A 57,671-nucleotide genomic window follows, 5' to 3' on the forward strand; every position below is an offset into this window, starting at 1 on the left:
GGCTATTAAAGCAGTGAAAGAAGCCGGCACCGATATTATTTTCTGTACCGGCGGCATGAGTGTAGATCCCGATGATTTAACGCCGGGGGCTATTGCCAAGAGTGCCGCTCAAGTAGTAACATACGGGTTGCCGGTATTACCCGGTTCCATGGTGTGCATTGCTTATATGGGCGACGGGACACCGCTTGTGGGCTTGCCGGGCGGCGTTTTATTCAGTAAACCGACCGCATTTGATGTGTTCTTGCCACGCCTTGCAGCGGATGATCCGATTACTAAAGCAGACTGCATTGCTTTAGGCCATGGCGGCTTACAATAGTTTGACAGCCACCGGTAGGTGGCGTACAATGAAGGGTGAATTATTTTATAGTAATGAGAGGTGAAATGAGTATATGTTTACCACATCATTGCAGGTACGATTTTATGAAACTGATATGATGGAAGTAGCTCACCATACCAATCACTTGCGATGGTTTGAGTTAGGCCGGGTTGAGTTTTTCAGAGCCTGTGGCATTACCCTGTGGGATATGATGAATGACGGGATTGTGTTCCCGATTACGAAAGTGGCCTGCGAATATAAAGAGCCGGCACGTTTTGATGATGTGTTGACCGTTGAAGTAACGCCGACCAAAGTAACAAGAGCTCAATGTGTTTTTACGTATCGAATCGTACGTGAAGCGGATGGTGCGTTGATTGCAACCGGTGAGACACAGAATGTGTTTACTGATAAGGCAACGGGGAAGGTAATTCGTTTGAGCGATACCTATTATGAGCCTATCAGTCGCACCATAAAGGAGAGAAAGAGTCATGAGTAAAGTAGCCGGTTCGGAGGTCGCCAAGCGGCCTATCGGAGTATTCGACTCCGGTATCGGGGGATTAACCGTATTAGCCGTGTTGCGCCGGATGTTTCCCCATGAAGATTTTATTTACGTTGGCGATAACGCTAATAATCCGGTAGGCAATCGGCCTAAGCATGAAATCAGTCAGATTGCTATGAATATCGGTCATTTTTTAGCTGAGGTACCTGTCAAAATGGCAGTTGTTGCATGCAATACATTTTCCGTGGTAGCCTTGGATGAATTGCAGGCTACCTTTGATTACCCTGTTGTAGGGGTTGCGAAGGGCGTGCGGACCGCTATTGATACGAGTCAGACTCAGTCGATTGCAGTTATGGCTACGAAGGCTACGATTGAAAGTCACAAACATAAGGAAGAAGCGTTAGAGCTTGATCCTCAGATTTCCGTGTGGGAACAGGCTTGTCCTGATTTGGCTCATTTAATTGAACAAGGGCATTTGGATGATCATGTGATTCATGCATCGGTACAGGAGTATTTGGACCCGATTATAGCTCATGGAGCCGATACGATTGTGTTGGGTTGTACTCACTTCCCGTTTTTAACGGACTTGATGCAGCACATGACAGGCGGCGAGAAGACGTTCATCGATCCGTCGTATGAAACGGCCCAAGAAGTCAAAGATGTATTGGAGTCTCATAACTTGATGAACCCGCAGACAACTAAGGGTACATTGGATTTTTGCTTTACTAAAGATAAAGAACTGGCTGAACGAATGACGTCTTTATTGATTCCGCCGGAAGAATTCAACCTTCGATTAATTAAACTATAAGGGAGCAGTATATGGATATGTATTTTTACACATTAGTCAACATAGTAGTAACGATTGTGTTCATCGTTGCCGTCTTGTTTGTTGCATTTCGCATTTTTGCCTGGAAACAGGGCAATGAACAAATTGTCATGTTGCCAAAACGTCGTACGCCGTTTGAAGTAGAAGATATCAGTTTTAATCAGGTAACCTTGGTATCGGATATCCCGTTTGTCAATAAAGGTCGTCAAAACGGTACGATTATGGATTTATATCCGCGCCATTTGTTGCCGCAGGAACAGTTCGATGCCGTATCGATTACATCTTGGACAACCGATGCCAATGATGAACGTCACGACGGCTATTGGAAATCGGTTATTATCGAACCGCGTCAAGGCGGTACTGTTCGTTTGCGCCTGATTTTGACGGCTAAAAGCGGCAATATTCGTAAAGACCTTGTAGGTTTCCCCGACATGAATATTGACATTGTGTACCAGGTTGTGGGACGCAGTGATTGGCATATTTCTAAAAATCGTTTAATTTTGACAGCTGAAGAATTACAGCATGCTATGCGGCAGTAGGAGGTAGGTAACCATGGCAAATTTAGAATTAGTACCGGTTCATACTCGTATACTGACCCATCGAGATGATATTGTAGAAGCTATTATGCATTATGCCGGCCAAGATATCGGTCCGGAAGATATTGTGTGTGTCGCTGAATCTGTAGTAGCAATCACACAGGGCCGCATTACCCGTCCGGAAGAACTTCATCCGACCTGGCAGGCTCGTTTACTATGCCGTTTTGTGCCGGCTGAAGGCTCTATGAGTTCGGTATACGGCATGCAATCCGCTATGGAACTTGACGGCAAATGGAAAGTATTCGGAGCTTTTATTTTGGGGGCCATCGCCAAAGTATTCCGTAAAGACGGTGTATTTTATCAAATTTCGCGTGCTGCCGCGTTAACCGATGATGTAACGGGGACAATGCCGCCGTTTGATAAACATATCGTTTACGGTCCGAAGGATGCGGATAAAGTGGCAGAACGTATTGTACAGCGTACAGGCAGTTACGGTGCGGTTGTAGCCGATGTTAATGACTTGAAACGCGCTGCCGTGCTTGGCCATAGTCGCGGCATGGATCCGAAACGCATTGCACGTATTTTGATTGACAATCCGTTTGGTAATGATGATCAAATGACGCCAATCGTTATTATTAAAAATTTCGCCTCCATTTCGGAGCGACAATAAATAGGAGGCCTTAGGGCCTCTTTTTGTTTGTAATAATCGTTTAATCGGTAGGATACTTTAAAATAAATATAAGTTAAACATGGTTAAAAGGAGTTTAATTGAGTAATAAACAGTGAGCGAAAGGAGTTGTTCCTATGTTAGTGGGCCTTGATGTGGGCGGCACGTTCACGGATGCGGTAGTCGTAGCCGATGGTCGAATTTTAAAAAGTCATAAATGCAGAACGACCAAACCGAATTTGATGGAGGGGATTGAAGCGGCTTTGGCCGGCGTAGCTGCGGCCATTAATCCGTCAGAAGTGACACGCGTGACGTTGTCGACGACAATTGTGACGAATGCACTGGTAATGAATCAGGTGGATCCGGTCGATTTATATGTCGTGCCGGGGCCGGGCATGGATATTCGGCCTATGTTGCCGGCAGAACCGGTTGTACTTAGCGGTTATACGGACCATCGCGGCTCCTTGGCGGCTCCTTTAAAGCAGAGTGAATTGGACGCTATTCCCGGTGAAAAACGTCATGCAAGGGCGGCCGTTTCGGCTAAGTTCAGTGTTCGTAACCCCGGTTTGGAACAAGCGTTGAAAGAAGAATTATTGGCAGACGGTTATGAAACGGTATCGGCCGGGGCGGAATTGAGCGGTTCGCTAAATTTTCCGCGTCGTACGGTGAGTGCCTATTTTAACAGTGCTGTACTGGGAACGTTTGAGTCCTTTAGTGAGGCCGTAAAAGCAGCTCTGGCCCGCTACGGTTTGACGGCACCTGTTTACATATTAAAAGCTGATGGCGGTTCATTACCGTTAGAACGTATGAAAGCAAGTCCTGTTGAAACAGCTTTTACGGGGCCGGCAGCCAGTGTGTTGGGGATGGCGGCCTTGCGGTCTATGCCGGAAACCATGACGGTAGCTCTTGATATGGGCGGTACAACGACGGATATTTCGCTCTGGCAACATGGTGTGCCTATGATGGCACGCGGCGGTGCGATGATTCGGGAATATCCGAGTGCGGTTCGTTCTTTTGCGGTAAGTTCGGTCGGTATCGGCGGCGAATCAGCCGTTGCTTTTGATGAAAACGGTCAATTACAGGTCGGCCCTGATCGACTCGGACAGTCGCTTGTATTGGGCGGCACCATACCGACGTTAGGTGACGCATTAATCGTGTTAGGCAAAGCTGATTACGGTGACACTGAAAAAGCTTGGCAGGGTCTGGCTGAATTGTTGCAAAAGGCACCGGCACAATATGTTAAGTGTGCTCATAAAAAAGCCGGGGACGATGATGAACGTAATGCCGTTAAATTTTTGGCGGAGGATATTGTAGCGCAAGCAGTCAATGTTATAACCGAAGGTATTGCCGCTTCGGTACAACGAGAAAACAAACTGCCTATTTATGTGGTGCGTGATATTGTAGAACCGAAATTATTTACACCGGAAGAACTGGTAGCTGTGGGCGGTACGGCAGTAGCGTTGGCCCCGTTTGTGAGTGAACGCTTAGGCTTGCCGGTTCAAATCCCGCAAAATGCACCGGTAGCTAATGCTGTAGGTGCGGCGGTAGCTCGTGAAACCCTGATGATTACCGTTCATGTGGATACGGCCAAACGACTGTTGGTAGTGCCGGAATTGGGCATTCATCAAAAACAGGCTGCGGTGCAGACGGCGGCTCAAACCGAAGCACTGGCTTTAGAATTTTTACAAAAAGCGGCCGAAGATTTAGGACTTACCAATGCACCGTCAGGTCACATTATATCGGTGGAAGATGTGCCGATTATTGAATGTTGGCAGTCAATGTACCATTTAATTACCGTAAAAGCACAATTGGAACCGGGGGTGAGTGAATATGTACGATAAGAATACTTTAGGCCTCGTATTTTTCCCGGCCTTTGACTGGAAGATTTCGCCGACTCATCCGGAACGGCAGGAACGCTTGTTATATACGCGTGACCAACTCTTGGAAGAAGGTCTTTTGGAACATCCGGCTATTCGTGAATATAATCCGCTACTCGCTTCGTGGCAGGATATAGAACGTGTTCATGTAGGCGCCCCGTCGCTTAAAAAATGGGTGACCGAAGCTCATCGCGTATCGGTTGGCGGGGCTATTGCTGCCGCTGAAGCGGTTATGCGCGGTGAAGTAACTCGCGCCTTTTCATTGGTTCGGCCACCGGGACATCACGCCATGAAAATGGTGCACGGTATCCGCGGCTTTTGTACGGTTAATGTGGAAGCTATCATGATAGCTTATTTGCGTCGCCATTACGGCGTGCGTCGCATCGCTATCGTAGATACGGATGTGCATCACGGTGACGGGACACAAGATATTTTTTACCATGATCCGGATACCTTGTTTATTTCATTTCATCAAGACGGTCGTACTCTATATCCGGGCACCGGTTTCATGTATGAATACGGCGGACCTCAGGCTGTGGGCGCTACGGTGAATATTCCATTGCCACCGGGCACGGGCGATGAAGGCATGCTCAAAGTATTACAGAACTTGGTAATGCCTATGCTTAATGATTTTAAACCGGAGATTATCATTAATTCGGCCGGCCAAGATAATCACTTCAGCGATCCGTTGGCGAATATGATGGTTACGGCCAAAGGTTATGCTCGTCTTACAGATCTCCTGAAAGCAGATATTGCCGTTTTGGAAGGTGGTTACTCTGTGCAAGAAGCCTTGCCATATGTAAATACGGGGATTGTGCTTTCTATGGCGGGCCTAGATTACAGTCAAGTCGTAGAACCGGCTTTTGATGAAGATCGTAATCGTCAACGGCCTGATGTGACACGTCGTATTGATGATATTATCAGAAAATGGGCCGACCAGTGGCATCGCCGTCATGAAATGCAAGTTGATGCCTTGTTGGGGCTCGGGGATTTTTGGCAAGATAGACGTCAGATTTATTATGATGAAACGGGTATCTCCGAATATCGGGATGAAAAGATTCGTCTTTATCCGGACAAGGTCGGTTATATGAGCATTGATTCCAGAAGCGACGGCGGTCCGTTCGGTTCACAGCATGTGTATGCCACTTTTATTCCTTGGCAGGCCGATGAAGAGTGTCGCAAGGATGCTTATGATGCCACGCTGGCGGCTAAAAAAACGGGGAATGCGGATCGCTATGTAGTAGTTGATCCGATGAAGGATGTGCAGGAAGACATATAAAATAAAGCAGGTTTCTTGATCGAGTTGAAGGATTAAATGTAAGGATGATGTAAGTGCTGATTTTGACAAAGGTAAAACGTGAATTCTTATGCCGTATCCTATGAGAAGAGAGCTTTAACATATGATATAATAAGAATTGAATACGAAATAGGAGTGACAAACATGAGAATTGACGGAAGAAATCCAAAGGCTGTACGGCCTATTAAAATTACACGCCATTTTACGGCATATGCAGAAGGTTCGGTTTTAATTGAATTCGGTAATACGAAAGTACTTTGTAATGCCACAATTGAAGAAAAAGTACCTCGTTTTATGAAAGGCGAAGGCCGCGGTTGGGTAACGGCGGAATATTCGTTATTGCCTCGTGCCACACAGACTCGTAACAGTCGTGAAGCGGCGAAGGGCAAACAGACGGGGCGTACCGTAGAAATTCAGCGCCTTATCGGTCGTGCATTACGTGCTGTGGTTGATCTTGAAGCACTCGGTGAAAAAACTATCACCCTTGACTGTGATGTATTGCAGGCTGACGGCGGTACCCGTACGGCGGCAATCACCGGCGCTTTTGTAGCTATGGTTGACGCAGTAAATACGATGTATAACGGTGAAGGCATGTATCCGATTCGTGATTACTGTGCCGCTATTTCCGTTGGCATCGGTAAAGAAGGGGCCGTTACCGATTTGTGCTATGAAGAAGACAGTCAGGCTATCGTAGATATGAATGTGGTGCGTACCGGTTCCGGCAATTTAATCGAAGTACAGGGAACCGGTGAACACGGTACTTTCAGCCGTATTGAACTTAACACATTGTTGGACTTGGCGGAATCAGCTACCGATTCGTTAATGACGGCGCAGAAGGAAGCTCTTGGCGATGCGGCTAAATATATTGGCACGGGAGCCTGAGAATTAATAATTTAGAATTTGTCAAGGTAGCAGTCAGCATGCTATTTCTTATTGCATTTTTTTGCAGAAGATGTTAACAGGTATGTTATTAAGCTGTAAGTTATTACATTGAGAAATCTTTGTAGGAGTTATTTATGAAAATCGTTGTAGCCACTCATAATAAAGGTAAATTGCGTGAATTCAAAGCCGTTCTGGCAACAGTCGGTATCGAAGCCATCAGTATCGGTGATGTGGTACAAGTAGAAGAACCGGAAGAAACGGGCACCACTTTTTTGGAAAATGCACGTATTAAGGCACAATATTATATGAAAGCCTGTGGTCTGCCATGCTTGGCGGATGACAGCGGTTTGGCGGTTGATGTGCTCGCCGGTGCCCCCGGGGTGTATTCGGCACGCTATGCCGGTCCGCAGTGCGATGATGAAGCTAATAATCAAAAACTTATCGATGCCGTTAAGGATTTTCCTTTTGAAAAAAGAACTGCACGTTATGTATGCGAATTGGTTTTGTCATATCCTGACGGTCGCGAACTTACGGCTACCGGCTATTGCGAAGGTTTGATTCAAACAGAGGCTGTAGGGAACGGCGGCTTCGGCTATGATCCGTACTTTTACTTGCCGCAGTTTGAAAAAACAATGGCACAGTTATCCATGGACGATAAAAATGCCATCAGTCATCGCGGTTTGGCCTTACAAAAATTATTGGAACAATTAAAATAAACAGATTAGTTAAAATAGAATAGTTAAAACAGAATAGTTAAAACACTATAAGAAGCTAGGCTGTAAAGATAAGCATAATTACAGAAACTGGAAAGAGAGGCTCTATGAGCGCAGAGGCAATAAGCTATGTGGGTATTTTGAGTGATACTCATGGCTACTTGAACAAGATTGATGAAATTTTGGCAGCCACCGCTGATTGGCCGATTGAATTGTGGCTTCATGCCGGTGATTATGGTGATGATGCCCGTTATATGGCCAAATTGACGAATGTGCCGGTTATAGCGGTGCGCGGTAATAATGATCGTGAACGGCCGTTGGAACCGCGTGAACAGCTGATTCCTTTTAAGGATACGTATATCTATATGACTCATGGGGATCAGTTTTTGCCATATAATCGCATACAGGAAGTGTTGTCATTGGGGGAAAGTATGGGGGCAACCTTGTGTGTGGCGGGACATAGTCATCATCACTGCCAATATAGCGACGGACACGGCCTGTTTATCAATCCCGGCAGCCCGTCTTTGGCACGAGATAAATCGGGCGGTACGTTTGCGGTAGCGACCTATGAGGATGGTTTTTTCACGGGGAGATTTTATTATCTGAAAGAACAACCTTGGGAACCGCCGGTTATCAAGTAGATTTTTGCATGATTATTATAAAATAAAATATCGAAAGTATTGAATGCTATGAAAAGTTTCGATATAATAAAATATAGGATTAAGTATTGAATGAGGAAGGTGTACAGACTACTATGGAGACATCCGTGAAACCGATTAAAAAGATGAAATTATACGGTTTTAACAACTTGACGAAAACATTGAGTTTTAACATTTATGATATTTGCTATACGAGTACCGAAGCTGAAAAACAGCAGTATATTGAATACATTGATGAAGTGTATAATGCACAACGGCTAACGGATATTTTGACAGAAGTGTCCCATATTATCGGAGCTAACGTACTTAACATTGCCAAGCAGGATTATGATCCGCAGGGCGCCAGCGTGACGATTTTGATTTCTGAAGAAGAAATTCAGAAGGAAGATGTGGTTTGTCATTTGGATAAGAGCCATTTGACAGTTCATACTTATCCGGAAAGTCATCCGTATCGCGGTATCAGCACATTCCGTGCCGATATTGACGTGTCCACTTGCGGCCAAATCTCGCCACTCAAAGCATTAAATTACTTAATTGGCAGTTTTGATTCGGACATCATCAGTCTTGACTATCGAGTACGCGGCTTTACACGTGATGTACAAGGTAAAAAACTTTATATTGATCACCGCATCAACTCAATCCAAAATTATATTGATGCAAAAACCAAGAACTTGTACAACATGATTGATGTAAATGTGTATCAGGAAAACATTTTCCATACAAAAATGATGTTAAAAGAATATGACATCAATAATTACCTTTTCGGAATCACCGAAGATGATTTGACACCAAAAGAACGCAAACATATCAATCAGTTGTTGAAACAAGAAATGGCAGAAATTTTTTATGGCAGAAACTTGCCAACCTTAAAACAGTAATCGGTAACTTGCTAACTTTACAGCAGTAACGGTGACTGTCGCAAAGGAGGCGTTTGTAGCAATTCACAATGCCTGCACTTGCTTGGCAACAATCTGTCAACATTAATAACAGGAGGGGAATAACATGGACGTACGCGAAGAAGCAGTACAAAAGAAATTGGAATTAGGTGGTTTTTTAACAACCGGCACAAAATATCCTTTGAAGGATGCTCACGATTTATCCGTAGCTTATACGCCGGGGGTAGCTGAACCATGCTTACGCATAAAAGACAATGAAGAATTGTCCTTTGACTTAACTTGCCGCGGTAACATGGTTGCAGTTGTATCGGACGGGACTCGTGTACTTGGCCTCGGTAACATCGGCGCAGCCGCTGCAATGCCTGTAATGGAAGGTAAATCCTTACTTTTCAAACGTTTCGGTAATGTAGACTGCGTGCCAATCGTAATTGACAGTGACGATACGGAAGAAATTATCCGCACTGTTAAATTATTACAAAAGAACTTCGCTGGTATTAACTTAGAAGATATTTCGTCTCCTAAATGCTATGAAATCGAAAATCGCTTGAAAGAAGAACTCGAAATTCCGGTATTCCACGATGACCAACATGGTACAGCTATTGCATGTTTAGCCGGTGTTAAAGCAGCTCTTCGTTTTGTAAAAAAAGATTTGAGCAAAGTTAAAATCGTTGTAAACGGTGCCGGTGCAGCCGGTGCTAATATTGCTCGTTTATTGTACTTGGCAGGCGCTCGCGACATTACCTTGATGGTAAGCTCCGGCGTACTTAACAAAAACTACAAACGTCTTGACTCTTTACAAGCTGAATTAATCAAATTGTTGGGTCAGGAAGAAAAAACAGGTACATTGGCTGAAATGGCTAAAGGCGCTGACGTATTACTCGGCGTTTCCGCTGCAGGTGCCTTCACACCTGAAATTTTGAAAAACCTGGCTAAAGACTCCATCGTATTTGCTATGGCTAATCCTAATCCGGAAGCTATGTATGACGATGCGAAAGCTTGCGGCGTACGCGTTATGGGTACCGGTCGCAGTGATGCTCCTAACCAGATTAATAACGTTAACGTATTCCCCGGTTTATTCCGTGGTGCCATCGACGTTCATGCATCCAAGATTAATGATGAAATGAAATTGGCTGCTGCCGATGCGTTGGCTAATTTAGTATCTGACGAAGATCTTCGTGAAGACTATGTTGTAGCCGATGCGTTCGACGAACGCGTTCCTTTGGCTGTGGCAAAAGCCGTTGCCGACGTGGCCGTGAAAACGGGCGTAGCGCGTAAAAAATAAAAAGGTCTTATCTTACCGGCTCCAAGCCGTTTAGGGCAGGTGCTTTGGTGAGTGACCGGTTACAATAATTAAAAAAGGGAACTCTTATCTTATATAAGCCAAAATGGCTGCACCGTTTTACGGGTGTAAGATAAGGGTTCCTTATTTTATTGCATAGAAGGCGACACATATCTTATTTGCTCCTGGCTACACGTAGCAAAAGTCGCTTCATAAGATATGTGTCGTCTTCTAATGTAATTAACTGTTAAATATAGCTAAACTTTATCTTACACCCGCTAAACTGCAGCAGACCAAATCTCTTTATAAGATAAGAGTTTCCTTTTATCAATATTGTGAACTACATACAAGCCACTCACCAAAGTACCTGTTTGCGAAACAGGCAAAGCCGCTGGGGGAGATAAGGCCTTTTTATTTTTTGACGAGGAGGGGGAGATTAGGGTGATTGATTTTGTCGGGTGGTTTTACTATACTGAGGACAAGGATAGCTTGTGAGAGAGAGTAAAGTTTTAGGTGTTTGGAGTGAATATGATGATTGATACGATGAAGGTTCGCGGGGCCAGGGTCCATAATCTTAAAAATATTGATGTAGATATTCCGTTGGGGAAGATTGTCGGGATTGCGGGTGTATCCGGTTCCGGAAAATCTTCGTTGGCGCTGGGGGTTTTGTACACAGAAGGCTCGCGACGTTATCTGGAAGCATTATCTACGTATACTCGCCGGCGTATGACGCAGGCAGCCAGAGCCAGTGTAGATGAGGTGTTATATGTGCCGGCGGCGTTGGCGCTCCATCAGCGTCCGGGCGTGCCCGGTATTCGCAGTACTTTTGGTACGGGGACAGAGTTGTTGAACAGTTGACGTTTGATGTATTCAAGGCTTGCCAGTCATCGATGCCCAAACGGTCATTATCTGAAACCGACTTTAGCCGTTGCGGCAGAAAAAGAACTGATTTGTCCGGAATGTGGCGTACATTTTTACGCGCCGTCCGCCGAAGAACTGGCGTTCAACTCTCAAGGTGCCTGTGAAATGTGTGGCGGTACAGGCAGTATTCGCACCGTAAATATGGCCAGTTTGGTGCCCAATGAATTTCTTACTATTGACGAGGGGGCTGTGGCTCCTTGGAACAGCCTTATGTGGTCGCTCATGACTGATGTGTGTCGTGAAATGGGCGTTCGTACCGATGTGCCGTTTCGTGACTTGACGCCTGAAGAAAAGGAGATTGTTTACCACGGTCCGGCGGAGAAAAAGCATATTTTTTATAAGGCTAAGAACTCGAATGAAGCGGGCGAGCTTGATTTTACTTATTATAATGCTGTGTATACCGTTGAAAATGCACTGGCAAAAGTTAAGGAGGAAAAAGGCATGAAACGGGTAGAAAAGTTCTTAAAAGAGGAAGTATGCCCGACGTGCCACGGTACGCGTCTTTCTGTTGCTGCTCGTGCTCCGAAATTGCGGGATATTTCACTGGATGAAGCCTGTACTATGACATTGGCTGATTTGGTAGTGTGGGTAGAGGGCGTTCCCGATAGTTTGCCGAAAGCGATGAAACCTATGGCAGACAGTATTTGTGAGGCTTTTCAAGGGATGGCCAAACGACTCATAGATCTGGGGCTGGGCTATCTGAGTTTAGATCGTGCATCTTCTACCCTTTCAACGGGGGAACGTCAACGGATGCAGTTGGCTCGAGCTGTGCGTAATCGCACTACCGGTGTCCTGATAACCCTTGCCGAGGGCGAGTTAATAAAGGTAATATGGTCTGGAAGGATGGGAACGCTAATCACGATGATAGTGCTTATGATATTTGAGCAAGAAGATGTACAGTAAACGCTCTATGATATAAACAATGAAAAAGAACACCTACTCCAAAGGGGTCCCCTTGCTGCGTGTCAGCCGGGGAAGGGAGTAGGTGTTCTTTTTCATGTTATAAAGTATTTTATTGTATAAATCTCGCTCAAATGTAGAGCTGTATAATTCTGTGAGGCGTTCCCATCTTATCAGAATAGAGAGTTATTGCTCGTCCTCAGCAAGAGTTATAGAAACCTTGGAACCGAATTTTTTGTTCATAGTCTTTTGGCTATCTGCACTCAACTTGTCTACAACCAACGTCAACCCCGATGCGTTCTGGTTAGGAACGGCGGAAAGAATTGATCCGGTCGGTTCTTGCTGATTATAGAAATAAGCGGCTTCGGTCTGCAGCTTACCAAGTTCGATTTCGGTCATGGAACCGGTGGTTACTTGTACATTGCTACGTAAATCGCTGTCTTTGGAGAAGGCAAGGGCGGCTCCTAATTTTTTAACATCCTCTTCGTTTTTTAAGGCGGCTACGAGTTTATTATCCTGCCAATACATGGCGCCATGAGTACGGAATACATATTCTTTACCGAATGTTTGCTCAATTAAGTTGAGCATTTTATTCTCTACCTGTTGATGTAGGATTTTTTCACGTAAGGCCACGGCAGCACTGCTGTTGGTAACACGATACATGATTTCCGTTGCTTCCGCGCGGGTGATGTATTTTTCCGGATTAAACAACAAACGAGGTTGGTAATGAAGGAAACCTAAGGCGACCAGTTCGCGAACGGCCGTTTGAGCCCAAGGGGCGATGAATTTCTGGTCATTATAATGAACGGCGTCCATAGCGGCTTGGTCGTCGGTGGTATAGCCCAAGTAGTGAATGTAGTTATCGGCTACGACGGCAAACTCTTGACGAGACATGAACTGCTCCGGACGATAGGTATTATCACCATAGCCGCTGATAATGTTCAGCTGGGCCACTCGTTCGATGGCATTGGCGGACCAACGATCCGACGTGATGTCTTTGAATGAGCTGGAGAGCATAACGGAGGATTCCCCGGAGATTAAATTACTGAACAATGAGGCCACTTCTTCACGGCTGATCGGTTTTTCGGGACGGAAGGTGTTGTCGTTATAACCGGAGATTAACTGCTGATTCGTCATGACCGCAATGGCTTTGGTAGCCCAGTAGTCGGCCGGAATGTCTACAAAAGTATATTTACGAGCTTCTTCGAAAACACTGGAGGTATTTTGTATCGTGCTGAATTTGAAAGGCTTATAGGTGCCTATTGCAGCTGTTTTGGAGTTTGTTGTGTCAGTATTCGCATTGTCAGTTAAAGATTCGGAAGCTGTTTTACTGCTGTCGGCGGCTGATTGGGCCTCCAATTGCGAAGTTGCCTGTCCCACAGCTTGTGCTGTATTGTTTGTGGTGTAATATTTCAGCGTTAAGGGACTGAAGGTGGTTTCGTTGCTTGGCGATTCTTTGACAACGCGCACCGGCGTATGGTCCTCATCGCTAACATCGTTAGGGCCGGTCACCGTTACGGTTTCTGCTTGGGCGATTGAGGTAGTGAGAACTAGGGCACAAAGTAGGGCCAGAGACTTTGTGGTGGTAAATTTAAACATGATACTCCTCCGGGAGTTTTTGCAAAACTCTTGTAATTTAAAATTATTTGGAAAAATTATAATTTATACAGTATTAAAACTTAGCTAGGTAACCTCGACAATAAGATTACCTAGCTGTTTTGATAGAGTTTAAAAATATGATTTTATTATAATGATCTAAAAGTATAATCGCAACTAAACTTAGTGTGTTTATTGAGCCTTCGGCTTGAATACAATAACATTTTCGACCTGATAAGCTTCTTTGACCTGCTGATTGAGCGGTGTTTTCAGAAAATCCGCCTTGTATTTCAGCGGTACCAAGATGATGAAATCGGTCTTGCCTTGAACAGCCTTAACGGCCTCAGCTTCAGAGGCAACGGGCATAACGTTTTTGCCTTTATCCCAAATTGTTTCTTTGTCGGGATCAGGTATGATTTGTGTCACCGGATGACCGTTGTAATAGACGAGCGACGTGCGGTAATCGCGATAGTAATATACCTGTGTAGTCGGCCGTAATGTTAATGTGTCAGCCAATTTAGCTGTCGATGCATCGTCCGCGATAGGCGGCAATACACACAGCAATAATACATAAAGTACACTGATGCTTAAGGCGACCATCTTAGCACTTCGACATATATGCGGTCGGATGAGACCATATAAGAGCGGCAAGAGGCTCATTACACCGCCGATGATTAAGGTAACCATTAAGTTTGCAAGATTAACATCAGGCTGTGTTTTGCCGCCAAACCATAAGCCGACAGCCGCTATGATTACCAAGAAAACAGCCGGTAGCAGAATCAGCAAATTATTACTATAGGAACGGGTGTGTTGTTTGAGCCAGCAGAAATCACTTTCCGGCGGCAGTGCGATTACTTTTACTTGGCGAGGGTTAATATTTTTCAGAAGTGAATCTTTTAAACGAATATAGCCCTGCGCCGTTAAGATAATGAACGGGATGATACACAAGAATGTATATGTCAAATATTTGGTAGCCATGAGGTTATAAAAGATGAAAACCCCAAGTCCCCAAGTGAGCAAGTATTTAAACCAAGGACTGCGTTCTCCGTAGATGAGTTCGTAAATCGTTAAGCCGGTCCATGGCAATAGAGATACGGGCCAAAGCACAAAGTACAGGAACCACCAGTTATGATCGGGATGTTCCGGCACGGTAGCGCGTACTACATTGTGGAGTCCTAAGAAACCTTCGATAAAGGCCATGCCGTGATAGCTGTACATTAAGATGTACCAAGGCAAGGCAACGATGGCAAACACCAAGAGGCCAAACGGGTGAAATAAGCGTTTCCAGGTAGCGACATCCCGCTGAAACAGAGCCACATAAGCGATGAGAATGAGACCCGGCAGAACGATTCCCACCGGTCCCTTGGTTAATACGGCCAGGCCGGCGAAGGCATAGGCGAGCATCATATGACGCGTCGTCTGCCAACCGCGCAGGCCCAGATAGGCGAAGAAGAGAATTCCCTGGGTAAATAGGAATAAATAACCGTCTGTCAAAATGGCATGGCTGATATACCAAAATTCTAAGGACGTGCCCAACATGATGGCACACCATAGGGCTAAATCGCGACGTTTGGCTACAAGGCGCATGCCGTAATAGATAAACATCCCATTGAAGGCGGCACAAAGGATGAACGGCAGACGAGCCGTAAAATCCGAAATGCCGAACAGGTTAAAGGATGCCATTAAGAGCCAGTATGTGAAAATCGGTTTGTCATACCAATACTGATCGTAAATCATGGGAGACAGATAGCTTTGATGTTGCAGCATATTGACGGCACTTAAGGCATAATTGGATTCTACCGTGTCGGTTATCGGAAAGTTCCAGGCGAAGAGCCCGTAGGCGAATAGGAGCCAAATTCCGATAGCCGCCAAGTAGAGATAATCTCGGCGCGTAAAAGGTGTTGCAAACATGTTTGAAGACTCCTTCGATTAATTTTTAGAAGTATCCGTTGTTGCATTGGCATTGTCCGTTGTTACCAAGAATACATGAACTTTGTTGCCAAATGCATTGCGGATGGAATCATTCATATAATCGAAGCCTTTGTCGATGCGGACAATCAGCTGATTATGAGCTACGCTCGGATAAGCACCCAAGATAGTGCCGGCCGGTTGTTTTTGAGCATAGAACGTACGGAAGTTGTTTTCAATACGATCGTATTCGGCCTGGCTGTACTGCGTTGTTTCCAAATGGATGCGGTTGTTCAGGGCTTCATCAGCGGCTTTATTTTTAGCGTCTTTGGCTAAAATATCTTCAAATTTAGCAAGGTCGTCATCGCTCTTGAAGGCTACATGCAATACATCATTTTGCCAGTACATGACACCGTAGTTCTGGAAGTTCCCCGGAGTTTTATAAAGTGTGTTTAATTTTTTGAAAACTTTGTTTTCAAGGTCAGATTGGGCTTCCCAATCGCGGGTCTGTTTAGCGGTTACATTGCCGGTTGTAGTGTTTTGACCTTTGGAATCAGGAAGAGCGGCACTGCTGTCGGAAGTGGCTGTGCTTGATTTTGTGTCAGTGTTTTTGCTGTCGGCCGCAGGACTCACCATCATGCCTTTTTCAATACGGAATAACATGGCTACCGCTTCGGCACGGGTAATATCTTCGGTCGGACGGAAGAAGTTGCTGTCCCCGCCGGAAGCGATGATGCCGCGGCTGGCTAAGGTAGTTACGGACGATTTATATTCGCTGTCAATTTTGCTTTCGTCAGGGAAGCTTACTTGATCCGGAGCTACCACTACATTCGGTTTGTATTCTTTAGCTTTGGTTTTGCTCTTAATGGAGGCTACGGTAAGTTCGTCTTTATAAGCTAAATATTCAGCGGCTGTTTGGGCGAATTCTTCACGAGTCAAGGTTTCCTGATTTTTGAACGGAGCCAATAATTCTTCACCGGTTACATCTTTAACCACCGTGATTTTGGCGTTTTTCTTGTTTTGCGAAGATTTGGCGTCTTTGGCTGCCTGCTGTGCTTTGTCATGGGCAATCAGTTTATCATAAAGGGCAGCAGCATCAGCTGTTTTTAAAGCATCGTCCGGTTTGAATTCACCTTGACCGTTACCGGATAAAATGCCGTCTTCAAGCATAACGTTAATTGGTACGGCGGCCCAGTGATTTTTTACATCCTGGAAGCCTTTGGCTTCTTCTGCGGCAGCGGCTTTAGCGGCTTTTTCATTCATAGATTCAACTAATTGCGCTTTTTCTTTGTCGGCGGCGGTTAATTCTTTGGTCTGTACCGTATCGGCAGCGGTGGCTGTGGTTGTTACCGCAGTTGTTGCCGTGCTGTCTGCGTCAGCGGCCAGACCGGTGTACGTAGTTGTTGTTAAAAGCGTAGCTACTAAAACGGCTAAGCGTAAAGAACGTGATGTCATAAATGAAACCCCTTTCTATTTCAGGTTATTAAAAATTTGAGAAAAACATCTTGATAATGTACATACTTTATTATTGAGTTTACGAATAATAAAAATAATACCCTTAATACTTTGATTATATCACGAATAAGAGGAGCTTTAAAGGGATAAAGAAGCGGTTTGAAGCGAACAACAGTTACTATTCAAATAATTACGTTCTCTGTACAAATATTTTGCTAAATCCTATTTCAAGCATTCTTAAAACGCATATGAGATAGGGCTTTTGCCAATATCGCAATTCTTTGGACAAGGCATTTTTTATTCTATATAATATTAGTGATGATTTCCGTGCGATTATACAGTGTAGACCGTTTAATCTTGAAAAGAATGGGAAGTATGCGCAAGTGTGGGTAATCAAGTAAGTGTAAGTACGTAGGAAAGTTGAGGATGTGAGGAAATGAAAATTCATTTATTTTCACAATGTTTGATTGACATGTTTTATCCCCACGTGGGGATGGCCGGCGTACAGGTATTAGAACGATTAGGCTGCGATATTACCGTGCCTAAGAAACAGGTATGCTGCGGACAGATGTTTGCGAACTCCGGTTATAACGACGCGGCTAAAGGCGCAATCAAGAATACGATTGAAGTCTTTGAAAACGCTGAGTACATCGTGAGCATGTCCGGTTCTTGTGCCTTTGCCATTCGTGACGAATATCGTCATATTTTGGCAGATGAGCCCGAATGGATGGCTCGTGCCGCCAAAGTCAGTGAACGCATCTATGAATTCACCGATTTTATCGTGAATGTATTGGGCGTAACTGATGTAGGAGCTACATTTAACGACAAAGTTACGTACCACAAATCTTGTCACGTAACGCGTTTAATGGGTATCAAAGAACCACCTATGAAATTATTGGAAAATGTTAAAGGTCTCGAATATTTACCAATGAATCGTGCGGAAGGTTGCTGTGGTTTCGGCGGTACGTTTACTGTTAAAATGCCTGAAATCTCCGCTGTTATGACTCGCGAAAAAGCAATGAATATTTACAATTCCGGTGCTAATGTAGTAGCCGGCGGTGACCAAGCTTGTCTCATGAATATTGAAGGTATGCTTGATCGTCTTTATAAAGACGGCGAAATCGATCGTCGTATCAAGGTAATGCACATTGCGGAATTATTGAATTCACGCTAGTCGTTAGGAGGAACTGAACATGGCTATTTTATACGATGAACGTCCGTTTAAAAAACGTGTTGAGGATGTTCTTGCCAATGACTTTAAGGTAAAGGCCATCCAAAAAGCGCAAGATGTATTCTATGCAAAACGTAAAGCATTGGTTGATCAAGTGCCTGAATGGGAAGAATTCCGTGATGAAGCGGCTGAACTTCGCGATCATGTATTGAGCAACTTGGATTATTATTTGAATCAATTTGCTGAAAACGCCGAAAAAGCCGGTGCTAAAGTGCACTTTGCCCGTGACGCTAAAGAAGCAAATGAATATGTAATGGAAGTAGTTCGTGCCAAAAACGCCAAAATGGTCGTAAAAGGCAAAACTATGGTGTCCGAAGAAATCAGCCTTAACGAAGTATTGATGAATAACGGCGTAGAAGTTAACGAAACTGACTTGGCCGAATTCATTTTGCAGACAGCTGACTGGAACCCGCCATCTCATATCGTAGTACCTGCCTTGCACTTTGCTCGTGAACGTATTCGTGACACGTTCCACGAAAAACTCGGTTATGAAGGTACGGAAGATCCGGAAGAAATGACTCGTTTCGTACGTAAACGTATTCGTGATCGTTTCTTGCGCGCCGATATCGGTTTTACCGGTTGTAACTTCGGTGTAGCCGAAACCGGTACTATTACTATCGTATCCAATGAAGGTAACGGTCGTATGAGTAGCTCCATGCCTAAGACTATGATTTGTCTCATGGGTATGGAACGTCTTGTACCTGACTTTGCCGGTCTTGATATTATGATGGAACTCTTGATTCGCTCCTCCGTAGGTGCCAAGATTTCCAACTACTACTCCATGATTACAGGTCCTGCTAAACCTGGTGAAGCAGACGGTCCTGAAGAACTTCATATCGTTATTATCGACAATGGTCGTTCCAATATTTTAGGCGGCGAATTCAACTCCATGCTTCGTTGTATCCGTTGCGGTGCTTGTATGAATATCTGTCCGGTATATCGTCAGATCACCGGCCATGCATACGGCTCCATCTATCCGGGTCCAATGGGTGCGGTATTGACTCCATTGTTGGTTGGTTATGAAAAAGCGGGCGACTTACCTTACGCATCCACATTATGCGGTGAATGTTGGGAACATTGTCCGGTTAAGATTCCACTCCACGAATTACTTTTGAAACATCGCGTTAACATTGCCGACAAAGCTCATCTTCGTCCGGCAGCTGAAGAAGCTATTTTCAAAACCGTGGCTACTGTATTCAGTAATTCCTTCCTCTTTGACTATGGTACTAAGTTAGGTGCCATCGGCATGAAACTTATGAGTAAGAACGGTAACTTAGCCGATTGGACTAAATTATTGCCGGTAGTTGGCGGCTGGATGAAAGCGAAAGACATGGGTACGATGAAACTCAAGAAATTCCGCGATGTATATGCTGAATATGAAGCTACTAAAAAACGTAAGTAAGGAGACAAGACAATGGATGAAGTAAAACGTAAAGCATTTTTTAGCCGTGTTTCTCATGCGTTGGGGCGTAAAGAGATTCCTACTTTCGTAGCACCATATCCTTATGAAAAAGGACCTCAAGAGAATATGTACTCCGACCTTTCCCATGAACAAGTTGTAGAAATGTTCAAAGTGGAATGTGAAAAAGTAGGTACTAAATTTGTAACTACTGATGAAGCGCATGTAGTCGAAACAATCATTAATGAAATTGAATCTCGTGGCGGCGGTAAAGTAATTTATCCGTGCTGTGAAGAAGCTCAGAAATTCCAGTTGAGAGAAGAATTTGCTAAGGTTGATAAACCGGATATTACATTCTATCAATGGAATCCGTCAGCCGGTCGTGAAGCCAATATCGATCAGGCTAAAGTAGCTGAAATCGGTATTACCTTCCCAATCATGGGGATTGCCGAAACAGCAACTGTTATCCAATCTAGCTTTGAAGCCAGCGGCCGTTCTATCGGTTTGTTGCCACTTTGTCACATTGCGGTTATCCGCACAGCTGACATTGTGCCTCGTATGACACAGTCCATGCGAGCTCTCACTAAAGTGTATAAAGAAAATCCTGCAGGATTCCCATCTAATGTGGTTCATATTTCTGGTCCTTCCAACACAGCCGATATCGAATTGGTTCGTGTAGTAGGGGTTCATGGTCCTATCAATGTAACGTTTATTCTCGTTGACTAGGTAAGGAAATGTCCGACGCCGTAAGCACAACTTGTGCACTATGTCGTCGGACTTTTTTATAAGGGCATATTCGTCAAAATCTTTTACAAAATAGGGAGTTCAGTGAATATGCTGATAAGGGAATATGGGTGAATGAGCTTTGGCCCTTTTATAGTGCGAAAGTCAATCACCTGTAACCCTACAAATTCAGATATCGAAATATTTTTAAAAAATAATTATATTAAAACAGTAGGAATTTAAAAAATGTTGTGATATAATACCAACGTCACATTCACAATTGAATAAGTAAGGAGGGAAAAAAGTGGATATTCCATTTTTCCAAGAGTTTTTAATGGTTAGCAATCCGATTACTATCGGTATTCTAATCTTGTTTGTAGCGATGCTTGCGTTCGTTTACTACTTGCAACGCCGTCAAACAGCCTTTGGTAACCTTGTTATCATCGGTACCTTATTGGGTGCTGTTTTAGGCTTCGTAGTGCAGTTTATTGCACAGTTCCCGGACGACCCTATGAAAGTTGTGTACATTAAGGAAAGTACTAAATGGTTCTCCTTGATCGGTGGCGGGTTTATCGATTTAATCCGTATGCTCGTTATTCCATTGGTATTTATTTCCATTATTCATGTTATTTTGCACATGGAACGCGGTGCTGATTTGAAAAAATTAGTCAGCTCTACTGCTTTCGTAGCCTTGGTAATGGTAGCAATTGCTGCTGTGGTAGGCCTTGTGCTTGGTTCCGTAACTCACTTGGGTGAAGGTATTGCCGCCGGCGGTGCCCCTGCCAAGATGCGTGAAGTAAAACCTGTGGTTGATACCTTGCGTGCCTTGATTCCGAATAACCCGATTAGCGCTATGGCGGAAACTAACGTTATCGCCGTTGTAGTATTCGGTGTTATCTTGGGTGGTATTGCCCGTTTGATTAAACAAACCGGTACCGACAACCTTGAATTGGTTACTAAATTGTTTGATGAACTTCACCTCATTATTTCTTGGGTGGCAGATTTCATCATCGGCCTTATGCCTTACGGCGTATTGGGCTTGTTGGCAACAACGTTGGCTCAAAAAGGCTTCCAGGCTATTGCCGACATGGGTCTTTTCATCGTATTGATCTACGTAGGCGTAGTGATTATGTTAATTGTACAGGCTGTACTTTTAACAATCTTCGGCGTAAGCCCAATCATGTATTTCCGTAAAGCAAGAGCTCCGTTGTTCTTGGCTTTCACATCCCGCTCCAGTATGGGCGTGTTACCGTTAACGGTAGATACCTTGACTAAACGTTTAGGTGTTAACGCAGCGACTGCCAACACTGTAGGTAGCTTCGGTACTACCGCCGGTATGCAGGGTTGTGCGGGTGTATTCCCGGCTTTATGTATCGTATACATTGCGAATGTTGCCGGTGTACCACTTGATATGACTATGTACATCATGAGTGTTATCGTAATTGCCTTGGGTTCCATCGGTATTGCCGGTGTGCCGGGTACAGCTACTATGGCTGCTTCCGTATCCTTGTCAGGTACCGGTCTTGGTGCGTTCTTCAGCTCCATTTCCCCTGTATTGGCAATCGACCCAATTATCGATATGGGTCGTACGATGCTTAACGTAAGCGGTTCTATGACAAATGCGATTGTGGTAGATAAACTTATGGGCACCTTCGATCAGGAAGCATTTAACGATACTTCCACTATTGATCGTCCGGTAAGCAATAAAACGGAAACTGTTCAGTAATTGTAACTTCAGTTTATAAAACAAAAAGCTATAAGATACTAAAATAAAAACCTCGGCAGAGAAATCTGTCGAGGTTTTTTATGTAAATCAGAGGCTTAAGTTGTTTGGCAAAATATTGACGCTTTGGTTGCAAGACTCATAATTTTATTTAAAAATGTCCAGTTTACTTAATCCGTTGCGGAGATTAATAATATCCCACGGCAGGTACTCGGCAATAGATAGGCCTACGATTTCAGCCATGTCGTCGACTGCTTGAAGAATTTGAACTATGTTTGCCAAGTTCATTTCACCAACAGCGTATTCTACCGGGCCTTGATGTGGCTTATTGCAGAGAAGGCTCCGGAAATCAGCCGAACTGAGAACATCTAAATCCAAATGTACCATTACATGCTCAATGTTGTTATCTTTGAGCCATTGAGTAACAGGCTGAGCGGATGTTAAATCCTGTGGTGTTAAATACGAAAGCGAATGCTCAGTAATGAAACTTTTTTCATGTGGTAAAAGGCCGGATTCAATCAAACCTACATAAAGAACTTGGTTTGGTTTAAATGGCGCTTTCACGGTTTTGGCAAAGCTAGGGGCACCGTGACCCAATAAATTACCTAACACCATGGCATGTTCGTGGTCAAAGTCCTTTGGGGTCATGATGTCGGGATGAGCATCAATCCAAAGGATGGCCGCATTGTCCGGATACTGCTCATGTAAATAATCAAAAGGAACCTGTGAAATGGAGCAATCCCCACCGATAGTAATGATTCTGCGAGGTTGCTTGGTTTTTAAAATTTCACGAGCGGCCGCTTGCTGAGTTAAAAGGATATCTTCAGCGAAAATTGCTTTATTTGTTTGTGCTTCATAAGCTTTGGCCGTGGTTAATTCATCAGCCATCGGCACATGGACTTTCTCCATCGATGGAGACGTAGGGAGCAGTGCATCCAGTACGCGAGCTCCAATTTGATAGTCCGGATTGGCTCCGCCCTGCCATTGCGGATACACGAGTTGCAGCGTTTTGCCGGGAGTTGTAGTTTTAGTTGGATTAGTTTGTGCGTTCATGGTGTGAAAGACCTCCTTGAAAAATGCTATAATAACAGTAATAGTAGCTGTCGTGATGTTTGGTTTTGCGTCTCTTTGAGGTAAGAATATGTTAATACCACGTTATATTTTTACGAATGACTTTGTCGACTTGAGGACCTTATTTGAGGCTCAGTCGCATAAAGAAATAAAATTGAAGCCCGGTGAATACTTATGGCAACCGGACGAATTTGTTCAGTCTATTAACTATATAGATGGGGGCTTGGCCAAAACCTATTTGGTCCATGAAACGGGGCGCCGTAAGATTATTTCCTATCATGGCATGGGCACAATTTTCCCCGGTTTTCACGAGCTGGACTTTAAAATTGAACAAACACTGGTGACCGAGGCTATTACCCCTATGAAGGTGTGGCGGTTTTCACGGGAGGAATTTGGCCGATTGCTCGAAGAATACCCGAAGCTTAATCGGTATCTGTTAAATTCGTATGCCCGCTATATTAATTTGCTTCTTTTTGAAACAGCCCATCAGGAATATAATTCGGGATTTGTTAAGGTATGTAATGCCATCCTGTTGATTCATAACGCGCAGACCGAAGTTGGTGAAAATGCACTCTTTTTGTCACAGGAAGAATTGTCCGAGTTAGTGGGCATGAGTCGTGTCAATTTGACGCGCCATATCGGTCGCTTGAGAGAAGAAGGTGTTATCGATACAGCTCGGAAACAAATAAGAATTCGTAAGCTCGATACCTTGATGCGGTACTGTTCCGGTGAAACAATGCCAATGTGAATGAAAACCGCCTATATCCAAATATATTATATGAAAAACACAAATGGGAATTCTGCTACAAAGGATACAGAATAACTGATATAATGAGAGTAAGTTTTATAAATGCACAATTGTGCATTTATGGGAAATAAATTTTATCTATTAATCAGTAAGGAGTGGAGCGTATGAAGCGGTTAGTGTTTTTATGTTTTGCCCTGCTCATGCTCGTGTTGGCAGGCTGTGCACAGGTAACTTCGGAGATTGAGGTGAAATCGGATTTCAGTGGGGAATGGAAGGCAACGATTCAATTACCGGTACCTATCAGTAAAGGAGATTTGCTAAGTGCAGTCACAAAGAACTCGAACGGGCAGATGCCTATCGACATAAACAAAGTGGAGCTTGAACCTATAGGTCCTGATGGTAAAGAGTTAAAAGGCGATAGTGCGACTATACAGGCTCAGACTTGGAAATTAGAAGCTAAATTTGCCAATAAAGACGAATTGGCCCGGATGAGCGCGGCAGTATTCGGACGCACTTCTGATGCCAAAATAAACGTTATTTATCCGTACGGTGACGATCCTGATGTGTATACTTTTAATTTAGGCAAAGCATCCGGAGCTACTACGATTGAAGTAGATGGCAAAATCATCAAGGAAAGTATCGGTAAGGGTATATTGAAAGATGATGATACGGTTATTTACGCGGCCGGGGATCCGATTTACTTCCAATTTAAGAAGGGTGGCAATATGGGCCTCTTTATTGGTGGCGCACTTGTTCTTGTTATTTTGGCAGGGGTTGGTTATGTGTTCTATCGTCGCCGTCAAACCACGGTATAGGGAGGTCTTGCTATGAAAACGAAACGATTGGTAACCTATATGCTGATGGCGTTAGCGGTAGCTCTTATGTTTGTGCTCACCGGTTGTGGCGGTTTGGGTAGTTCACAAGACTTCTCGGGCACCTGGGGCTATTTGCAAACACCACAAGGGGATAAGGTAAACTATGAGTATAACAGTGATACGATTTATGTAGTCACCATTGAGAAAAAGACGGAACATACATATACAATAGACAGTAAAGATTATCAGTATAAGCATGAAAAGGGCGAATTCTTAAATCAAGCCAGTTATGTACCACGAAATCCGTATTGGAGTTTCTATCTCTCAGGTTATCCTACAGGCCCTGATATTAATGGAGTATTACCTAATATCGTAATTACATTTAAATTAACTGATGTGACACCTAAAACTGAAGCCTTATCTATGACGGAACGTGATGACGTATTATACGTAGATAAAAATGGTCTTGAATATACCTATGATAGTAAAAATGATACACTAGTAAGTGGAAATATTGTGTTACATCGTGTAAAAGATGGTGATATTTCCTCGTTAAAAGAAGAAGCACAAAAACATATAAAAGATTTCTATCAAAAAGAATATGTCGAGACAAATAAGTGGAACATTACACAATATAATTTTAGAGATGATGCTCTAACGGCAAAATAAGAAGTATTGCTCGTATGCACTCAGAGTTCGGCGCATTCCCCCAGCAACTCAGCCATGACTAATGTACTGAGGGAACGGCGTAACGCAAAAAAAGAAGAAGGGTATTGCTCGTAGACGACTTTGTTCGTAAGAACCCGGAGTCCGAGAGCAATACCCTCTTTTTTTACTTATGATATCCCGAAGTATTTAGTTATAACTGATTGCGTTCATTCCATAAAGTGCGTGCCCCAAAGTAGAGCAAGCAGAACGACGATAAACAAACGGTGGTACAGTTGGCTACCATGATGGTAATCTGATACAGCACCGCTTCATTTGGCATGGCGCCGGCTAAGATCTGACCGGTCATCATGCCGGGAAGGGCGATAATACCCATGCCGACCATCGAGTTCATGGTCGGTAAGAAGGCCGTTTCTAAAGATTGCACAACAAAAGGATGGATTATCTTGGCAGGTGGTGTGCCGATATTTAAGAGTACCTCAATTTGTTGTTTGTGCGAGTCCAGATTCTCCTTGAACGACTTCAAGGCCAAAGTGGCACCATTCATAGTAGCACTGACGAGCATACCGCTGATTGGGATAACATATTGCGGCGTCAAAATATCTTTACGGATAACAACGAGTAACATAAAGCTCGTGATGCTCACACAGGTGCCGATAACAGATAAAGCCGTAATACACTTAAATTTGCTGTTAAGCCACGGATTCTTATGAATCGTACGATAGACCGCAAAGCCGACCATGAGTGTCAGATAAGTTAAGACGAAGATCGGTGACGGGTTTTGAAAAATATAGAGCAGTACATAACCGGCGATGATTAATTGCACCGTCATTTGCAAAGTGCCCAGCAAGAGAAATTTTGTTTGCGGGATTTTACAATAGGTAAAAATTCCGGCGATTACCAGGAGCAATAAATAGATGGATAAGAAACCGCCCAGTTGCATGGAAATAGATTCTGTCATAATAAAAGAACTCCAATCTTTTGGATACTATACCTCGTGAAGACTTTTAAGCTCAATTAAAGCATCGCTGAACTGTGGGTACAGCGAGTCATCATGGGAGATGACGAGGGCTGTTTTGCCATGTTCCGTCATATATTGTTTCATACGCGTGAAGAAGATGACAGCCGTCGGTGTATCAAGGGCGGCGCTGGGTTCATCCCACATATACACTTCTGCATCGAGTGACAGCATGATAGCGTTAAAAACACGTTGCCGTTCACCGCCGGACAGGCGTTCTACGGATTGTGAGGGTTCAAACGGTGCGGCTGCAATATAGAGAAACTGTTTCATAGCCTCTTCGTCGGGTGGAGTTGTTTCCCGATAGCTGTGATATTTTTTGAAATTATCGGCAATGGTGCCGTCAAACAGATAGACTTGCTGATTAACCAGCAAAATTTTGCGACGCAGTTCCAAAGTATCCATCGTAGCAATATCTACATTATCGTAATAAATCGTTCCTTGTGAAGGGTTTATGGTTGCATTAAAAAGACGAAACAGCGTACTTTTGCCGGAACCGCTGGCACCTTGTACAAAGGTCATTTCGCCTTTAGGTATTGTTATATCGGGGTAGTGAATCATATCGTTGAAGACTAAGTCTTTAGTAGTAATTAAGTCCATAGAAATACTCCTTTCCTCTATATTTTAATTGATTTCGCGGAATATAAATAGTTAAAAATTCTTAAATTTATCATCAGATGGTGAGAGTTGAGAATACATTTCATGTTGTTGCAGGGGCGATGAATAAAAGGATAGATTTTAGTATAATTAGTTATGAAAAAGAACGAAAATCGAAAAAGAGATAAATAAGAAATACTTTTATTTTAGAAAACCGATTTTGAATTATGGAGTTTATTAGATGAGTTAACCCTTTTATTTTTCCCTGATTCGTGCTATGGTTATGTTTTAAGATTAGCGTTTACAAAGTGTAATTAATACGATGAAATTCGATATGATTAGACTTTTATTAAGTTGATTACTATTTGAAATTAATTTTATTCGATTTAGTAGCAGCTATTCTTAATTAATATAGTTAAAGCTGATTTTAATCAAATTGGCGGGTTCTATAATTATTCAATTTAACAGAGACTATATTTATTCAACTATCCTAAAAAACGCATATATGAGATAACTTTAAATTATAAATACTTTTGTGCGATAGGAATGTACGTTTAGAATGTACAGATTTGATATTTAGGAGTATAATTTAGTCGTGATATTACGAATGGAGGGCTTTATAATGAGCTTTTCGGTGCTTACAGATGTATGTGTCAAGTGTAACATGTGTGTGGCAGAGTGCCCTACAGGATTATTGGTTATGAAAGAGAACGGTCCGGCCGCAGGGTTTGGCAGCTGTATTTCTTGTGGACATTGCGTAGCAGTTTGTCCTACAGGTGCGATTGATTATACAGTAACGCCTCGTGCCGAACAAATTCCTGTTGGTGATTACCATATGCCTGATCCTGAAACGGTAGAAAAATTTTTACGGTATCGTCGATCCATTCGTACATTCCGCGATACACCGGTTCCCAAAGAGTTGATTACGAGATTGTTGAATGTGGCTCGTATGGCTCCGACAGGTTCCAATAGTCAAGGCGTTTCGTATCGGGTAATCCAAAAGAAGGAAACGCTCACGGCTATTAGTGACGCTGTCATGGACTGGATGATCGGATTGGGGAAAGAAAATAGTCGTATGCGAATTTATGCGCATAACGCAAAGCGTTATAACAGGACAGGGCGTGATTTTATCTTGCATAAAGCCCCTGCATTGGTATTGGCGATAAGCAAGGATGAATTGGTTGAACGCGGCCGCGATAACGGCCATTTCGCTCTTACTTATGCGGAATTGATGGCACCTTCCTTAGGCCTGGGAAGTTGCTGGTCCGGCTTTGTAGAATTTTGTGCACAAGTAGGTTATGAACCACTGTTACAGTTACTTAATTTACCGGACGGGTATAGGGTTGCCGGTGCAATTATGGTGGGATATCCTAAGTTTAAGTACCACTATATGCTTGAGAGAGAATCACTGAGAGTTTTCTTTGATGAGGAGGATTAAACGCATGGCATTAGTAACACTGGAAATGATTAGGGAAGCGGAAGAACATCTGAAAGGGGTAGCACAACGAACTTCGATGATGCATTCTACCTCTTTGAGTGAACAATGCGGCTGTGAAGTCCATTTGAAAATGGAGAATTTTCAGCGCACCGGTTCTTTCAAATTACGCGGTGCATATAATAAGGTAGCGTCTTTGACACCGGAAGAACGAGCTCGCGGGATTGTAGCTTCGTCGGCCGGCAATCATGCGCAAGGCGTAGCTTTGGCGGCTAAAGAATACGGTTGTAAAGCAACGATTTGCATGCCGACCAATGCACCGATTGCAAAAATCGACGCCACTAAAAGTTATGGTGCTGACGTTGTGTTAGCAGGCGACTTTTATGCGGATTGTTATGAAAAAGCCTGCCAATTACAGAAAGAAAAGGGATTTACCTTCTGTCATCCATTTGATGATCCGTTGGTTATTGCCGGTCAAGGTACGATTGGGCTTGAAATTCTTGAAAAATTACCGGAAACGGATGTTATCGTTGTGCCAATTGGCGGGGGCGGTTTAATCTCCGGCATTGCCGTAGCGGCTAAAGAATTGAAACCAAGTATTCGTATCGTTGGCGTGCAGACACAGAATATGCCGTCCATGAAAGAATCGGTGGCTCACGGTGAAATCACCACCGTACCGGCTTTAAAAAGCTTGGCCGATGGGATTACCGTAGGTACACCGGGTACATTGACTTTTGATATCGTGTCGAAATACGTAGATGAAATTGTTACCGTCAGTGAAGCGGAAATTGCGGAAGCTATTTTGTTCCTTTTGGAACGTGTCAAAACGGCTGCTGAAGGTGCCGGCGCTTGTCCGGTAGCAGCTTTGATGAATCATAAGATTCAAGGCGTTGAAGGCAAAAACGTAGTGGCTTTGGTCAGCGGCGGTAATATCGACGTGAACATGATCGACCGTATCATTAATAACGGTCTTGTAAAAACATGGCGCCGTGCTTATTTTGATGTTGTGGTACAGGATAAACCGCATGTATTGTCTAAGATTACGAGCATAATCTCTGACAGTAATGCTAATATTTTGAGTATTTATCACGATCGCAGTCAGCGTGATATTGAAGTCGGTTATGTACATGTAGCCTTAGAAATTGAAACTATGAACGAAAAACATGTTAACAGCTTATTGGCTACCTTGTCGGTCAACGGATTCCCGGCTATTTTGCGATAGGTCAGAGAATCCTCAGGTAAAGGTGAGTGTTTTAGGGAGATGACACATATAGAGGAGACAGATTAGAAACATAGAGTAGGAGTAAAAATATGGAATCGGGAAAAAACTTAGAGCGTAATTTAAAACCTCGTCATGTGGAAATGATCGCCCTGGGCGGTACGATTGGGGTAGGCTTATTTATGGGTTCAGCCAGCACGATACAGACAGCCGGTCCGGCCGTATTATTGTGTTATGCTTTATCCGGCGTTGTAATGTTTTTGATTATGCGTATTATGGGTGAAATGTTGTATTTAGAACCGGTACCGGGTTCATTTGCGGCCTATGGGTATCGTTATATTTCCCCATATATCGGTTATATAACTGCTTGGTGCTACTGGTTTATGTGGATATCGGTAGGGCTTGCCGAAGTAACGGCGGTAGGGATTTACATGAGTTATTGGTTCCCTGAACTGCCCCACTGGGTATCGGCTTTTGTAGCTATGGCAATTATTGTAGCGGCCAATCTTGCTTCCGTTAAATACTATGGTGAGTTTGAATTCTGGTTTGCTTTAATTAAAGTGGGGACCATCGTATTCATGCTCGTTATCGGTGCGATGATGATTTTATTCGGCTTCGGCAATGACGGCGTACCTATCGGGTTCTCCAATTTGTGGGAACACGGCGGTTTTGCACCGCACGGTTTTGGTGGTATGTTGGCAGCCATGTGCGTGGTAGCGGCAGCCTTCCAAGGGGTTGAATTGGTAGGTATTACAGCCGGTGAAGCTCAAAATCCGCGTCATACCTTAGTTAAAGCGGTAAAAGGCATTGTTTGGCGCATCTTGATTTTCTATGTTGGTGCTATTTTTATTATTCTTTGTATTTATCCATGGAATGAATTGGGTTTTGTAGGTAGCCCGTTTGTTACTACATTCTCTCGCGTAGGGATTGCCAGTGCAGCCGGTATTATCAACTTCGTTGTTTTAACAGCTGCTTTATCCGGTTGTAACAGCGGTATCTATAGCTGCGGTCGTATGTTATATACCTTGGCTAAAAATGGTCAGGCTCCTAAGATTTTTGCAAAATTATCTAAATCGGGTGTACCGCGTAACGGCATTTATGTATCCATGCTTTCCTTAGTATTCGGGGTTGTGTTGAATTATTTAATTCCTGACTCCAAATTGTTCTTATATATTTATAGTGCCAGCGTTTTCCCTGCTATGGTATCCTGGTTTGTATTGGCCGGGGCACAGCGTAAATTCAGAGAACGTTGGGGCAAAGAAATCATGGATCAGCACCCGTTCAAATCGCCGTTGTATCCATATTCCAACTATTTTTGCTTAGGCTTCTTGGCACTTGTTACCATCGGCATGATTTGGAATGAAGATACACGTATATCCTTAGTGGTAGGTTGGTTATTCATCGCCATCGTTACGGCCTTCTACTACGGCCTTGGCATGAATAAACGTCCGGTTGTTCACGAAGAATTTGTTCATGAAGACGGTCTTGGTGCAGGCGGCCCTGCCGGCGAAGAACGTGTAATGGAAGAAGGTTCCGTAACGGCTATTAAATAGTTCTGTAGAATCAACGACTTAAATAGGTATATGGGCACTTACTTATATGGGTGGCAGCGTCAGTTGCAGTAAGCAGGTCATATAAATTATCAGAAGTATAATCAAATAAAGCCTCACAATAATTATTTTTAGTTATTGTGGGGCTTTTTTATTTCAGGTTTATGTGATAGGATAATAGATAAGCTTGATGACGTTGGGGTTTATGAAATTCTTTGTATCAAAATTTTTGGTGAAAAGAGTTTGGCCGGCCGGATTGAGAACCCGGGAGGCACACATCAAGTTTTTTTTGTGGGGCCCTTAGGGCAGTGTAAATGAGAGAGAGGTAGTACAAATGAATTTTAAAAAATGGTTAGCACCTGTGTTGGTGGGGATTTTGGCAATCGGCATTGCCGGTTGCGGTACTGATTCTTCTTCAAAGGAAATTCGTATCGGCGCCACAGCCGGTCCGCATGCGGAAGTTGTTGAGGCAGTTGCAAAAGAAGCAGCTAAACAAGGCATCAATGTTAAGGTTGTTGAATTTTCAGACTATGTAACACCTGACAAAGCATTGGCAGAAGGTGATTTGGATCTTAACAGTTACCAACACGTGCCGTTCATGGAAAACTTTAACAAAAATAATAACGCTCATTTAGTATCAATCGGTAAAACGATCTTGATGCGCATGGGCTTGTACAGTAATAAGGTAAGAAGTGTCGATGAGATTCCGGATGGTGCCGTTGTGGCCATTCCGAACGATCCGACTAACGGCGGTCGCGGCTTAGCATTGTTGGCTAAGGCCGGTCTCATTACCTTAAAAGACGGTGTCGGCTTCAAAGCCACGCCGGCTGATGTAGTGTCAAATCCTAAACATTTGGAAATCAGAGAGCTTGAAGCGGCTCAATTACCGCGTAGTCTTGATGACGTAACGGTAGCAGCCATTCCGATGAACTATGTAATGAGTGCAGGCATTGATGTAGCTAAACAGGGGATTTTCTTGGAACCTAAGAATGAACCGTTGGCAGTCATGGTCTTAGCGGCTCGTGAACAGGATAAAGACAATCCGACTTATAAGAAGATTGCCGAAATTTTCCATTCGCCGGCTATTAAGCAGTTCATTGCCGATAAATTCAAAGGCACGATTGAACCGGCTGAATAATTGAAGGTTAATAAATAAATTAAATTGAAGTAAATTGAATTAAAGTAAAGTAAATTAAGCCGTGTTGTGATACCGTTTCCGATATTGCAACATGGCTTTTTTGTTTTTTGCGAAAGGTGGGATTATGGCCGTTAATTATAATGGGAATCGGCCCAATTATAGACTCTTTTGTTGATTTATTGATTGTATTAAATATACCGAATGAAGAAAAATAGGGTATAATAAATAATAAGAGTTTTTTATATTTATATAGAGTCAGGAAGTCTGTATGGAAATGTAGCAGGCAGAACCTGTTAAATTATTATGAGTAATGGTTAAAGGAGGTTGTATATGACCGAGTTAAAAGTAGTAGTATCAGAACATGCGGAATCAGTGGTCGGTATATTGACGAAACGCGACGTTATTCGGCCGAATCAAACCGATTTTACCAATGTAGGGGCAGTTATTATTTGTGACTGTGAAATAGATATATTGAAAAGTACGCCGGTTAAAGTTTTTGACATTCCCGTATTCGTGGTCCGCACGGGAACCGGGATGGAAGGCTTAAGCCCTAACCAAGTATCGCAAGCGGAGGATGCCGTGCTGCGTGATGCCTATGCGGTTTTAGACGATGAGCCGTCGGAACGTGAATTTTACATACGACGTCTTGAAACGGCTGTTCAAAATTATGAGCATCGTTCATTACCGCCGTTTTTCCGTTCCTTGCGACGCTATGTAGAGCTCGGCAACTCCCAGTTTGATTGTCCGGGGCATCAAGGCGGTCAATTTTTCCGTAAACATCCGGCCGGTCGGGCTTTTTACGATTATTACGGTGAACACCTTTTTCGTAGTGATTTATGCAATGCCGATGTTCAACTAGGCGATTTGTTGATTCATGAAGGCTATGCGTTAGAGGCACAGGAACATGCGGCACAAGTGTTTAATGCAGATAAAACCTACTTTGTGCTCAACGGTACTTCCTCATCGAATAAAGTGGTACTCAATGCGTTGTTGGCACCCGGCGATATTGTGCTCTATGATCGCAATAACCATAAATCCGTGTCGCACGGTGCTTTGGTACAAGCCGGTGCTATTCCGGTGTATCTCGAAACGGCCCGTAATCCGTTCGGTTCCATCGGCGGTATTCCGGAAGCTTGTTTTGATGAAACCGTTCTTCGTGAGCGCATTGCGGAGCGCAATCTTGAAAAAGCCAAGGCTCAGCGTCCGATTCGTTTGGCCGTGATTCAGCTTGGCACCTATGACGGCACTATTTATAATGCGCGTCAGGTGGTCGATAAAATCGGTCACTTATGTGATTATATCTTGTTTGACTCCGCCTGGGTGGGGTATGAACAATTCATTCCGATGATGAAAGATTGTTCGCCGCTCCTCTTGGAATTGGGGCCGGAAGATCCGGGCATTTTGGTAACACAATCCGTGCATAAACAAATGGCGGGTTTTTCACAAACATCGCAAATTCACAAAAAAGATTCGCATATTCGCGGCCAAGTCCGTTATGTGAATCAGAAACGTTTTAACAACGCTTTTATGATGCATGCATCTACATCACCGTTCTATCCGCTATTTGCGGCACTTGATGTGAATGCGAAAATCCATGCCGGCGAAGGCGGCAGGGCCTTATGGCGTGATTGCGTCATGGTGGGTATTGAAGCCCGTAAAACGGTGCTGCGCAATTGTAAATATTTGCGACCGCTCGTGCCGCCGATGGTACATGGTAAAGCGTGGGAAGATGGCGAAACGGAAGTTATGGCTGATGATGTGTCGTATTTTGCCTTTGAACCGGAAGCCAAATGGCATTCCTTTAAGGGTTACGGCGAGGGGCAATACTTCATTGATCCTTGTAAATTTCAGCTCATAACGTCGGGCATCGATATGGAAACCGGCGAATACGAAGATTTCGGTATTCCGGCGACTATCTTGGCAAATTATTTGCGAGAACATCAGGTAGTGCCTGAGAAATGTGATTTGAATACAATTTTATTCTTGCTCACACCGGCTGAGTCGTATACCAAAATGGATGCACTTATTGCTAAACTATTGCGTTTTGAACAATTGATTGAAGCGGATGCACCGTTGCAGGATGTATTGCCGAGCGTGTATGCGCAGAACATTGCCCGTTATCGCGGTTATACGATTCGTCAGCTCTGTCAGGAAATGCATGATTTTTATAAAGTGCGTCATGTGAGCGAGTTGCAACAACAATTATTTGATAGGGACCATTTCCCGACCTATGTAAAAACACCGCAAGCTGCCAATATCGACTTTGTGCGCGGTGAAGGCGAATTGATTCCGATTGCCGATTGCGTAGGCCGTATGGCTCTGGAAGGGGTATTGCCGTATCCGCCGGGCGTTATATGCGTACAGCCGGGGGAACTTTGGTCAGAAGCGGCCCGTGATTACTTTGTGGCACTTGAAGAAGGCATTAATGAACTGCCGGGCTTTGCACCGGAGCTTCAAGGTGTTTATATTGAAGCGGATGAAACCGGTTACAAACGAGCGTATGCATACGTTTTGAAAGAAACAACCGGGAAAGAAGGGGTATAATGGTAACAGACGGGTTAACCGAACAGAATGATAACGTGCAGTTGGCAGCTATCGGCGAAGCCGTGACCCAAGCGGTGAGCGAACTGGTGACTATCGCTAAACTGCAAGCCGGTAATGTATTTGTCATAGGCTGCTCCAGCAGTGAAGTGCGTGGCAGACGTATCGGCACAGATTCAGCAACGGAAGTGGGCGAAACAATTATAAAGGCGGCTACAGCCGTATTGGAACCGTTAAAGATAAATTTGGCGGTACAATGCTGTGAGCATTTGAATCGTGCTTTGGTTTTGGAAAAAGCCGTAGCCGTTGCACATAATTGGCCGATTTGCAATGCCGTACCGCAACTTCATGCGGGCGGCGCGGCCTCTATGGCGGCGTATAAACATTTCAAAGAGCCTGTGGTGGTAGAACGGGTGGCAGCTGATGCGGCCATTGATATCGGTGATACGCTTATCGGCATGCATTTAAAACCGGTAGCCGTACCGGTTCGTCTGGCCGTTAAAACCATCGGTGAAGCTCATGTTACGGCCGGCCGTGTGCGCCCTAAATATATCGGCGGCGCACGAGCCGTTTACGATGAAGCATTAATGTAACAGCGGTGAGTACGTTTGAATTTCTACACTTATGCCTATATCGTGTAACAAGGGCAGGTAAATGCTCTTTTACAATATGGCGTATCTTTTTTGCTGTTGGTGGCGTTATTGGGGGTCAGTATCTTATTTATGCGTCATCGACTGAACAGTCGTTATCGTGATTTGACGATTCTCTTATCGTTGTTGATTGTGTTTGTTCTGGGCATCCGTTGGAGCGAATATGATTCGTCCATGCGAAACTCGGAAGAAAGCAGCCGTATGGCTAACTTTATTGTGTCCGTGTCAGAACGTTTGGGATCGGACAAGGAAGCCGTAAAGGTTAATTCTACGCATCTGGATGAAGATGTTATTGTCAATGTGGGCACTCGTTTTTATCGGGCTCATTTTACCAAGGGCTATGGTGCCTATTCATTGACACAGGTTCATATGATAGATCCGCAGATTAAAGTCATAGATATAGCGAAGGAGTAGCAGCAAACATGATAACGGGTTATACGTTGATTATGATAAAATTGGTGCTGGGCATACTGTGTCTGGTGCTGCAAATCAATTTAATGGGTAAGGGGAATTTGGCCCCAAACTTGGCGATTGACCAGGTACAGAACTATGTGCTTGGCGGTATTATAGGGGGTGTTATTTATAATGAGGCCATTGGGGTTCTGCAATTTTTGCTGGTTCTCATTGGTTGGACCATCGTAGTTATGGTACTGCATTACTTATCGGCCTATAATCACCATGTGAAACGAATTGTTGACGGCAGTCCCACAATTGTCGTGGATTATGGTAAAATTCAAATAGAAGAATGTATGCGTAACGGTATCAGTGCCGGCGATTTACATTTGAAACTGCGCGCCAACGGGGTAACGCGCGTGGGGGAAGTTAAACGGGCTGTTTTGGAACAAAACGGACAATTGACGGTGGTTAAGTTTGGGGAAGATTCGGTACACTATCTGCTTATTGTGGACGGACAGGCCGATGAAAATGTATTGTCTTTAGTAGAAAAAGATAGAGAATGGTTAGAAACGAGCGTAGTAGAGCAAGGCTATCAAATCTCGGGGATCTATATGGCCGAGCTCGTGCATGGTGAGTTGGTTATAACCCCATATTTGAAAGATTAATCTTTTGAAAAATTATAAGTTTGATTCATGAATTTTGAAAACCTGGTTGTAAAAAGATTAATCATACTTGGGGCGATGAAAGGAGCTAGTCATGGTAGGACTTCAGCGATCTTTATTGGTAATTGCATTTCTCTATATTTTGTATCATATTTACGGGCACGGTTTTACGACGACAAATTTAATAGCCATTGTATTGCTGTTATTCTCGTTTGTGTTTGAAGTCACGCGTAAGGCTCGTCGTGAAAAATTAGAAGCCTATTTTGTTCGTAAAGAAGCGGAATTGGCGGCTAAAGAAGCGGCTGAACGGGGTGAAACTATTGAGGTTGAAGGAAAACCGACAGACACAGTCGATGTTAAACACGAAGTTAAGTAATATACGAAGTTAAGTAATATACAAAGTTAAGTGATATACGAAGTGAGGAGTGCAGAAAGCCGGGTGACATATGTAATTGAGTGATTCGCTTGGCTTATGATGAAAGGAGTCTTTGATGAAATTAATTTCTTGGAATGTTAACGGCCTGCGTGCCGCGGTAACCAAAGGTTTTATGGAAAGCTTTGAAAAGCTTGATGCGGATATGTTTTGCTTGCAGGAAACTAAATTGCAGCCGCACCAGATTGAATTGGAATTGCCGGGTTACGAGCAATATTGGAACAGTGCGGTGAAAAAAGGGTACAGCGGTACGGCTATTTTCACGCGTGTAAAACCGCTCAACGTAACCTACGGTATCGGTATTGAAGAGCACGACCAGGAAGGCCGCGTGATTACGGCGGAGTACGATAATTTCTACCTCGTAACTTGTTACACGCCGAACAGCCAGCGTGAATTGGCTCGTTTGGAATACCGCATGACTTGGGAAGACGCGTTTCGTGCGTACTTATTGGAATTGGATGCGAAAAAGCCGGTTATTCTTTGCGGTGACCTCAACGTGGCACATAATGAAATCGACTTGAAAAATCCGAAGACAAACCGCAAGAACGCCGGTTTTACCGACGAAGAACGTGAAAAAATGACGGAACTTTTGAATGCCGGTTTTACCGATACCTTCCGTAAACTCTATCCGGACGTAACCGATGCGTACAGCTGGTGGTCCTATATGGGCAAAGCGCGCGATAGGAACGTAGGATGGAGAATTGACTACTTCATTACGTCTGCACGTCTTGATAAAGATATCGTAGAAGCTAAAATTCATCCGGACATTTTCGGCAGCGATCATTGCCCGGTTGAACTTGAAATTAATCTTTAATAAACCGTTGTGGTATACTTTTTTACCGGAAACATTGGTTTATAATCTATAGAATGGCTTAAAACAAGGCAGTTTGTGGTGTTTTTGCTATATTGAATTATCATATATGCATAAAAATAGTAAGAGTTCGCCTCGATAAATTCAGGCGGACTCTTTTATTTTCTAACCTTTATAAATCATGCGTAATAGTTATGATAAAAATGCCTCTTATGAAAAATAATTAGTTATTATTTCGGCGCTGTGGTATAGTGTATACAAGACATGGATTAGTAATGTTGATTTTAAATTTTTGATTTTTAATAGTGTATGCGTAAGAAGGAGAAACGATTATTATGGCAAATTATAATCCCTACGAAAACATGCTTAACACACTTGACCAAGCGGCCGAAAAATTAGGTTTGACGAGAAACGACTATGAAGTTATCCGCCATCCTGAACGCGAAATGCAAGTAGCCGTTCCTGTACAAATGGACGATGGTCATATTGAAGTATTTAGCGGTTATCGTACGCAACATAGTACAATTATGGGCGCAGCTAAAGGTGGTCTCCGTTTCCATCCTGATTCCGATGAAAACGAAGTTCGTGCTTTGGCAGCTTGGATGACAATCAAAAACTCTATCGCACACCTTCCATACGGTGGCGGTAAAGGCGGGATCAAAGTAGATCCTAAGAAATTGAGCCAACGCGAATTAGAACGTTTGACTCGCGGTTTTGTTCGTAAAATTGCTCCAATCATCGGCGTTGATACTGACGTACCGGCTCCTGATGTTAACACTAATCCTCAAATCATGGCTTGGATCGTGGATGAATTCTCCACATTAAAAGGCGTATGGTCTCCGGGCGTTGTAACCGGTAAACCATTGGCAGTCGGCGGTTCCAAAGGCCGTAATGAAGCAACCGGTCGTGGATGCATGTTTACGTTGAAGAGCTACCTTGAAAAGAAAGGTAAGAAAATGACCGACGTAACCATCGCTGTTCAAGGTTTCGGTAACGTAGGTAGCGTTGGTGCATTATTGATGCATCGTGAAGGCGCTAAAATCGTTGCTATCGGCGACGTTCATGGTTCCATTTACAATGAAAACGGTATCGACGTTGAAAAAGCTTACGAATATGCCAACTCTCATGGCCGTTCCTTGGAAGGTTATGAAGAAGCAGGCATGAAACGTATTCCTAACCCTGAATTATTACTTCTCGACGTAGATGTATTATATCTCGCCGCTTTGGAAAACCAATTAAACGGCAGCAACATGAAAGAAGTTAAAGCTAAAACTATCTTGGAAGGTGCTAACGGCCCTACAACTAACGAAGCTGACTTGTACTTCTTCGAAAAAGGCATCGAAATCATTCCTGACGTATTGGCTAATGGCGGCGGCGTAGTAACTTCTTACTACGAATGGGTACAGAACAAAGCCGGCTTCTACTGGGATGAAGACGAAGTAAATGCTCGCCTCGAAAAGAACATGAAAATGAGCTTTGAAGAAGTTTGGGAAATGCAACAACAATACAAAGTATATCCTCGTTTAGCTGCTTACATGGTAGCTTTGAAACGTTTGGTTGATGCCAGCAAACTTCGTGGTTTCAACGGCTGATTTAGTTGCTGAAGTTAGCTCTTAAAACTTTATTACACTTGCCTTTAACGGCCGAACAGTAGTGAGTACTGATTGAGTCCGTACAACTTATAAAACGCTAAGTATGACTGTCTAACAAAGGCTATGCGTAGCCACCACTAATAAATGATAAATACTAGAAGGATACTCAGCGGAATTGCGGTCAGGTATGTATTGCCTGACCGCTTTTTTATGATTATGTTGGGGGCTTATATTTATCATAGATTAGTCGTTCTTCACCGTCTGTTTGCTTTGTGCAGTTACTGTTGCCACAGAAAGAGAAAGGTATTAAAGACAGGGGGATATGTGACTTTCGCAACGTATTTAGATTGCGTATAGAATTTGTAAAAAATATATAAAAAAGTACTTGCTTTTACTTTGAATTTAGTATAAAATATCTCTTGTACCATTCCTCGATAGCTCAGTCGGTAGAGCAATCGGCTGTTAACCGATCGGTCGTAGGTTCGAGTCCTACTCGGGGAGCCAATGTGGCCCGTTGGTCAAGCGGTTAAGACACCGCCCTTTCACGGCGGTATCGGGGGTTCGATTCCCCCACGGGTCACCACATATGGACGATTAGCTCAGCTGGGAGAGCGCCTGCCTTACAAGCAGGATGTCGGCAGTTCGATCCTGTCATCGTCCACCAGAAACTTTAGAAAAAGCACTTGAGAAATCAAGTGCTTTTTTATTTTATGGATTAATTTCTTACAAGGCTAATGCGTCCTAAAATTGAGATTACTTCGTAATCGGAATGTTGAATTTCTTATTGCCGGAAGTATATTAATTTCACAAAATAATAATTAAAACTGATAAGAATTTACATTCAGCCCACTGCAGTTGCAGTGGGCTGTTTTTTATACAAAACCATTTATAAAAATTAATATCGATATGGGAGGTAAAACCTACTTGATAATTAATAAAATGAATATATCTGTATTTACCAGTATTTACCAGTGTTTATCTATAAAAATCGATGCCAATTGATAATTATCGAAGTCTATCGAGAAGAATGATAATATGAATAATATTATTATAAGTTTTAAATTGAATCTTTATATCGAATATTTTCGAATGGCATGCTTAAGGTAGATTCATAAATATCTCATTAATTTTTTAACGGTCAAAGAGATGATAAATAGTTCGAAAAGTGTTTGGAAACGGTGTATTTTGTGAAGTAAATAAATCGTCTCAAATGGAATTATTTTGTTTTTTGATTAACAAAGTGTTCATATTCAAGAGCACGATTAATATCGCCGGCGACGGTAATACAGTAACATCTGTTAAAGATGGTAAGATTGAAGTCGGCTTAAATAAAGATGTTAACCTTGGCCAAGATGGTTCCATTGCAGCAGGTAATACAACTATCGATAAAGATGGCGTTTCTACAGACAAGATTGCAATTAAAGATTCCGGCATTTCCATCGATAAAGATGGCATCAATGCAGGCAATACACAAATCAAAGATGTAGCTAGTGGTCTTACCGGTGATGCATATGATACTTCTATTGCAGGTCAGGAAAACTACAACAACGGTGCCAACATTGGGGATGTGTACAATATTGCTAAGGCTCAATCCGGTAAGAATATTACGGTAGATGCTGATAACAAAGTCAACTTGAACGACAATATCACTCTTGGTGACGATAGTGATGCATCTAAACAGGTTAACATTAAGGGCAATGGTGCAACTGTAACAGCCGGCAGTGGTGATAATCAAGTTAAGATGGATGGTTCCAAAGGTCAGATTTCTGTAGGCGGTGCTGTTCTTGGTAATCAGGAAAACACAGCAGGCGATAGCAATCCGGCAACAGGCAACTATCTCACCGGTTTAGACAATACTACTTGGGAGGGTGAAAACATCCGGTCCGGCCGTGCAGCAACTGAAGATCAGTTGAAGACTGTTAGCGATAAAGTCAATAAAGGCCGTGTATTCGAAGGCGATGACGGAGCTGATAATAGCGTTACTGTAGGTCTCGGCGATACCTTGAAACTCAACGGCGGTGCTAATGCTGCTAGATTATCTGATGGTAACATTGGCGTTGTAAGAAACAGCAACGGTGACGGTCTTGACATTAAACTTGCGGAAGACTTAACCGGTCTTGATAGTGTAACAACCGGTAATACGACTATGGATAGTAGTGGTATCACCATTAAGACAGTGGATGACGATCGCAATATCACTATCCAGGATAGCAATATCAACATGGGTAACAACGTAGTAAGCGGGGTTGCTGACGGTACGGTAGCAGCCGGTTCTACGGAAGCTATTAACGGTAGCCAACTCGCTCAGCGTGACCAAGCTATCAACAACCTCGGTGGTGCGGTTAACAAATTAGATAATCGTATTAATCGTGTTGGTGCCGGTGCGGCAGCTTTGGCAGCTCTCCATCCACAGGACTTCGATCCGGATGATAAATGGGATTTCGCATTCGGTTATGGTCACTATAGCGGTGCGAATGTCGGTGTGCTTGGTGCCTTCTATAAACCAAATGAAGATACAACCTTCTCCGTTGGTGGTACAATCGGTGGCGGTGAAAACATGTTCAACGCCGGTGTATCCTTCAAGATTGGTCAAGGCAACAACGTATCTAATTCCCGCGTAGGTATGGCTAAGAAAATCAAACATCTCCGTGAAGACGTAGCTAAACTTGAAGAATTAGTAAATCGTCAGAGTCAAATGATTAATCAATTGACCGGCCAGAACCCTGGTACGATTGAGTCTAAAGGCAGTGAACTCTTCCCTGATGTTCCTTCAAATCACTGGGCTTACGAATATGTAAACAAACTTCATGACCTCGGCATCGTTGAAGGCTATCCTGATGGCAACTTCGACGGTAACCGTATGATGACACGTTATGAATTCGCAGCAGTTGTATATCGTGCAATCATGGCAGGTGCAGCATCCAATGCAGCTCTCCAAGGTGATGATACATTAGATCGTTTGGCAAACAAATTCTCCGACGAACTCAAGTACATACGCGTAGACACTGTGAAGAAGGATAAAGACGGTAATCCGGTTATCCAACGTGTTCGTATCGTTCCTGAAAACAAGGATAAATACTAAGAGTCGTTGATTCTTTAACGAATTGTTAAATGGTCATTGATTAGTTTTTGAGAAATTGGGTCGTAACACAATGTAGGTTTTTACTCACATTGGGGTTACGGCCCTTTTTTCGTCATATCTTCATTGGCGAATACCCCAAGATGTGGTAACATAATATAATAAATATAAGAATAATAAGGTCAGTCAAGGCGTTTTTTCAAAACAGAAATTCATTAACGTTTGAACCGAATGACCTGTGAAATCTAAAATAAATTATGGCAGGAGGAAGAAAATGTCTGCATTTATACCGTATTTAGTAGTATTGGGCGTTATCGTCGTGTTTTTCGGAGTATGTTATTTAGTATTCCGTGATAGCGGTAAGTCTAAAGAAGCTGAGGCTTTGGCTAATGAAAAGGTGAGCGATGGCGATTATTATGAACGTAAACGTCGTGATCACGGTGCCGCTTACTATCGCGAAGATGCTAAACAAAATAGAGACAACTATCGATTCGGCGGTGGGCATCAAGTGACGGATACCAATCATCAAGAAACTTCCGATAAAGAGATGGCCAGCACGTTTGTGCCTTTATCCAATCGTCAAATGGAATCCGATTTTAATCATGCGATGACGGGACCGGCAAGCAATCGTTTTGGCGGAGCTCCGGAAGAGGATTTGGACAGTCGTTTAGGTCAAGATATTGTATCTGATTTGGATATGACGAAACCAATGCTTAAAATTCCGACGGAACCACCGGCTGAGCCGCTCACTGAAAGTGAATTGACACGTCGCATTCATCGTGTGACGCCGACGGAAGCAACTGCCGCTGAAGCAGCTGATGATGCTACCCGCATTATCCCGGTAGTTCGTGACCATAGCAGTGCTGATACATTCGGTCGTGCAGGTCAGAGTGCAACTCATGCGGCTTATGGTGAGGCTGAAATGCCTGATTTAATTGCTCTTGGTACTTCGCATTTCATGAGCTCTTTTGGTGCGGTTAATGCAAGCACTAAGGAACAAGTATTGGATATTACTAAAACAGCCTTAGATCGTTTGGGTATCACCGCCAGTGGTGAATTACACGCCCTTTTGGAAAATATCGTTGTGCAGGAAGCGCTCCTTTGCATGCAGAAGGCCTATGCAACAACGCCGACGGTTTGGATGAAAGAAACGGCGATTGAAGCGTTTATGGATGTGGTTCAGGAACCTAAATCCAGCGCACCGTACTTGGTCGCTTTTGACGCCCTTCGCATTTTACCGCATTTGCAGTTAGGCCATTTCCAAATTATGGCGTTGGCGTTGTTATTGCAGTATTCGCGCAATTCCAACAACTACAGCTTGGAACATTTACAGTATTATGTAGATAAATACATCGAACCGTTCTTGTCCGATTTGCCACGGGAAGAATCTATGTATCGTCAATTGGATTACTTGCGTTGTTCCATTCAAGAACCGGAACGCAATACTTTCTGGGATATTATGGTTCATTCCTATCCGTTCGTGTTTGCCTATGCCGGTTTTGATAAAGATGAATTGACACGTGCTTTACGCGGCCATGCCTTGGATGGTCGTTATATCGTGAAAAGTGTGAACTCGCCGTTGTTAAAATTGGCCGTTGTTGATGAAGGTTTGGCACCACGCTACTTCCATATGGCGCATTTGGATAATCCTGAAATTCAACAGCACATTTTGGCCTTGGCAACCGGTAAGCCGGTTGATTTTAATGCGACTGAACGTAAACAGGTGTTGGAATATATCTCGCCTGTATTGCCTAAAGTGGCTGATATGTATGATTCCATGCCGCTCAGCCATTCCAGCTTAACCTTGTTAGGTTTATATTTGGGTCGTGCCCATGTTAAAGTAACCATCGGTGAAGAATTCGACTTATCTCCTTGGTTTTAAGCTGTAAAGTTAGAGAATAAGGCTTTTATGATAATTAAAAGCACGGTGACTTGCATAACAAATTAAAATTTATCAAATAAAAAAGTGTACCTCCGAGCTGATGATCGAGGGTACACTTTTTGTTTTGCGGTTAATTACCGGTGAGGATTAAGTTTCAGTTATTTAACCGTTTGCGCTCACACTTAAAAACTATATTCGTTAATTGCTTTTACATCTAATAGTTTTACTTTTTTACCTTCAAACTCGATGATTTTTTCATCCTGTAAGCGACCTAATTCGCGGCTTAAGGATGTGCGCGATACATTGAGCACATCGGCCATTTCCTGACGATTGTGAGGGAGACGAATCGGGTTTTGTTTTTGATACGTATATAAATCATCAAAGTAGGCGAAGATTCGTTCACGCATGCCTTTTAGTGAAAGATAGTGAACTTTACGGGTTAATGCCAAGGCTTTTTCAGACATATCATGTAAGAGATTGGTCAAAATTTGCACTTGGCAGGCATCGCAGTTGTTAAATGAGGTAGTGAAGGCTGCCTTGGGCACGAAGAGCACCGTGCTGTCTTCGGTTGTTTGAATTGTGGCCGGCCAATTCGGCATGTCCGTAAAGAGAATGGCTTCACCGAACATGGCGGATGGTGTCAGGTCAGTCATGATGGTGCGCTGGCCCAATACGTTTTCGCGCGTCAGATGAGCGTGGCCTTTTAATAAAATACCGATGCCTTCCATCGGGTCGCCGGCGATAGCGATGAAACTATTCTTTTTTATATTGGCAATTGTCAAATTCGGAGCAATTAAGAAATTCCGTAATTGATCTTCGGAAAGATCGCGGAATAAGGGACTGCTGCTGAGCACAGGCAGATATTCCGTTATTAATTCAGTAGATAATCCGATATGCATAGGAGCCTCCTTAAAATAAAATTTTTGTAAATGTTGCCATGGCTACAGTTTTTTACCTATAACTATACTATACTTTAAATGTAGTCACAAAGTAAACAACTTGCGGTAAGTGACAATCTGATTTTGTAATAGGCAAGTGATTTATATTTTTTTACTTTCTTACGAGTGATAGGAAAGTGTAGTTCGGGAGAGTCCCGAAGAAGGAGGCTATTATGAGTATGTTTTGTTTCCAATGTGAACAGTCTGCAAATCCCGGTGGTTGTACCGTACAGGGCGTATGTGGTAAAACAGCGCCGGTAGCAAACAAACAGGATGAATTGACTTCCGCCTTGATCGGTTTGGCACGTGCTTGTGATGCAAAAGGTGCTTCCGCTAAGGAATATCAATTGTTAAAACAGGGCTTGTTCATGTGCGTAACAAACGTTAACTTCGACGAAGAACGCGTTCAGGAATTCATCAACCGTGTAGAAGCCGCTCGTCAGGCAATTGACGCCAGCGCTCAGGATTTCGATTGGGAAGCTCTTTGGGTAGGTGAAGAAGACATCATTTCCTTGCGTTCCACTTTATTGCTCGGTATGCGCGGCATGGCTGCTTACGCTTGGCATGCATCCGTACTCGGCTATGATGATGCTGAAGTAGACGCTTGGTTCGTAAAAGGCCTTGTTGAATTTGCTAAAGATCACAGTGCTGACGAATGGCTCGCTTTGTTGATGGAATTCGGTCACATCAACCTCAAATGCATGGCATTGCTTGATTCCGCTAACACTGAAAGCTATGGCACGCCGGTTCCTACTAAAGTTTCCTTGACTGTAGAACCTGGTCCGTTCATCGTAGTAACCGGTCATGATTTACACGACCTCAAAATGTTATTGGAACAATCCGAAGGTAAAGGTGTTAATATCTATACTCACGGTGAAATGCTTCCTTGCCATGCATATCCTGAACTTAAAAAATATGTTCACTTAAAAGGTAACTTCGGTACTGCTTGGCAGAACCAGCAGAACGAATTCGACGGTGTTCCGGGTGCATTCTTATTCACTACGAACTGCTTAATGCCACCTCGCAAAACGTATGAAGACAACATCTTCACAACTGATATGGTAGGCTTCCCCGGTTTGAAACATGTGGAAACTAACGAAGACGGCACTAAAGACTTCTCCGCAGTTATTGAAAAAGCTCTTGAACTCGGCGGTTACAGCGAACCTCAAGAATTCACCGGTATCAACGGTGGTCACGAAGTAACTACCGGTTTCGGTCACGGTACAGTACTCAGCATTGCCGACAAAGTAATCGATGCTGTTAAAGCCGGTGCTATCAAACACTTCTTCTTGGTAGGCGGTTGCGACGGTGCTAAAGTAGGCCGTAACTACTACACTGAATTCGTAAAACAGACTCCAAAAGACACTGTTGTATTGACTTTGGCTTGCGGTAAATATCGTTTCAACGACCTTGAAATCGGTGAAATCGGCGGTATTCCTCGTATGCTAGACATGGGTCAGTGTAACGACGCTTACTCTGCTATTCAGGTAGCCGTAGCTCTTGCCGGTGCTTTCGAATGCGACGTAAACGACTTGCCATTGACTTTGGTATTGTCCTGGTACGAACAAAAAGCGGTATGTATCTTGTTAACCTTGTTAGCTTTAGGTATCCGCAACATCTACATCGGACCTACTTTGCCAAAATTCTTATCCAGCAACGTATTGGGCATCTTGGTAGAAAAATTCCAGTTACACCCAATCACTACTCCGGAAGCTGATATGAAAGCGATCCTTGGCAACAACTAATTGTTGATTGTAACTAATTGAGTAATAGTAGGTGGAACATAATTAAATATGAGATGATTCAGTTCGTGTCCTCTCGATAATTACTAATGTTCTCGTCAATTGTCAATTAAAATTTCTCATAGCTCCCTCGAAAGAGGGAGCTATTTTTTATATTTTTCTATGTCTGCGATACTTTTTTGAATAATTAGTTCGTCCGCGGTGTACCTTATAAAGCTTGTAATTATGGGCTTTTATGAGCAAATGAGAATCTTAAAAGAAGTAATATGCATAAAAAGTATGGCGGTGTCTATTCTCTGAAAACAAAACATGGTATAATACAAATTAAGGAAATTCAAGGGTTCGCCTTGAATCAGTTTGTAGAAAATGCACAGTGTAGATGTGAAAAAGTTTTCTGTGGGAGGACATAAATGAGTAGTGTTTTTGAGATTATCGGACCGGTTATGATTGGTCCATCCAGCTCTCATACAGCCGGAGCTGCCCGTTTAGGTAAAATGGCTCGATCTATTTTCAAGGAGCACATCGAACGAGTTGATTTGACTCTGTACGGCTCTTTTGCCAAGACTTATAAAGGTCACGGTACCGATCGTGCTTTAGTAGGCGGTCTTTTGGGATTTGATGCGGAAGACGAACGTATTCGTGACGCATTTAAAGATGCCGCCGAAGAAAATCTTCAGTATCAGTTTATTGAATCGTCTGATGAAGGCGGTCATCCGAATGAAGTGAAATTCGATCTCTACGGTAAGGATGATTACCACATGAGTATCGTAGGACGCTCTTTAGGCGGCGGCCGTATTTTGGTAACAAATGTAAATAACTTGGAAGTAGAAATTTCCGGTGAAGATTATACAATTTTGACATTCCATCACGACTGTCCGGGCGTTATTGCGTGGGTAACCAGTCAACTCGGTAAAGCATCGGTTAACATTTCGACGATGAAGGTATTCCGCAAACGTAAACACTGCGAAGCAGTTATGTTGATTAACACCGATGAACCGGTGGACGCACAAGTAATGGCGGATATTCAAGATCATAAGAGTATTTCATCCGTTATGTATTTTGAACCTTTGGAAAAGGCGGTAGCAGAATGAGTTATTTATATGAAACATTAGCCGACTTGGCGCATTTGAGTGATACTCATAATTTACCAATGTGGGAAGTTGTAATCCGTGCCGAAATGGAAGCGTCCGGTCAAACGCGCGAAGCGATTGAAAAAGAAGCTTTGCGTCGTATTCAGATTTTTAAAGATTCCGTAACAAACGGTGGTGAAGACCGTAAACGTACGGTAAGCGGCATGTCCGGCGGACAGGCCCATATCTTATTAAAACATACACCGCGTTTAATGAGCCCGGTAGCGTATAAAGCTTTGACGTATGCTGTTGCGGTTAATGAAGCGAACGCTAAAATGTTCCGTGTTGTAGCTTGTCCGACAGCCGGTTCTTGCGGGGTTATGCCGGGGACTATGTGTGCGGTAGCCGAAGAGTTGCAACTTGATGATGAAGCTATGTTGCGCGGGTTCTTCATGGGCGCCGGTATCGGCAATGTTATTACCAATCAGGCTTGTGTAGCCGGCGCGGTTGGCGGTTGCCAGGCTGAAGTAGGCTCGGCAGCAGCTATGGCGGCCGGCGCTGTGGTAGCGATGTTGGAAGGCTCTACGAAAGAAGTCATTAATGCAGTCGCTCTTTGCCTCAAAAACGTATTGGGCTTAGTGTGTGACCCGATAGGCGGTTTGGTAGAAGTACCTTGTGTAAAACGTAACGGTATTTATGCGGTACATGCTTTAAGTGCTGCCGAAATGGCTATGGCCGGCTTAATCAGCCAGATTCCGGTTGATGAAGTTATTGAAGCCATGGACCGTATCGGTCGTGCGTTGCCAAGCACATTGCGCGAAACCAGCGAAGGTGGTTTGGCTACGACTGAAACAGGTCGACGCATTGCTAAACAATTAGCGGAAATGTAATATTACGTCAATGAAACGTCTTTATGAGGAAACTTGTAAAGACGTTTTTTTATGATTCAACGGCCTTGAAAGGGTGAATTAGCTACATTGGTATGTTATAATAAATTATCGTGATAAGAGTGAGGTGATGACGGTGAGTTGGTTTACATCCAAGAAAATTGTAATGCAACCGAGTGGGGAACTTTGGCAGGGTGCTGTGCGCATTTTGCACGCTTTGGCTGATGCCGGTTTTGAAGCGTATGTAATCGGCGGAGCCGTGCGTGATTTGGTGCTCAAACAATTGCCTCATGATTATGATATTGTGACTAAAGCCAGACCCGATGATATTATGGCCGTTATGGCCAAGGCCGGCTTTGCTACGACTGGAGTGGTCGGTAAGTCATTCGGTGTCGTTGTGGTAACGGTACCGGAAGGCAGTTATGAAGTCGCTACCTATCGGCGTGAACGGTATGGTGCCGACAGCCATCGACCGGAAGAAGTGGTGTATGCCGATACATTGGAAGAAGATGTGACGCGACGCGACTTTACGGTGAACGGCATGGCTATGACCGTTGACGGTGAAGTAATAGATCTAGTGGCCGGGCTTAAAGATATTAAAAACAAGACCCTGCGCACTATCGGTGAGGCAGAGGAGCGTTTTCAAGAAGATGCATTGCGTTTATTCAGGGCTTGCCGCTTTGTAGGCAAGCTTGGTTTTTTACCGCATCGCAGTTTATTGGACGGCATGGCATCCAACTTCAAACGGGTTGAAGGATTGTCGTTGGAACGTGTACGTCAGGAACTGGACGGTTTGCTGATAACGCCACACGTGGCTAAAGGGCTTGACGTATTGGTACAATCCGGTTTGGCTGATTGCCATTGTCGTGTTTTTGTTAAGGGTGAGTATCAGCCGGTGGCCATTTTGCCGGAATTACATCATTTGGTAGGGTTGCCGCAACAACCGGAATTTCATGCCTATGACGGCTGGGTTCATACCTTGGCCGTGGTACAGGCCATTAAACCGGATTTGACGCTGCGCTGGGCAGCTTTATTACATGATGTGGCGAAAGGCATGGACGGTATTCGCGGTTCTAACAAAGGACGCATTACCGATCGCGGTCATGATAAAATGGGCGCTGAAATGGCGGAAACTATTTTAACGCGTTTACAATATCCTAAGAAAATGGTGGACCGTGTGACCTGGCTTGTCAGCAGTCATATGCGTTTTCACTATTTTGTCAATAATCAGGAAGCAGATCCGTGGAAATGGATGCGTAAAGAGGCGCAAAGCGGCCATTTCCGTAAAAGCAGTGAGTTAAAAGAAGCGGTGCTGCAAATGGCGGAAGTGTGTGCGGCCGATGTTATCGGTTGCGGCAGACCGAACAGCAGTACGGACGGTACTTATGCTATGGGGGACTGTCTGGCGGCTATAACCGAGTCAATGCCGATTCATACTCGTGATTTGGCGTATGGTCCGGAATTACCGGCTCTTTTAGGTGACCAAACAGGGGATATGTTGCAAAAATTGTTAGTTCAAGTGCGCAGCGGCCAGGTGGCGAATGAACGGGAGGCCTTAATGGAATCTGTCAGACGTAAGCTGGCACGCAAAGCACATAAGGAGTTATAGGGATTCATGATTACCAAAAAAGATCAGAAAGCCTTACAAAATAATATAGCTATACTCATGCTGATTTTTTCGGTAGTTGCGATTTTTTTAGTAGGCCGTTTATTGCTGTTGCAAGTGTTTGACCGTAACAGCTTGGATACGCAGAATTTGAGCCAAGTAGAGTCGGAACGTAAATTGCAATCGCCGCGCGGTACGATTTATGACCGCAACGGCAATCCGCTGGCTATCAGTATTGTGACGCGTTCGCTGTATGCGGATCCGAAGATGATTAAAAAGTCACCTGAAGAGATTGCCTCACTTATTGTACCGTATACGCGCATTAAAGAAGATGTGATTGTGAAACGTCTTAAAGAGGATACGGCGTTTATTTGGCTTGATCGCATGATGGATCCGGATAAATCCAAAGCCGTGGAAAAAGTCATGAAAGATAATGACATTGAGGGTTTGAACTTCGTTGAAGAAAGTCGTCGTTTCTATCCTAACGGCAATTTATTGGCTCAGGTCCTGGGCTTTGTAGGAACGGACGATAAGGGCCTTGACGGCCTTGAAATGAAGATGGATGAAACATTGCGTGGCGGTATTACGGAAGAGTTAATTGCTACCGACCGACATGGTAATGCCATTTTCGGGTCCGTGTTATCGAAGTTTTTACCGGAAAAAGAAAAGAGTATAACCCTTACTATTGATACAACGGTTCAGTTCATTGCCGAACGGGCGTTGGATAAAGCCATGTCTGAAACGAAGGCGGCCGGAGCCAGCATAATTGTTATGGATCCGAAAACCGGCGAAATTTTAGCCATGGCCAATCGACCAACCTATGATCCAAACCATTATGAGAAGGGTAATGATAATTCGTTTAAGAACCGTGCAGTTACCGATATGTATGAACCGGGTTCCACCTTTAAGCCGTTGACGGCATCGGCTGCTTTGGCCTCCGGCAAATGGTCGGTGGATACGGTTTATAACGATACGGGCAGTATCGTTGTAGGTGATCATACGATTCAAAACTGGAATGGTGAAGGCTACGGTCCGGTTAAATTGCTTGAAATTTTGAAATACTCCATCAATACCGGTATGGCCAAGTTGGGGATTACGACCGGTAAAGATATTATGAAACAATACTTGCAAGCTTATGGTTGCGGTAAAGCTACGGGCATTGAACTTCCCGGTGAAGCGGAAGGGCAGGTTATTGCGGCTAAGGATATGTCTCAGCTTGATTTGGCAACTATTGCGTTCGGTCAAAGTGTGGCGGTTACGCCGCTCCAAATGGTACAGGCTTTCAGTGCTATCGCCAACGACGGTAAAATGATGAAACCTCATATCATTAAGAGTATCAATAATCCGGACGGTACCGAAGAAGCCGTTACTCAAGATATGTCCGCGGGTCAACCGATTCCGGAAGACGTGGCTAAAACGATTTTGGGCATGTTGGAAAAAGAAGTGTCCGAAGGCGGCGGTAATAAAGCGTCGGTTGACGGATATCACTTTGCAGGTAAAACCGGTACGGCTCAAAAACTTGATGCGGAACATGGCGGTTATTTGGAAGGTCGTTATATTGCGTCATTTATCGGCATCGGACCGGTGGAAGATCCGCGTTTTGTAGCGCTTATCGTAATTGACGATCCGAGCGGTACATATTACGGCGGTCAAATTGCGGCTCCGGTGTTCAAAGATATTATGAGTCAATTGGTGCGTTATTTCCAAATCTCACCATCGGTAACAAAGGAAAAAGATTTGAAAGGCAAACCGGATGAACGTCCGGCGAAACCACCGGTGAAAAAGAACGCTGATGGCAGTGTAGTAATGCCGGACTTTACGGGCTGGACTACCGGTGAAGTACGCAATTGGCTCCATGAGGCAGGTTTACAATTTGTACCGGATGGCACCGGTTATGCTATTTCGCAGGGCATACCGGCCGGCGCTGAAGCGGAAGCGGGCGAAGCTATTACGGTTTATTTTAAACGCTAACTGAGAGAACTCTTTTAGCTGATATAAGGTATATATTAATTAGGAGGCGTTGGCATGATTGAATTACGTGGCAAAGCTGTGGCGGATGCCCACAAGGCAGTGTTAAGTGAGCGTTTGTCAGAACTTCAGGCAAAGGGGATTGTGCTGAGTTTAGGCATTTTGTTGGTTGGTGATGATAAAGCGGCTCAGATGTATGCTCGCTTTATGGAAAAAACAGCCAAGAATGCAGGCTTTGGTGTTGAATTGGAACATTTGGCGGCCGATGCATCCGAAGATGAAGTATTAGCCGTGATTGACCGCTGGAATCGTGCCAATCAAATTTATGGCGTGTTGCCGTTGATGCCGATGCCGGCTCATATTGACCGTGAAAAAGTCATTGAACGTCTGGATCCGGCGAAAGACATTGATGGTCTTACTTCCCGTAATATCGGCTTGGTCAGTGCCGGCAAAGGCGGTTTCTGGCCATGTACGCCGCGTGCTTGTATGGCCATTCTTGACTATTACAAAATTCCGTTGGCCGGCAAAAATGTTGTGGTTGTAGGCCGCAGTCAGGTAGTGGGGAAACCGGTAGCATTGCTTTTATTGGAAAAACAGGCCACCGTTACCATTTGCCATTCAAAGACAGTTGATCTGAAAGTACATTTACAACGGGCCGATGTAGTAGTCGCCGCCGCAGGCCGTGCGCATATGATTACCGGAGATATGTTAAAACCGGGTGCCACCGTTATTGATGTGGGCATCAATGATTTAGAGGGTCAGACCGTTGGCGATGTGGAATATGCTTCGGCGGTCGAAGTGGCCGGTGCTGTTACGCCTGTACCGGGCGGTGTGGGTTCGGTGACGACCGTTATGTTGTTAGAAAATATTTACGAGGCTTATTATGCACGAAATGTCGATTGCTGAGGGAATTGTTGATCTCGCCCTCGACACATTAAAAGCAAATGACGGCCATGTAATTCACGCTATTCAATTAAAACTCGGCGTTATGTCGGGGGTGGAGCCGGATGCTTTGCTTTTTTGCTTTGATTCGGTGACTAAAAACACGGCGGCGGAGAATGCAGTTTTACAAATCGAAATGATACCGCTTTGCGGCAAATGCTTGGACTGTGACAAAGAGTTTTCTGTTACCGACTATGTGTTTAAATGTCCCCACTGCGGCAGTTTGGCAATTCAGACCATAACGGGCCGTGAATTACAAGTAGCATCGATAGATATGGATTGAGTCCCATGAGATATACGGACTCTGATTAGACAGATTGACGCCGCCGGTTAGCTTGGCGTTGATATAGATAGATTGATGTGAGGTACCTATGGAAGTAAAAGTTATGACGAATGTGCTGGCCAAAAATGATGCTATTGCAGCTGATTTGCAGCGCTTGTTCAAAGAAAAAAATATATTTGTCTTTAATTTATTGGGTTCGCCGGGAGCGGGCAAAACCTCACTGCTCGAAGCTACACTTAAAGAGTTGGCCGAAGATTATTCACTCGCTGTTATTGAAGGCGATTTATATACCGCTAAAGATGCGGAACGCATCCATAAATTAGGCATCCCCGTATTGCAGATTAATACGGTAGGCGGTTGCCATCTGGATGCGAAGATGATTGAAGACGCTTTGTCTGAACTTGATTTAGACAAACTTGATATGATTATTATAGAAAATGTAGGGAATTTAGTGTGTCCTGCTGAATTTGCCATTGGTGAAGCCATGAAGGTTACGGTGCTGTCTGTAACTGAAGGGGAAGACAAACCACTTAAATATCCTTTGATTTTTAAAGAATCTAAAGCGGTATTGTTGAATAAGGTGGATTTATTGCCGTATATTCCGTTTGATAAGGAAAAAGCCATTACGGATATTAAGAATTTAAATCCGACAGCCAGTCTCTTTGAAGTGAGCTGTACGGCTAAAACAGGTTTGACCGAGTGGACCGATTGGCTCAAGACGCAGATTGATGCGGTACGAAAGGGGTAGTTATGAAAAAAATGCAGCGTATTTCATTGGCGGTTCTTATAAGCAGTGCTTTGACCGGCGGTGTTTTTGCAAATGGAACAGCTGAACTCGTTATGGATCCGGCGGATACATGGGCTCCGGAAAAGGCGGCTGTCAATAAAATGGCGGTGCGTTTGGCGGAAAGTGTTGAAGCTAAGGATAGTGAAAATTCCGGTATTGATTTAAGTGCGATTGGCAAAAGTTATACAGCCGATACATTAGAACCGCTGGAACCAAAGGATTTTACTATCGGATCGCTGAGTTTGGGTGCTAATTTTAAAACATTGACAACTGCTGACCGTAATTGGGAAGCACTGGTAGGCGGCCCGTTACAGTCCGATTCTTTGGTTGAAAGTGAAACAAAAACAGCTAAGCTTGCAACCGATGAAGCTGAAGCGACAACGACTGAAAAAACAGAAAAAACAGAAAAGACCGATGCCAAGGAAGCTTCCGATAAAGAAACGGTGACAAAAGATACGGCAGCTAAAGACGCAGTGCCTGATACCGATAAAGCTCCTGAGACTAAGGATGCTGTGAATAAAGATAGTGCCGGCAAGGATCATGCTGTTAAAGATGACTCCCATAGTACATCTGCTGAGGTAAAATCAGAGGAAACCGGAGCTTCTCAAGACAAGGAAGCGGTTAAGGGCGAAGCATCTAAAGGTGATGGAGCCGTTAAAGGCGAAGAAGGCATTAAATTATTAATTGAGGACAAAAAGCCTCGTAAGATTCGTCCGGCTAAACCGGCTGTTTTGCCGATTGCGGTTAGCAATATGTTTACGACTTATACCGGTAAGGATGGCAGTTTTACGATTTACACCGGTGTGTACGGTGATCAGGGGAGTGCCTTGACAGGTCAGCATGCTGATGGGGATACGTTGCGGCGTGAGGGTTTAGATTATACCTATGCACCGCAGACTATTACCAATATTCACATTACCGGCGGCACCGATGAAACAGATCGCGGTATCGGTATCGGTAAGACTCGCGGTACCGTATTGTTTGCTTACGGGGCTCCGCAGGGCATGTGGCGTGATGTTAAGAATGGTACCGTAGCCCTTATTTATAAATACGAAAAAAGTAAAAATTCTGTAAAAAATAAGCAGGAATTTAATACGCCTGTGGCGAAAGATAATAAAGAAAGCACACTGCTTACAACTAATAGTAACAGCGCTTCAGCTTCGCAGTATTTAGTATTTACTTTGAAGAATAACAAAGTAAGTGCGATTGATATGATTGACGGAGAAGTGTGGTCACGACTCAGACTGCCGGCTGTGCAGGAACAGTATTATCGAGCTAACCATTTGACGGCCGATGACTTCAGTCTTATGGGCTATCGCGTGAACGAGCCGTTTGTTTCTAATCAGGACGAACAATGGCAGCAACGCGGTTTCTTGTATGATGATGAATTCATTGCCTATGATGATATTTTGGTGGGTTACGATAAGAAGCAGATGGTAGCGCGAGCTATGATTACCAAGAGCACCGCCTTAACGCGTCGCGGAATTTCGATTGGTGACAGTAAGTATTTATTGTTATATTTATATGGCATGCCTACGAGCATGGAAGCCGATACGGCGGCTAACGGCGATCCGCTCATGGTGTATACTTACAAGAATCCCGATTCGGCATACAGCTATTTGTTGTTTACAGTGGGTGAGAAAGACAATTTTATAAAAACAGTAATGCTGTCAGACAGACCTAACAAAGAATTGAGTAAGTAGGCTTTCGGTAAAGGAGGATGACACATGGTAACAGCACAGGACATCAAAGAACGATGGGAGTCTCTGCAAGCGGATGAAGAACGGATTTTATTTATTGTCGGCGGTCCCGGCTCCGGCAAAAGTAAGCTCATTCGCGAATTGGCAGAACAAGATGGTTGGAAGTACATTGAAGCTAAAGAGCTGATTGACGATGAATTTTTGGAAATAGCTCGCGACTTACGTCCTGATATGGCCAAGGACGTTATGTGCAAAGCTCTTAAAGCGTGCGGTTCCGATGTAATTTTACTGGATAATGTTAATGTATTGTTTGCCCCAATCTTAAATTTAAAGCCTATTGAATTATTAAAAACAGTCAGCGCTATGTATCCGATTGTAGTAGGCTGGCGTGGTCGTTTTGATGGTGACAATTTGTTCTTGGAACACAATAACAATCCTAATTATTTCTCCTTTAAAGTAGAAAAACCGGATCGTATAGTATCTATTGACTAATATAGTATAGTAGCGTACGATATAACTGTAAGCAAAGCAAAGAGTCTTTGCCGGGGTTAAGCCCTTCGGCAAAGGCTCTTTATATTGCTGTGAATCTTGTGAAAAAAATAGATTTAAAGTATAGACAGATATGCTAAAGTTTGTTATAATAAATCGTCAGGTAGTCGCCTGGCTTTTTTAAGTTGCCTAAAACTTGACATGCTTGCCCTGCTGTGGTAGGCTATATAAGCATATTTGTTTAAGGCAAGTTTATTTTGAAGTGAGGTGTATCCGGATGCGTAATGCAGTGACTATGGCATGTACTGAATGCAAACAACGTAACTATCAGACGAACAAGAATAAGAAAAACAATCCTGATCGTATTGAAATGATGAAATACTGCAAATTCTGCGGTAAACATACGTTACATCGCGAAACGAAATAATTCGTTTCATCCAATTAACCCGATGATTTAAGGATGTGAAATGATGGCAGGATCCAATTCTACAGCACCGCAGCAGCGTCGTGGCGGCGTAGGTCGTATGGCGCGCGAAATGAAAGCGGAACTCAAAAAAGTAGTCTGGCCGACAAGAAAAGAGCTCATCAATTACACGATTGTGGTATTTGTTACTGTAGTATTTGTGGCCGCCTTAATCGGCGTCGTAGATGCT

At 43.7% G+C, this 57,671-nt stretch carries 52 protein-coding genes, 3 tRNA genes and 1 pseudogene (2 of these 56 running past the window's edge); 49 read left to right on the forward strand and 7 right to left on the reverse strand.

All coding sequences use genetic code 11. From position 1 onward, the window contains the following. The 14 genes from EO126_RS01025 to EO126_RS01085 form a co-directional block, all read left to right on the forward strand. Positions 1–316, forward strand: partial view of a molybdopterin-binding protein gene (locus EO126_RS01025; protein WP_127007053.1) — the 3' portion only. The gene continues 674 nt to the left of window position 1, outside the view; the window shows 316 of its 990 coding nt (coding positions 675–990); its start codon lies beyond the left edge, outside the window; it ends in the stop codon at positions 314–316. A 73-nt stretch (positions 317–389) separates the two neighbouring features. Then, a complete protein-coding gene (locus EO126_RS01030) occupies positions 390–812 on the forward strand; it encodes an acyl-CoA thioesterase (RefSeq protein ID WP_127007056.1) in 423 nt (140 codons plus the stop codon). Then, entirely contained in the window at positions 805–1,623 is an 819-nt protein-coding gene (gene murI, locus EO126_RS01035; RefSeq protein ID WP_127007058.1) for a glutamate racemase, read from the forward strand. The genes EO126_RS01030 and murI overlap by 8 nt, the downstream gene beginning before the upstream one ends. A 17-nt stretch (positions 1,624–1,640) precedes the next feature. Continuing rightward, positions 1,641–2,180, forward strand: a complete 540-nt coding sequence (locus tag EO126_RS01040) for a hypothetical protein (RefSeq protein WP_040770996.1) — start codon at positions 1,641–1,643, stop codon at positions 2,178–2,180. Between the two features lie 13 nt (positions 2,181–2,193). Beyond that, complete coding sequence (locus EO126_RS01045) at positions 2,194–2,847, forward strand: coenzyme F420-0:L-glutamate ligase (protein ID WP_006555570.1); 654 nt, start codon at positions 2,194–2,196, stop codon at positions 2,845–2,847. A 134-nt stretch (positions 2,848–2,981) separates the two neighbouring features. Next, positions 2,982–4,685 carry a hydantoinase/oxoprolinase family protein gene (locus EO126_RS01050; protein WP_127007062.1) on the forward strand — a complete coding sequence of 568 codons (1,704 nt, stop codon included), beginning with the start codon at positions 2,982–2,984 and terminating at the stop codon, positions 4,683–4,685. After that, positions 4,675–6,000, forward strand: coding sequence for a histone deacetylase family protein (locus EO126_RS01055; protein WP_006555572.1), 1,326 nt, complete (start codon positions 4,675–4,677; stop codon positions 5,998–6,000). The genes EO126_RS01050 and EO126_RS01055 overlap by 11 nt, the downstream gene beginning before the upstream one ends. A 162-nt stretch (positions 6,001–6,162) precedes the next feature. Next, positions 6,163–6,900: a ribonuclease PH gene (gene rph / locus EO126_RS01060; protein WP_006555573.1), complete on the forward strand. Its 738-nt coding sequence runs from the start codon at positions 6,163–6,165 to the stop codon at positions 6,898–6,900. 134 nt (positions 6,901–7,034) lie between these two features. After that, the gene (locus tag EO126_RS01065; protein WP_006555574.1) at positions 7,035–7,616 is read left to right on the forward strand and encodes an XTP/dITP diphosphatase; all 582 of its coding nucleotides are present in this window, start codon (positions 7,035–7,037) and stop codon (positions 7,614–7,616) included. 119 nt (positions 7,617–7,735) lie between these two features. After that, positions 7,736–8,254, forward strand: a complete 519-nt coding sequence (locus EO126_RS01070) for a metallophosphoesterase family protein (protein ID WP_127007136.1) — start codon at positions 7,736–7,738, stop codon at positions 8,252–8,254. A gap of 113 nt (positions 8,255–8,367) precedes the next feature. Beyond that, complete coding sequence (gene speD, locus EO126_RS01075) at positions 8,368–9,150, forward strand: adenosylmethionine decarboxylase (RefSeq protein WP_040770769.1); 783 nt, start codon at positions 8,368–8,370, stop codon at positions 9,148–9,150. A 124-nt stretch (positions 9,151–9,274) separates the two neighbouring features. Beyond that, on the forward strand, positions 9,275–10,450 hold the full coding sequence (locus tag EO126_RS01080; RefSeq protein WP_006555577.1) for an NAD(P)-dependent malic enzyme: 1,176 nt from the start codon (positions 9,275–9,277) through the stop codon (positions 10,448–10,450). Between the two features lie 525 nt (positions 10,451–10,975). Beyond that, positions 10,976–11,305, forward strand: a complete 330-nt coding sequence (locus EO126_RS10785; protein WP_006555578.1) for an ATP-binding cassette domain-containing protein — start codon at positions 10,976–10,978, stop codon at positions 11,303–11,305. A gap of 6 nt (positions 11,306–11,311) precedes the next feature. Beyond that, entirely contained in the window at positions 11,312–12,271 is a 960-nt protein-coding gene (locus EO126_RS01085) for an excinuclease ABC subunit UvrA (RefSeq protein WP_206168747.1), read from the forward strand. Positions 12,272–12,454: 183 nt separating this feature from the next. Here EO126_RS01085 and EO126_RS01090 read toward each other — a convergent pair whose 3' ends face one another. The 3 genes from EO126_RS01090 to EO126_RS01100 all read right to left on the reverse strand — a co-directional run bounded on the left by EO126_RS01090 (position 12,455) and on the right by EO126_RS01100 (position 17,227). Next, positions 12,455–13,867: an S-layer homology domain-containing protein gene (locus EO126_RS01090; protein ID WP_127007064.1), complete on the reverse strand. Its 1,413-nt coding sequence runs from the start codon at positions 13,865–13,867 to the stop codon at positions 12,455–12,457. A 189-nt stretch (positions 13,868–14,056) separates the two neighbouring features. Then, entirely contained in the window at positions 14,057–15,775 is a 1,719-nt protein-coding gene (locus EO126_RS01095) for an ArnT family glycosyltransferase (RefSeq protein WP_006555581.1), read from the reverse strand. Between the two features lie 18 nt (positions 15,776–15,793). Then, complete coding sequence (locus EO126_RS01100; protein ID WP_006555582.1) at positions 15,794–17,227, reverse strand: S-layer homology domain-containing protein; 1,434 nt, start codon at positions 17,225–17,227, stop codon at positions 15,794–15,796. 436 nt (positions 17,228–17,663) lie between these two features. On the opposite strand from EO126_RS01100, the gene EO126_RS01105 reads away from it, so the two are divergent. The 4 genes from EO126_RS01105 (at position 17,664) to EO126_RS01120 (ending at position 22,306) form a co-directional block, all read left to right on the forward strand. After that, the gene (locus tag EO126_RS01105; RefSeq protein ID WP_006555583.1) at positions 17,664–18,401 is read left to right on the forward strand and encodes a (Fe-S)-binding protein; all 738 of its coding nucleotides are present in this window, start codon (positions 17,664–17,666) and stop codon (positions 18,399–18,401) included. A 19-nt stretch (positions 18,402–18,420) separates the two neighbouring features. Then, a complete protein-coding gene (locus EO126_RS01110; protein ID WP_006555584.1) occupies positions 18,421–19,860 on the forward strand; it encodes a LutB/LldF family L-lactate oxidation iron-sulfur protein in 1,440 nt (479 codons plus the stop codon). A gap of 12 nt (positions 19,861–19,872) precedes the next feature. Beyond that, a complete protein-coding gene (locus tag EO126_RS01115) occupies positions 19,873–20,583 on the forward strand; it encodes a LutC/YkgG family protein (protein ID WP_006555585.1) in 711 nt (236 codons plus the stop codon). A 301-nt stretch (positions 20,584–20,884) separates the two neighbouring features. After that, the gene (locus EO126_RS01120; RefSeq protein ID WP_006555586.1) at positions 20,885–22,306 is read left to right on the forward strand and encodes a cation:dicarboxylate symporter family transporter; all 1,422 of its coding nucleotides are present in this window, start codon (positions 20,885–20,887) and stop codon (positions 22,304–22,306) included. Positions 22,307–22,450: 144 nt separating this feature from the next. On the opposite strand, the gene EO126_RS01125 is transcribed toward EO126_RS01120, so the two are convergent. Further along, a complete protein-coding gene (locus tag EO126_RS01125) occupies positions 22,451–23,356 on the reverse strand; it encodes an arginase family protein (RefSeq protein WP_127007066.1) in 906 nt (301 codons plus the stop codon). An 88-nt stretch (positions 23,357–23,444) separates the two neighbouring features. Here EO126_RS01125 and EO126_RS01130 point away from each other — a divergent pair, with 88 nt between their 5' ends. From EO126_RS01130 to EO126_RS01140, 3 genes are all read left to right on the forward strand, one after another. Next, positions 23,445–24,122, forward strand: a complete 678-nt coding sequence (locus EO126_RS01130) for a Crp/Fnr family transcriptional regulator (RefSeq protein WP_127007068.1) — start codon at positions 23,445–23,447, stop codon at positions 24,120–24,122. A gap of 164 nt (positions 24,123–24,286) precedes the next feature. Then, positions 24,287–24,937, forward strand: coding sequence for a hypothetical protein (locus EO126_RS01135; RefSeq protein ID WP_127007069.1), 651 nt, complete (start codon positions 24,287–24,289; stop codon positions 24,935–24,937). A gap of 12 nt (positions 24,938–24,949) precedes the next feature. Further along, positions 24,950–25,606, forward strand: coding sequence for a hypothetical protein (locus tag EO126_RS01140; protein ID WP_127007071.1), 657 nt, complete (start codon positions 24,950–24,952; stop codon positions 25,604–25,606). A gap of 190 nt (positions 25,607–25,796) precedes the next feature. Here EO126_RS01140 and EO126_RS01145 read toward each other — a convergent pair whose 3' ends face one another. Next, positions 25,797–26,564 carry an ABC transporter permease gene (locus EO126_RS01145; protein WP_127007073.1) on the reverse strand — a complete coding sequence of 256 codons (768 nt, stop codon included), beginning with the start codon at positions 26,562–26,564 and terminating at the stop codon, positions 25,797–25,799. 27 nt (positions 26,565–26,591) lie between these two features. Then, the gene (locus EO126_RS01150; protein ID WP_006555592.1) at positions 26,592–27,221 is read right to left on the reverse strand and encodes an ABC transporter ATP-binding protein; all 630 of its coding nucleotides are present in this window, start codon (positions 27,219–27,221) and stop codon (positions 26,592–26,594) included. Positions 27,222–27,840: 619 nt separating this feature from the next. Here EO126_RS01150 and EO126_RS01155 point away from each other — a divergent pair. The 16 genes and pseudogenes from EO126_RS01155 to EO126_RS01230 all read left to right on the forward strand — a co-directional run bounded on the left by EO126_RS01155 (position 27,841) and on the right by EO126_RS01230 (position 44,606). Further along, positions 27,841–28,656: a nitroreductase family protein gene (locus tag EO126_RS01155; protein ID WP_127007075.1), complete on the forward strand. Its 816-nt coding sequence runs from the start codon at positions 27,841–27,843 to the stop codon at positions 28,654–28,656. A gap of 4 nt (positions 28,657–28,660) precedes the next feature. Further along, complete coding sequence (ilvA, locus tag EO126_RS01160; protein WP_127007077.1) at positions 28,661–29,875, forward strand: threonine ammonia-lyase; 1,215 nt, start codon at positions 28,661–28,663, stop codon at positions 29,873–29,875. A gap of 89 nt (positions 29,876–29,964) precedes the next feature. Further along, positions 29,965–31,425: an amino acid permease gene (locus EO126_RS01165; protein WP_006555595.1), complete on the forward strand. Its 1,461-nt coding sequence runs from the start codon at positions 29,965–29,967 to the stop codon at positions 31,423–31,425. Between the two features lie 331 nt (positions 31,426–31,756). Next, positions 31,757–32,560 (forward strand): MetQ/NlpA family ABC transporter substrate-binding protein, encoded by an 804-nt coding sequence (locus EO126_RS01170; protein WP_006555596.1) that lies wholly within the window; start codon positions 31,757–31,759, stop codon positions 32,558–32,560. Between the two features lie 330 nt (positions 32,561–32,890). Further along, positions 32,891–35,104, forward strand: a complete 2,214-nt coding sequence (gene speC / locus EO126_RS01175) for an ornithine decarboxylase (protein ID WP_127007079.1) — start codon at positions 32,891–32,893, stop codon at positions 35,102–35,104. Then, positions 35,104–35,694, forward strand: a complete 591-nt coding sequence (locus EO126_RS01180) for a TIGR01440 family protein (RefSeq protein WP_192496398.1) — start codon at positions 35,104–35,106, stop codon at positions 35,692–35,694. The genes speC and EO126_RS01180 overlap by 1 nt, the downstream gene beginning before the upstream one ends. A gap of 63 nt (positions 35,695–35,757) precedes the next feature. Further along, positions 35,758–36,165: pseudogene (locus tag EO126_RS01185) on the forward strand (DUF3290 domain-containing protein); the annotation flags it as partial. Between the two features lie 8 nt (positions 36,166–36,173). After that, positions 36,174–36,812 carry a DUF421 domain-containing protein gene (locus EO126_RS01190; protein WP_164726685.1) on the forward strand — a complete coding sequence of 213 codons (639 nt, stop codon included), beginning with the start codon at positions 36,174–36,176 and terminating at the stop codon, positions 36,810–36,812. Between the two features lie 91 nt (positions 36,813–36,903). Next, a complete protein-coding gene (locus EO126_RS01195; protein WP_127007083.1) occupies positions 36,904–37,185 on the forward strand; it encodes a hypothetical protein in 282 nt (93 codons plus the stop codon). A 115-nt stretch (positions 37,186–37,300) separates the two neighbouring features. Next, positions 37,301–38,056: an exodeoxyribonuclease III gene (locus tag EO126_RS01200; RefSeq protein WP_127007085.1), complete on the forward strand. Its 756-nt coding sequence runs from the start codon at positions 37,301–37,303 to the stop codon at positions 38,054–38,056. A 332-nt stretch (positions 38,057–38,388) separates the two neighbouring features. After that, on the forward strand, positions 38,389–39,645 hold the full coding sequence (locus EO126_RS01205) for a Glu/Leu/Phe/Val family dehydrogenase (protein ID WP_006555604.1): 1,257 nt from the start codon (positions 38,389–38,391) through the stop codon (positions 39,643–39,645). A 428-nt stretch (positions 39,646–40,073) separates the two neighbouring features. Beyond that, positions 40,074–40,149: transfer RNA gene (locus EO126_RS01210), tRNA-Asn, on the forward strand. A 4-nt stretch (positions 40,150–40,153) separates the two neighbouring features. Beyond that, positions 40,154–40,228 (forward strand) — tRNA-Glu (locus EO126_RS01215). A gap of 5 nt (positions 40,229–40,233) precedes the next feature. Next, positions 40,234–40,309 (forward strand) — tRNA-Val (locus tag EO126_RS01220). A gap of 564 nt (positions 40,310–40,873) precedes the next feature. Continuing rightward, positions 40,874–42,727: an S-layer homology domain-containing protein gene (locus tag EO126_RS01225; RefSeq protein ID WP_240631429.1), complete on the forward strand. Its 1,854-nt coding sequence runs from the start codon at positions 40,874–40,876 to the stop codon at positions 42,725–42,727. Positions 42,728–42,998: 271 nt separating this feature from the next. Further along, positions 42,999–44,606: an LPO_1073/Vpar_1526 family protein gene (locus EO126_RS01230; RefSeq protein WP_127007089.1), complete on the forward strand. Its 1,608-nt coding sequence runs from the start codon at positions 42,999–43,001 to the stop codon at positions 44,604–44,606. A gap of 182 nt (positions 44,607–44,788) precedes the next feature. Here the strand turns inward: EO126_RS01230 and EO126_RS01235 are convergent, their stop codons facing one another. Beyond that, on the reverse strand, positions 44,789–45,505 hold the full coding sequence (locus tag EO126_RS01235; RefSeq protein ID WP_006555607.1) for a Crp/Fnr family transcriptional regulator: 717 nt from the start codon (positions 45,503–45,505) through the stop codon (positions 44,789–44,791). 212 nt (positions 45,506–45,717) lie between these two features. On the opposite strand from EO126_RS01235, the gene hcp reads away from it, so the two are divergent. The 12 genes from hcp to secE form a co-directional block, all read left to right on the forward strand. Continuing rightward, positions 45,718–47,289 (forward strand): hydroxylamine reductase, encoded by a 1,572-nt coding sequence (gene hcp, locus EO126_RS01240; protein ID WP_006555608.1) that lies wholly within the window; start codon positions 45,718–45,720, stop codon positions 47,287–47,289. 407 nt (positions 47,290–47,696) lie between these two features. After that, a complete protein-coding gene (sdaAB, locus tag EO126_RS01245; protein WP_006555609.1) occupies positions 47,697–48,377 on the forward strand; it encodes an L-serine ammonia-lyase, iron-sulfur-dependent subunit beta in 681 nt (226 codons plus the stop codon). Then, positions 48,374–49,246, forward strand: coding sequence for an L-serine ammonia-lyase, iron-sulfur-dependent, subunit alpha (gene sdaAA / locus EO126_RS01250; RefSeq protein ID WP_006555610.1), 873 nt, complete (start codon positions 48,374–48,376; stop codon positions 49,244–49,246). The genes sdaAB and sdaAA overlap by 4 nt, the downstream gene beginning before the upstream one ends. 163 nt (positions 49,247–49,409) lie before the next feature. Next, positions 49,410–50,852, forward strand: a complete 1,443-nt coding sequence (locus EO126_RS01255) for a CCA tRNA nucleotidyltransferase (protein WP_040771005.1) — start codon at positions 49,410–49,412, stop codon at positions 50,850–50,852. A gap of 6 nt (positions 50,853–50,858) precedes the next feature. Next, positions 50,859–52,820 carry a penicillin-binding transpeptidase domain-containing protein gene (locus EO126_RS01260; protein ID WP_127007091.1) on the forward strand — a complete coding sequence of 654 codons (1,962 nt, stop codon included), beginning with the start codon at positions 50,859–50,861 and terminating at the stop codon, positions 52,818–52,820. Between the two features lie 54 nt (positions 52,821–52,874). After that, the gene (locus EO126_RS01265) at positions 52,875–53,723 is read left to right on the forward strand and encodes a bifunctional 5,10-methylenetetrahydrofolate dehydrogenase/5,10-methenyltetrahydrofolate cyclohydrolase (protein WP_127007092.1); all 849 of its coding nucleotides are present in this window, start codon (positions 52,875–52,877) and stop codon (positions 53,721–53,723) included. Next, positions 53,701–54,042 carry a hydrogenase maturation nickel metallochaperone HypA gene (hypA, locus tag EO126_RS01270; protein WP_006555614.1) on the forward strand — a complete coding sequence of 114 codons (342 nt, stop codon included), beginning with the start codon at positions 53,701–53,703 and terminating at the stop codon, positions 54,040–54,042. The genes EO126_RS01265 and hypA overlap by 23 nt, the downstream gene beginning before the upstream one ends. Positions 54,043–54,130: 88 nt before the next feature. Further along, the gene (gene hypB, locus EO126_RS01275; RefSeq protein ID WP_006555615.1) at positions 54,131–54,790 is read left to right on the forward strand and encodes a hydrogenase nickel incorporation protein HypB; all 660 of its coding nucleotides are present in this window, start codon (positions 54,131–54,133) and stop codon (positions 54,788–54,790) included. A gap of 2 nt (positions 54,791–54,792) precedes the next feature. Further along, entirely contained in the window at positions 54,793–56,532 is a 1,740-nt protein-coding gene (locus EO126_RS01280) for a hypothetical protein (protein WP_006555616.1), read from the forward strand. 24 nt (positions 56,533–56,556) lie between these two features. Next, entirely contained in the window at positions 56,557–57,021 is a 465-nt protein-coding gene (gene brxF / locus EO126_RS01285) for a BREX-3 system P-loop-containing protein BrxF (RefSeq protein ID WP_006555617.1), read from the forward strand. 274 nt (positions 57,022–57,295) lie between these two features. Then, complete coding sequence (gene rpmG, locus EO126_RS01290) at positions 57,296–57,445, forward strand: 50S ribosomal protein L33 (RefSeq protein ID WP_006555618.1); 150 nt, start codon at positions 57,296–57,298, stop codon at positions 57,443–57,445. A 43-nt stretch (positions 57,446–57,488) separates the two neighbouring features. Next, positions 57,489–57,671, forward strand: partial view of a preprotein translocase subunit SecE gene (gene secE / locus EO126_RS01295; RefSeq protein ID WP_040770771.1) — the 5' portion only. It continues 45 nt past the right edge of the window; only the first 183 of its 228 coding nucleotides appear in the window; its start codon is at positions 57,489–57,491; the stop codon falls past the right edge of the window.

The organism is Veillonella seminalis (genome assembly GCF_003992065.1).
Taxonomy (GTDB): domain Bacteria; phylum Bacillota; class Negativicutes; order Veillonellales; family Veillonellaceae; genus Veillonella_A; species Veillonella_A seminalis.

Bases quoted from the DNA above. Each gene is read 5' to 3' on its own strand.
- EO126_RS01105 (WP_006555583.1), top strand. From the start codon at position 17,664: ATGAAAATTCATTTATTTTCACAATGTTTGATTGACATGTTTTATCCC.
- sdaAB (WP_006555609.1), top strand. From the start codon at position 47,697: ATGAGTAGTGTTTTTGAGATTATCGGACCGGTTATGATTGGTCCATCC.
- EO126_RS01280 (WP_006555616.1), top strand. From the start codon at position 54,793: ATGAAAAAAATGCAGCGTATTTCATTGGCGGTTCTTATAAGCAGTGCT.
- EO126_RS01125 (WP_127007066.1), bottom strand. From the start codon at position 23,356: ATGAACGCACAAACTAATCCAACTAAAACTACAACTCCCGGCAAAACG.
- EO126_RS01050 (WP_127007062.1), top strand. From the start codon at position 2,982: ATGTTAGTGGGCCTTGATGTGGGCGGCACGTTCACGGATGCGGTAGTC.
- EO126_RS01090 (WP_127007064.1), bottom strand. From the start codon at position 13,867: ATGTTTAAATTTACCACCACAAAGTCTCTGGCCCTACTTTGTGCCCTA.
- EO126_RS01195 (WP_127007083.1), top strand. From the start codon at position 36,904: ATGGTAGGACTTCAGCGATCTTTATTGGTAATTGCATTTCTCTATATT.
- hcp (WP_006555608.1), top strand. From the start codon at position 45,718: ATGAGTATGTTTTGTTTCCAATGTGAACAGTCTGCAAATCCCGGTGGT.
- EO126_RS01200 (WP_127007085.1), top strand. From the start codon at position 37,301: ATGAAATTAATTTCTTGGAATGTTAACGGCCTGCGTGCCGCGGTAACC.
- EO126_RS01165 (WP_006555595.1), top strand. From the start codon at position 29,965: ATGGAATCGGGAAAAAACTTAGAGCGTAATTTAAAACCTCGTCATGTG.
- rpmG (WP_006555618.1), top strand. From the start codon at position 57,296: ATGCGTAATGCAGTGACTATGGCATGTACTGAATGCAAACAACGTAAC.
- EO126_RS01190 (WP_164726685.1), top strand. From the start codon at position 36,174: ATGATAACGGGTTATACGTTGATTATGATAAAATTGGTGCTGGGCATA.
- EO126_RS01150 (WP_006555592.1), bottom strand. From the start codon at position 27,221: ATGGACTTAATTACTACTAAAGACTTAGTCTTCAACGATATGATTCAC.
- EO126_RS01235 (WP_006555607.1), bottom strand. From the start codon at position 45,505: ATGCATATCGGATTATCTACTGAATTAATAACGGAATATCTGCCTGTG.
- speD (WP_040770769.1), top strand. From the start codon at position 8,368: ATGGAGACATCCGTGAAACCGATTAAAAAGATGAAATTATACGGTTTT.
- EO126_RS01055 (WP_006555572.1), top strand. From the start codon at position 4,675: ATGTACGATAAGAATACTTTAGGCCTCGTATTTTTCCCGGCCTTTGAC.
- EO126_RS01260 (WP_127007091.1), top strand. From the start codon at position 50,859: ATGATTACCAAAAAAGATCAGAAAGCCTTACAAAATAATATAGCTATA.
- rph (WP_006555573.1), top strand. From the start codon at position 6,163: ATGAGAATTGACGGAAGAAATCCAAAGGCTGTACGGCCTATTAAAATT.
- EO126_RS01170 (WP_006555596.1), top strand. From the start codon at position 31,757: ATGAATTTTAAAAAATGGTTAGCACCTGTGTTGGTGGGGATTTTGGCA.
- EO126_RS01180 (WP_192496398.1), top strand. From the start codon at position 35,104: ATGGTAACAGACGGGTTAACCGAACAGAATGATAACGTGCAGTTGGCA.
- EO126_RS01140 (WP_127007071.1), top strand. From the start codon at position 24,950: ATGAAAACGAAACGATTGGTAACCTATATGCTGATGGCGTTAGCGGTA.
- EO126_RS01085 (WP_206168747.1), top strand. From the start codon at position 11,312: ATGTATTCAAGGCTTGCCAGTCATCGATGCCCAAACGGTCATTATCTG.
- brxF (WP_006555617.1), top strand. From the start codon at position 56,557: ATGGTAACAGCACAGGACATCAAAGAACGATGGGAGTCTCTGCAAGCG.
- EO126_RS01265 (WP_127007092.1), top strand. From the start codon at position 52,875: ATGATTGAATTACGTGGCAAAGCTGTGGCGGATGCCCACAAGGCAGTG.
- EO126_RS01080 (WP_006555577.1), top strand. From the start codon at position 9,275: ATGGACGTACGCGAAGAAGCAGTACAAAAGAAATTGGAATTAGGTGGT.
- ilvA (WP_127007077.1), top strand. From the start codon at position 28,661: ATGGCATTAGTAACACTGGAAATGATTAGGGAAGCGGAAGAACATCTG.
- EO126_RS01205 (WP_006555604.1), top strand. From the start codon at position 38,389: ATGGCAAATTATAATCCCTACGAAAACATGCTTAACACACTTGACCAA.
- EO126_RS01030 (WP_127007056.1), top strand. From the start codon at position 390: ATGTTTACCACATCATTGCAGGTACGATTTTATGAAACTGATATGATG.
- EO126_RS01095 (WP_006555581.1), bottom strand. From the start codon at position 15,775: ATGTTTGCAACACCTTTTACGCGCCGAGATTATCTCTACTTGGCGGCT.
- EO126_RS01040 (WP_040770996.1), top strand. From the start codon at position 1,641: ATGTATTTTTACACATTAGTCAACATAGTAGTAACGATTGTGTTCATC.
- EO126_RS01155 (WP_127007075.1), top strand. From the start codon at position 27,841: ATGAGCTTTTCGGTGCTTACAGATGTATGTGTCAAGTGTAACATGTGT.
- hypA (WP_006555614.1), top strand. From the start codon at position 53,701: ATGCACGAAATGTCGATTGCTGAGGGAATTGTTGATCTCGCCCTCGAC.
- EO126_RS01230 (WP_127007089.1), top strand. From the start codon at position 42,999: ATGTCTGCATTTATACCGTATTTAGTAGTATTGGGCGTTATCGTCGTG.
- EO126_RS01045 (WP_006555570.1), top strand. From the start codon at position 2,194: ATGGCAAATTTAGAATTAGTACCGGTTCATACTCGTATACTGACCCAT.
- hypB (WP_006555615.1), top strand. From the start codon at position 54,131: ATGGAAGTAAAAGTTATGACGAATGTGCTGGCCAAAAATGATGCTATT.
- murI (WP_127007058.1), top strand. From the start codon at position 805: ATGAGTAAAGTAGCCGGTTCGGAGGTCGCCAAGCGGCCTATCGGAGTA.
- EO126_RS01110 (WP_006555584.1), top strand. From the start codon at position 18,421: ATGGCTATTTTATACGATGAACGTCCGTTTAAAAAACGTGTTGAGGAT.
- EO126_RS01115 (WP_006555585.1), top strand. From the start codon at position 19,873: ATGGATGAAGTAAAACGTAAAGCATTTTTTAGCCGTGTTTCTCATGCG.
- EO126_RS01100 (WP_006555582.1), bottom strand. From the start codon at position 17,227: ATGACATCACGTTCTTTACGCTTAGCCGTTTTAGTAGCTACGCTTTTA.
- EO126_RS10785 (WP_006555578.1), top strand. From the start codon at position 10,976: ATGATGATTGATACGATGAAGGTTCGCGGGGCCAGGGTCCATAATCTT.
- EO126_RS01065 (WP_006555574.1), top strand. From the start codon at position 7,035: ATGAAAATCGTTGTAGCCACTCATAATAAAGGTAAATTGCGTGAATTC.
- EO126_RS01130 (WP_127007068.1), top strand. From the start codon at position 23,445: ATGTTAATACCACGTTATATTTTTACGAATGACTTTGTCGACTTGAGG.
- EO126_RS01145 (WP_127007073.1), bottom strand. From the start codon at position 26,564: ATGACAGAATCTATTTCCATGCAACTGGGCGGTTTCTTATCCATCTAT.
- EO126_RS01255 (WP_040771005.1), top strand. From the start codon at position 49,410: ATGCAACCGAGTGGGGAACTTTGGCAGGGTGCTGTGCGCATTTTGCAC.
- sdaAA (WP_006555610.1), top strand. From the start codon at position 48,374: ATGAGTTATTTATATGAAACATTAGCCGACTTGGCGCATTTGAGTGAT.
- speC (WP_127007079.1), top strand. From the start codon at position 32,891: ATGACCGAGTTAAAAGTAGTAGTATCAGAACATGCGGAATCAGTGGTC.
- EO126_RS01135 (WP_127007069.1), top strand. From the start codon at position 24,287: ATGAAGCGGTTAGTGTTTTTATGTTTTGCCCTGCTCATGCTCGTGTTG.